A 57671-nucleotide genomic window follows, 5' to 3' on the forward strand; every position below is an offset into this window, starting at 1 on the left:
GTACGACGTCCATAAGAGCGTTTATCCGGCCTTCGTTGATGCAGACGATGGCCAGAAGAACATCAGCGACTGCTGTCATTGAAGAGATGCTGTCAAAAAGAGACGGGTTTTTATTATAAATGATATTGAATAATCATTTTAAATGATAAATTGACAATATATCATCAAAATGCTATAGTATGTGAAAACGTTTACTGGAGAGGGGCACTACAAATGGATATTTTGGAAAGTCTTAAGGACAAGTTGATCGTTTCATGCCAGGCGCTGGCGGATGAGCCGCTTCACGACCCGTACATCATGGGCAAGATGGCGTATGCTGTGGCAGAAGGCGGAGCGGAGGGGATCCGTGCGAATTCTGTTGAGGACATACGTGAGATCAAGAAGCGCGTCGACCTGCCGATCATCGGCATCATCAAGCAGGATTATGAGAAGAGCGGGGTGTACATCACGCCGACGATGACCGAAATCAATGCTTTGGCCGCCGAAGGAATTGAAATCATCGCGCTGGATGCGACGAAACTCACCCGTCCGGACGGCAGTCCCTTTGCGGAGTTCTTCAAAAAAGTAAAGGAAAAGTATCCGGACCAGCTGTTCATGGCGGACTGTTCCACTGTGGAAGAAGGAATTGAAGCGGAAAAAGCGGGTGTGGATATTGTGGGGACGACGCTTGTCGGCTACACGGATCATTCGAAAGGTGATGTGCCGCTCGAAGTGCTGGAGAAGATGATTGAAGCGGTATCGGTGCCTGTCATTGCCGAAGGCAATATGGATACACCTGAAAAAGCGGCACAGGCGCTTGCGCTCGGTTCCCACGCGGTCGTGGTCGGCAGTGCGATTACGCGCCCGCAGCTGATTACGAAGAAATTCAAAGACGCAATCGACAAATAGGCAGGGGGTATACATTTGGATTTTGGCAAAAGTGAAGTAAAGGCATCGATCAGACTTGAACAGGTAAAGCAGAACTTTACAAAATCGGAAATGAAGATCTACGACTACATCAATAAAAATCCGGAGCAGGTGCTGTACCATTCCCTGACTGAACTGGCGGAAGCATGCAATGTCGGGGAGGCGACGGTCCTGCGCCTCTTCCGGAAAATAGGCTATAAGGGATTTCAGAGTTTCAAGTTTTCCCTGGCGAAGGAAGTCGATGACCTGAGGAGTGTTGCCACAAACAACTCCTATGTCTCCAAAGTTAAAAACAGCATGATGACCGCTCTTGAAAATTCATATGCAGTCATCGATGAAGCTGAGCTTGAGAAAGCTGTGGATATGATGGACAGTGCCGCAAACATTGTCGTTTTCGGTGTCGGTTCATCATCCATCGCAGGACTTGATATGCAGAACAGGATGCTGCGCATGGGGAAAAACATCGAAGTGGTTGCAGATCCGCATTCCCAGGTGATGCGGACCGCTTCGATGGACGCGGATACCGTCGTCATCGCAATCAGCATCACCGGCAGCACGCGTGATACTGTCGACAGTGTCAAAGCGGCGAAGGATAAAGGGGCCAAAACCATCTCGATCACGAATTACACCAAGTCGCCTCTGACCAAGTTCTCGGACTGCGTACTACTGTTATCCGCCAAGGAAAGCCCGCTCGACAGCGGATCGCTCATATCCAAAGTCGCCCAGCTGTTCGTCATCGATCTGCTCTGTACAGGGCTGGCGATCAGAAATCACGAACAGGCAGAACAGATCAAACTCGATATATCAGAAAACATTACAGGCAAACTTTATTAAAATAATATAAATATACTGGAGGTCCAGCAATGAAAAATCTCTTTTCCAAAGCGCAGTCGTTCGGCAAGTCATTCATGCTGCCGATTGCGATACTTCCGGCAGCGGGTCTGCTGCTCGGAATCGGGGGTGCGCTCTCAAATCCCAACACGATCGAAGCCTATCCGATACTCGATATCGTATGGCTGCAAAGCCTTTTCACAATCATGGCATCTGCAGGTAACATCGTCTTTGGTAACTTACCTTTGATATTCGCTGTAGGTGTTGCGATCGGTCTCGCCAGAAACGATAAAGGCACGGCGGGGCTCGCAGCTGTACTCGGGTTCTTCGTCATGCATGCGACAATCAATGCGATTCTCGGCATTACGGGGAGTCTTGCGACTGACGAACTCGCCCAGGCCGGGCAGGGCATGACCGTCGGCATACAGACACTTGAAACCGGCGTGTTCGGCGGTATCATCGTCGGCATCATGACTTCGATCCTTCACAACAGATACTATAAGATCAACCTGCCGCAGTTCCTCGGATTCTTCGGCGGATCCAGGTTCGTACCGATCATCACATCAGTATCAGCGATGTTCCTCGGTATGGCGATGTATGTCGTGTGGCCGCCGATCCAGTCGGTGATCTTCAGTGCGGGCGACCTCGTCACAGGTACCGGCGCCATCGGGACATTCTTCTTCGGACTGATCCTGAGGCTGCTCGGCCCATTCGGCCTGCACCACATTTTCTATCTGCCGTTCTGGCAGACAGGACTCGGCGGCTCACTTGAAGTCGCCGGTGAGATGATCCAGGGGACTCAGAACATATTCTTTGCACAGCTTGCGGATCCGAATGTGGAACAGTTCTATGAAGGTACATCCAGGTTCATGTCCGGCCGCTTCATCACCATGATGTTCGGCCTGCTCGGGGCATGTCTCGCGATATATCATACAGCGAAGCCACAGAATAAAAAAGTCGTCGGCGGCCTGATGCTTTCCGCCGGACTGACATCATTCTTTACAGGAATTACAGAACCGATTGAGTTCTCATTCCTGTTCGTCGCGCCGATCCTGTATGTCATCCATGCATTTTATGACGGACTGGCATTCATGATGGCGGATCTGTTCAACATCACCATCGGTCAGACATTCAGCGGCGGCTTCATCGACTACATCCTGTTCGGTGTGCTGCAGGGCAACGACAAGACCAACTTCCTCTATGTCATACCGATCGGTATCGTGTGGTTCTTCCTGTACTACGTCACATTCCGTTTCATGATTACGAAGATGAAACTCAAAACACCGGGACGTGAAGAAAAAGACGCCGTACAGATGGTCGATGCAAGCGAAAAGACGAAAGTACTCGCGGCCGGCCTCGGCGGCAAAGCCAACATCGAAGAACTCGACAACTGCGCAACGCGTCTGAGGGTGACGTTGAAAGACATCGGTGAAGTCGATGAAGAGGCCATCAAGACCACCGGTCCGAACGGCATCGTCAAGAAAGGCAACGGCATCCAGGTCATCTACGGACCCCAGGTCAGCAACATCAAAAACGATCTGGAAGAGTATTTGAACCAGGGGAACCCTGAGGCAGAAGATAAAAATTAATAGAATGACAGAAGTACATACATTTCTAACTTGAAGTGTATGTGTTTTTTTATATGCAAATTTCATATTATGAGTTTTTACACCCTGAAAAGAGGTTAATAGGAAACCATACTTAAACTTTTGATAAAAAAGGGGTACATATTATGGGAGAGTTTTTATTCACAGTTTTATCCTGTGCTTTTTTCATGTTCCTGGTGGCATGGTATTCCTATATAAAGACGAGGAATACCATCAATGATTCCACCGGATACTTCCTGGCAGGGAGGGGACTGACCGGCGGTTTCATTGCGGGCTCTCTCATTCTGACGAATCTTTCGGCTGAGCAGCTGATTGGCTTGAACGGACAGTCCTACAGCAGCAATATGACAAGTATGGCCTGGGAAGTGACGGCAGGATTATCTGTCATCATCCTGGCTCTGATTCTGCTGCCGAGATATCTGGGCGGAGCGTTTACGACATTGCCGGAATTCATAGACAACCGTTTTGACCAGGGGACGCGCATCCAGGTCGTCATGCTGTTCATGCTCGGTTACGGCTTGGTGACGATTCCTTCTGTCTTATATTCCGGAGCGATCGCGGTACTCCAGCTGTTCGATGTACCGTCGGCACTGGGTATTTCATTCGAACAGTCGATGTGGCTTGTTGTGTGGATCATCGGTATCATAGGTTCGTGTTATGCGATATTCGGCGGACTCAAGGCCGTTGCGATCTCTGATACATTGAACGGCATCGGTCTCTTTATCGTCGGACTGATCGTGCCTGTGCTCGGGTTCATTGCGCTCGGTGACGGCAATATGCTGCAGGGGATGAAGACGATTACGGTCGAAAGTCCTGAAAAACTGAACGCCATCGGCTCAAGTGATGACGGTGTGCCGTTCGGCACGATCTTCACGGGAATGATCTTCGCCAATCTCTTCTACTGGGGCACGAACCAGTATGCAATCCAGCGGACACTCGGTGCGCAGAGTCTTGCGGAAGGGCAGAAGGGGGCTTTATTGACAGGGTTCCTGAAGATTCTGGTGCCTTTTCTGATGATGATTCCGGGCATCATCGCCTTCCATCTGTACGGTCCGGAGCTCGGGACGATGGATCTCGCCTATCCGGCACTGATTTCGGATCTGCTGCCGACATTCCTGAATGGATTCTTCCTGGCGGTATTGCTCGGTGCTGTGTTCTCGAGCTTCAACTCATTGCTCAACAGCGCTGCAACGATGTTCGCATACGACATATATAAAGTTTTGATCAATAAAAATGCGACAGACCGCCAGATGATCCGCGTCAGCCAGTGGTTCGGTGTCGTACTGTCGCTGGTCACATTCTTCATCGCACCGCTGCTGCTCAACGCACCCGACGGGCTTTGGACGGTCATCCGGGAATTCACCGGATTCTTCAATATCCCGATCATCGCCATCGTACTGGCCGGCATATTCTCAAAACGCATTCCGCCGATCGGGCCGAAAATCGCGATTACAGTCCATGTCGTGACATATTTCATGTTGATGTGGGGACTGCCGATGTTCTTCGGTATAGAAGTGCCGATTAACTTCATCCATATACAGGGTATGCTTTTCGTGCTGGCAGTTGCGATAATGCTCTCAGCCGGGATGATCAGACCGCTCGCCGAACCATACAGGTTCACACCGGATGCCAAAGTCAGCATGGTGCCGTGGAAATACGCAATACCGGTTACGGTTATTTTATTCAGCGCAATGGTGTTCAGTTTCGTGCTGTTTTCTGAAGTCGGGTTCGCAAGTGAGGAAGGCATTGTTTCTGGATGGTTCCTGCCGGTTGTTTTGATGCAGATTGTTGTGACAGTCGTATTGTATGTGATTTCACTTAAATCCTGGAACAGGAAATACCAGGAGTTTGTGAAAGGAAGACATGAGAGAAGAGTGGAGGAAGCGGAAGTCTATTAAGAAATTCTGCTGTCGAAAGGAATGAGATGATGGAAAAAGTAACCGTCGGTCTGATCACCGCCCCGGGCCTGTCTGAGAAAATGAGCCGGGATATCATTGACTGGCTAAGTGACCTGGCAGGACATGAAATCGATGAAACAGTGGATTGGCACTTTGATTATAAGACCCATCCTCTGGCATCTTCAGCTGAATTCATCAGTGAATCATTCGATAAGGCCGAGGCCATCAAGGATGATAACGGGTGGGACATGGCAATCGCTGTAAGCGACCTGCCGAGTATCTCGAGCGGCAAAGTTGTCATCTCGGAATTCAATGAAGATAAAAAGGTATCACTGATTTCAGTGCCTGCCCTTGGTATCCTGAGGAATAAGAAGAAGCTTCGGAATCTCATCATCCATCATATAGAGCAGCTCTATGACAATAATCCGTCTGAAGAGAAAGAGGAGATAAAATCCAATTTCATGAATCGTATTTCCGTGATGGATCCCGACGAGAATGAAGCAAGCAATAATCGCTATATATTGAAATCGACTCTTGGCGGATGGACAAAACTCGTGGCCGGCATGACTTACATGAATCAACCATGGACGGCATTCAGCAACCTTAAAACGATTGTTGCATTATCGTTTGCAACAGGCACTTACATTTCCGTTTTTTCGACTCCATGGGAACTGAGTCTGGATTATTCTCTGTGGCGTTTAATACTATTGTATTTCATAGCCATTTTCGGCATGACTGGATGGCTGATATACGCCCATAACCTCTGGGAGAGAGTTTCCACCAAAAATCAGTCGTCATACCGTTACCTTTATAATTTTACGACGATGGCGACGCTGCTGGGTATTACCATCGTGAACTACCTCATCGTTTATCTGCTGCTCACGGTCTCAATCATAATTTTTGTCCCCATGGGGCTTTTTGAGACATGGACCCAGATCGATCCTGATGTAAAATGGATGGATTATTTGAATCTGATATGGTTCGCCTCGTCAGCAGGTATTCTTGCGGGTGCTTTAGGCTCGACTGTCGAAGATGAAGAAAAAATTCATAATGTGACATATTCGTACAGACAGATGTACCGTTACAGACAGATTGAAGAAGAAAATCAAAAGAAATCAAAGGCGCAGCAGACAGAGGAATATGCAGGCAAAGAACAGACTCATGATGAATCGGGGGGTGATTGAAATGACGAAAAGGTATGTTGGCATCGTGGCGGCTCCGGGTGCACCTGATGCGCTTGCGAAAAAAATAAAAAAAGATCTGCCGGATATACTTGCAGAACACTTTGAAGAAGACTACGAATGGGAAGTGGAGGTTTTCGTCGACCCGCTTACAAATTATGCAGAATTGACCAAAGAACTGTTTCAGAAAACTGAAAAGTATTACAGTGAGAATGATTGGGACTATACCATGTTCATCACCGATCTCCCGATATATCATAATGATCATATCACCGTCATCGACCTCAATGAGAAAACGGAAGTCGGCGTGGTCTCCCTGCCTGCCTACGGCTGGCCGCCCAATAAAAAGGGGATACTTGATACGATAGTTACTCTCATCACTTCGGTTCAGGCTGATAATGACAGGGACGAAGCAGCCCGGGATGATACCGGCAGAGATTCGCTGGTCAGCGCCTTCAGCCCTTACTTCAAGACAAGCAGGCTTCACTATGACAGTGATTACAGAGAGGAAACCGGATCGGAGCATTCTATATATCAGATCGATGATAATCTTAGGGGATATCTGCGCCTGGTAAGCGGTATGTCCTGGGCGAATAATCCGTTCAATATGCTGCGTATACTGAGCGGTGTGGTCGCACTTGCATTCGCTACAGGCGCTTTCAGCATGATGTTTTCGACGATGTGGAACCTGAGCAATATATTTTCCACGTGGCGGCTCCTGGCTGTATCACTCCTTGCTGTCACAGGCATGGTTACATGGATCATCATTTCCCATAACCTGTGGGAAACAAGGGAACAGGAAGCGGATATCCGATTTTTGAAGCTGTATAACGGTGCGACGCTCCTTACTCTGCTCATATCGCTGGTGTTCTATTTTATTGTGCTGTATCTGATGTTCCTGACAGCGGGTCTGGTACTGCTGCCGCCTGACTATATACTCCGGAATATTGGGGAGGAAGAAGTGGGTATCCGATTTTATCTTGAACTCGCATGGTTCGCTACATCACTCTCAACAGTCGTTGCTTCAATCGGCGCCAGTGTCCAGGATAAAAGCATTATCCAGGAGAGCACTTATGGATACCGTCACCGATTCCGGTTGCAGAATAAAGAAAAGGATTGAATGACAGGTATGTAAGACATGCAGAAACATGAAGATGGATGCATGATAGTCAAAGGAAGATCATGCATCCATCTTTTTTATGTGGAATTTTCGATCTCTATTAAAATAAATGCTGCATATATTCAAATTCATATTGTGTCCGCTTTCATCTTGTGGTAAATTATATGTAAACGTTTACACAGGTGATGCAGAAATGGTGACAATCAAAGATTTGGCAAAAGAGGTTGGTGTGTCGGTGGCGACGGTGTCGCGGGCGCTGAACAGTTCGGGCTATGCGAGTCCGGATGTGAAGCGTCGTGTGCTTGAGGCGGCGGAGCGCCTGGACTATAAACCGAATGAAGTGGCGCGTGCGCTGAATACGAGCTGCTCGAATGTGGTGGGCGTGCTGGTGCCGGACATCACGAACCCTTATTTCCCGAAAGTGATCCGGGGGATTGAAGATGCGGCGATCGAAAATAACTACCGCATAATCATCGGCAATACGGATCATGACATGGACAAGGAATCGAAATACCTGGAAATTTTCCGCCAGAATAACTGTGCGGGCGTCATCTCTGCAACTTGGTCGGTCGAACGCGAAGAGTACTCTGATAAACGGCCGCTCATCCTGTTGGACCGTGTGGTTGAAAATCATATATCCATCGAATCGGACAACCTGAAAGGCGGCCGGCTTCAGGCGGAACATCTGACCCGGCAGGGTGCGGACAAAGTTCTGATCGTGAAAGGCCCTGAGGCATACAGTTCCTTCAACAACCGTTCTCTTGGGGCAGCTGAAATGCTGGAGGCACACGGAATTGAATATGAAACATTACCGTACATGCATCTGGAAAGGATGCTGTCTGACGGCACTGCGGATTTTATTCTCAAATTCAACGGCATCATCTGTCCGAACGATGTGACGGCCTACAAAGTGCTGAATATGCTGAGGGAAAGTGATGTAGCGGTCCCCCGGTCTGTAAAGGTCATCGGGTATGACAACCTGGATTTTTCGGAGTATGTCTATCCGGGGCTGACGACGATTGAACAGCCGATTTACGAGCTCGGCAGAAATGCTTTCGGGATGCTCATGGATCTTAATGAAGGCAAGCCGGCCCAAAGCCAGGTGCTTGATGTAAAACTGATCAAAAGACAAAGTACATAAGGAAGTGGAAAATATGGATATCGTAGTAGTTGGCAGTCTGTCGACGGATTTCATCGTGCAGGCTGAAAGAATGCCCTATAAAGGGGAAACGATTTTAGGCACAAATTTCAGTACGGCATACGGCGGCAAGGGAGCGAATCAGGCGGTTGCTGCGGCACGGCTTGAAACGAAAACTGCGTTTGTCGGTGCGATCGGTGATGATGGTTTCGGGGAGAAATTAAAAATGAATTTAGAGAACAATGCTGTTTTTTGTGAAAATATGGAAACGTTTACAGATGAGGCGACCGGAACGGCGCACATCAACATCTATGACAACGACAATTCCATCATCGTCGTGCCGGGGACCAACAGTCTGCTGACACCGGAAGTGGTGGAGAAATCGCACGGGCTATTGAAGCGCGCGGAATATGTCATGCTGCAGAATGAAATTCCGGTCGAAACGATCAAGTACGTCATCGATTTCTGTTATGAAAATGGTGTGAAGGTGATCTACAACCCGGCACCCTTTATTCCGATCGAGATTGAATATCTTGAAAAATGTGCGCTTATCACGCCGAACGAACTGGAGTGCAATGCACTTTTCGGAGACGATGTAAAAAGCGCCATCAGGAAGCATCCGAACCAGCTGATCGTCACGATGGGCGACGCGGGCTGCCTGTACCATAACGGTGAAGAAGAAGTGCGCGTACCCTCTTTCAGGACGACGCCTGTGGATACGACCGGTGCCGGTGATACGTTCAACGGGGCACTGGCTGCGTTTCTCGTCAAGGGCATGAGTCTCGGGGAGGCCATCCGCAGCGCGAATATGGCAGCGTCACTGTCCATCCGTGCGATGGGTGCCCAGGGCGGAATCCCGACTCTGAATGAGTGGCAGGAGGCGATGGATAATGTATAAGTCAGTCGTTTTGAACAGTGAAATCTCGAAAGTGCTGAGTGATCTCGGACATGGGGATTTTGTCGTGATCGGTGACTGCGGGCTGCCGATCCCTGATGGTGTAAAGCGGATCGACATCGCTCTTAAAGCGGGTACGCCGTCGTTCAGGGAGACATACGAACTGTTGACAGAGAGCATGTATGTGGAGCGTCAGGTATTTGCAGAAGAGGTGGATGATGCCGGTCTGAAACGGGTGTTTGACAGCGGCATCCCGTCTGAGCAGGTGCCGCATGAAGCGTTGAAACGGATGTGCAAAGATGCCAAAGCGGTAATCCGTACGGGTGAAACGACGCCGTTCGCAAATGTCTTACTTTACAGCAACGTTTTCTTCTAGGAGGTCCAATGATGATTGAAATGAAAAACATACACAAGGCTTTCGGTGCCAATAAAGTGCTCCTGGGCGTGGATTTCGAACTGAAGGATTCCACGGTCCATGCACTCATGGGGGAGAACGGAGCCGGCAAATCGACATTGATGAAGATCCTCTCGGGTGTGCATGCTTATGACCAGGGCGGGATTGTACGTGATGGTGAGGAAGTGAATTACAGTAACCTGAAGGAAGCGGAAAAGGCAGGAATCGTGTTCATCCATCAGGAACTGAACATATGGCCGGAACTGACGGTGCTGGAGAATCTTTTCATCGGTAATGAACATACGAAGTTCGGGCTCCTTGATAACAGGTTGATGAGTCGCAAAGCGGAAGCGGTCTTCGAACGCCTGAAATTCAATATCAATCTGAACAGACGGGCGGGGGATTGTTCCGTCGGTCAACAGCAGATGATCGAAATTGCGAAAGCGCTGATGATGGACACGAAAGTACTGATCATGGATGAGCCGACGGCGGCACTGACAGATACGGAAATCGAAGTGCTCTTTGACATCATCGATGATCTTCGGAAAAGCGGCGTATCCATCGTGTACATATCCCACAGGATGGAGGAGATTTCCAGGATTTCCGATGAAATCACTGTGCTGCGAGATGGACGGAGTGTGCTGTATAAGGAGACGGCCGAGACGAACTACAACGAAATCGTACGGTCGATGGTCGGCAGGGATCTGGACGACCAGTTCCCGGACCGGTCGCATGATTTATCGGATGAGGTGGTGCTCAGCGTCAAACGCCTTGAGAATAAAAAGCACCCTGTCAAAGACGTCAGTTTTGAGCTGCGTAAAGGGGAAATCCTCGGCTTTGCAGGTCTGATGGGCGCCGGCCGCACTGAAGTCATGAGAACTTTATTCGGCGTGGATCCGGGGTCTAAGGAAGTTGAACTTAACGGCAGACAGGTGAAGATTGATAAGCCCTCGGATGCAATCGGGCACGGCTTCGGGTTCATTACGGAAAACCGTAAAAGCGAAGGGCTGATACTGGACTTCAGCCTGGTGGACAACATGACGATGCCTTCAATGGAGAGCTTTTCAAAAGGCGGATTCATGAAGCGGAAGGATGAGAATGATTTCTCTGATCTGATGATCAAACGGATGAATATCAAATCTGAGAAAAAATCGATCGTCGGGGAACTCTCCGGTGGGAATCAGCAGAAAGTCGTCATCGGGAAATGGATTGGCAGCCAGCCGGAAATACTGATACTCGATGAACCGACGCGGGGCATCGATGTCGGGGCGAAGCGGGAGATTTATTACCTGATCAATGAACTGACGGAGCGCGGCATGTCGATTATCCTGATTTCGTCGGAAATGCCTGAAGTCATCGGGCTTTCTGACCGGGTGGCGGTCATGCAGGAAGGCCGGCTTCGCGGCATATTGGATAAAGGAAAGATCAACCAGGAAAATATTATGACACTGGCTACAGGGGGAAAGTTGGATGAATAGCAAACTCACACTGAATAATATGATAGACAGATTTCTGCCGATAGTGGGGCTGACGCTGCTCGTGGTCGTCATTACAATCATGAACCAGCAATTTCTGTCTCCGGATAACCTGTTGAATCTGCTGCGTCAGGTATCGATCAACGGACTGATTGCTTTCGGCATGACGTTCGTCATCCTGACAGGAGGCATCGACCTGAGTGTCGGTTCGATTCTGGCATTCTCAAGTGCAATGACGGCACTGATCATCACTTCGGGCATCGATCCGATGTTCGCGATGCTGCTCGGGTGTCTGGTCGGACTGCTTGCGGGAGCAATCAACGGACTTCTGGTTACGGCAGGCGGCATGGCGCCGTTTATCGCCACACTGGCAACGATGACGATATATCGCGGGGCGACGCTTGTCGTGACGGAGGGCAACCCGATTACAGGCCTCGGGGACAGCCTGATGTTCCAGCTGTTCGGTAAAGGCTACTTCTTCGGCATCCCGGTGCCGGCGGTGACGATGATTATTACATTTGTGATACTTTACATTATTTTGAATAAAACAGTGTTCGGCAGGGAGACATACGCAATCGGCGGGAACGAAACCGCTGCAGCGCTCTCGGGAATCAAAGTGAACCGCAGGAAGATCATGATCTATGCATTGTCCGGACTGATGTCGGCACTTGCAGGAATCATCCTCGCTTCGAGACTCGATTCCGCCCAGCCGACTGCCGGTGAGACGTATGAACTGGATGCCATCGCTGCGGTCGTGCTCGGCGGGACGTCACTGATGGGCGGTAAAGGACGCATCGTCGGCACATTGATCGGTGTACTGATCATCGGTGTGCTCAACAACGGACTGAATCTGGTCGGCGTATCTTCATTCTATCAGCAGATCATCAAAGGTCTGGTCATCGTTGTTGCGGTGCTGATTGACAGAAAAAATAAGTAAGGGGTTTTTATTGATGAAAAGATTACTGTTATTTTTCAGTCTCCTCGTGTTCGTTGCAGGATGTTCTTTGGAACCGCCGGCATGGAGTCAGAGCGGCGGCAGTTCGGGAGAGGACGGCAATGTTGTCATCGGTGTCAGCGTTTCGACTCTGAACAATCCGTTCTTTGTGACATTGAAGGACGGTATTGAAGCCGCGGCACAAGAAAAGGGATATGAGGTGAAAGTGGTCGATGCACAGGATGATTCTGCCAAGCAGGTCAATGATATTGCGGATCTGATGCAGCAGGGCATCGATTATCTTGTGGTCAATCCTACGGATTCCGCAGCCATCTCAAGCTCGGTTGAGTCGGCCAACGGTTCGGGTATCCCTGTAATTACGCTCGACCGTTCCGTAGAGAGCGGTGAAGTGGCGGCGTTCATCGCCTCTGATAATGTGACAGGCGGCGAGATGGGCGCGCAGTTCATCGTCGATGAACTCGGAGAAGGTGCCAAAGTTGCAGAGCTTGAAGGTGTACCGGGTGCGAGTGCCACGCGTGAACGGGGTGAAGGGTTTACGAATGTCGCGGAGGAATCTCTGGATGTAGTGACGAGCCAGACAGCAAACTTCAACAGGTCGGAAGGGCTGAACGTCACGCAGAACATTTTGCAGGCCAATCCTGAAATCGAAGCGATTTTCTCCCACAACGATGAAATGGCGCTCGGTGCTGTCGAAGCGGCACCGGATGATGTGCTCGTCGTCGGATTTGACGGTTCGGAGGACGCCCTGAATTCGGTGGAGAACGGCGGTTTGGATGCGACAGTTGCACAGCAGCCCGATCTGATGGGTGAGACAGCTGTTGAAACGGTGGAGAAATTGGTTAACGGAGAAGACGTTGAAGAAGAGATTAAAGTGGAATTGACGTTGGAAAAACAGGAATAGTGGGCAGAATCGGGAGACGGCTGAAGAGCCGTCTTTTTTGTGTTATTGTGTTTGGGAATTTATTACATAATTCGGTGTTAAGGATCGAAAAGTACCGCAGATTCATGAAATCTGCTTTTTTAATTCTGAAAAGATCAAATCGGTCGTTTTCACCTATATATAAGGTAGAGGGGTTTTTATTAAAAGGAGGGTTTTTATGTTCGTTACTGAAAGGAACAGGTCTCGTAATCATATTTATCTTGAAGTTCGGAAAAGCAGGGCCGAACTTGATCGGAAGGAGGAACGGAGTCTGGAGTGGTATCGTTCCGGCTATGAAGGGGAGCAGGAGTATGATGCTGTGCTGGACGCGGTTGGTCACGGTCCGCTGTATGTTTTCCGCGATATTTGGCTCGGGGTACAGGATTCGAAAGTGCAGCTGGATACGCTGATTGTTGCAGACAATATAATGATCGTGAATGAAATCAAAAATTACAGCGGGAATTATTCGTATGAAGAGGGTGTGTGGAAGGTGCGCGGGCATCAAATTTCCGAAGATCCGGTCAGTCAGATCTCCGTTGCTGCCAATAAACTGCTCAAGCTGCGTTATGATACGGGAATCCATTTTGAAATCCAGAAGGAAATTGTATTTGTGAATCCCTATATGATATTCGGCCCGACGGATTATAAAAATGTGAATCTGTTTGTGATGCGGAACCGGTTGAAGCAGTATTTCCGGAGTCTGCATAACAATACTTCCGGCCGCTCTGCGAAGGTGCTCGCAGAGGAAATCGCAGGGCGTATTATAGAAAATCCGCATCCGGCTCCCAAGGCTGATAAAGGGAGAATAAAGTTCGGCGTGAATTGCTGTAAATGCAGCAGCTTTGCTGTTCTGATGAAGCGTTTTTGCGTGGAGTGCCCGGCATGCGGGTATGTGGAGCCTGTTGAGCGGAGTGTGGTGCGGGCGGCAATTGAGTTTTCTGTATTATTCCCTGAAGAAAAGGTGACACGGGGCGGAATCTATGAATTTTTGGGGAAGAAGATTGACTCTCAGAAGATTCAGCGCAGGATGAGACAATATTTCCCCCTGATTTTTAAGGGGAATCACAGTCATTACAAAATGGTTCATAAAGATGTGGGCGAGTGTCTGTCAGCTGGGAACTATGCTTCTTATTATGAACATGACCCGGACTTTATATTTGAAGGACATCCGAGATATCATAAATTGAAAGGAGTGAACCGTAATTACATGAGGGAAAAATGAGTTTGCATATCAATGATTCGGGATCATTGCCCGGGGGGAGGTGCCTGCGTATCAATGATTTGGAATCATCGCCCTGGGAGAGGTGCCTGCCTATCAGTGATTTGGAATCATCGCCCTGAAAGAGGGCCTTCCACGTCTACGATTGTCATACATAGATGTGAAAGGCCTTCACGGGACTATTCTTTTTCCAGTTTATCAATATATTCTTTAAGTTTATCTTTGTCTTCCCCTGTGATTTCAGGAAATTTCGGGTCCAGCCGCTCAAGCAGATCGATCATGATTGCGGTAACGAGTCTGCGGCTGTGCCATTCGTCATCGGCTGGCAGTACGTACCAGGGCGAGTAGCTGGTGGATGTTCCGTTGAGCATTTCTTCGAATACCTGCTGATATTCGTCCCAGTGCTGTCGTTCTTCTACATCTGAAAAGGAGAATTCCCAGTTTTTATCCGGTGTCTTCATGCGTTCAAGCAGCCGGTCTTTCTGTTCATCTTTGGACATGTTGAAGAAGAACTTCACGACATGTATGCCATTTTCGTATAAATACTTTTCGTAGTCATTGATCTGACGGAAGCGGATGTTCCATATTGAATCCTCGTCTTCACCTTCCGGGAAGTCGCCTGGCTCTAAGCCGCCATGGATCCGCGGCGCGATTACGTCTTCATAATGTGACCGGTTTAAAATACCGATTTCACCGCGTGCTGGGATGGCCGGCTGCATTCGCCACAGATAGTCGTGTTTCTGTTCCGTTTCAGTCGGTTTGCCGAAAGTTGTCGTTTTCAACCCCTGGGCATTCAGATTCGAGAATATATAGCTGATCGTCTCATCTTTGCCGGCAGCATCCAGTGCCTGCAGTACAACGAGGATTCCGTTTTTCTCCTCGGCATTCAGCCTGAGGTGCAGATCTTTCAACTTTTCAACAAGCGGCGGAATAACCTCGCTCCTGATTTCATCGTTATCTTTTGTTTTATCTTCTGAGGTTGGGTACTCCTGTAATTCAATATATTCGTCATGCGGCATCCTATACTTTTTCAGTTTCATTAATAAAGGCCCCTTTCTTTATGTGAAGTACCCCACTTTTTGACAATAAAACAGGCATGATAATCATCACCTGTCGAGGTGGATGCAACATCATGCCTGTCCTTTATTCCGAAAAACATTCTAGTCTACTGCCATTTTCTTTTTGCCACTGGGTTTACGCTGTCCTTTGTAAAGTTTGTACAATGCGTTCTGCACCGGTGTCTCGATATATCTGAAGATCAGATATGCTGCAAGGACAGTCGCTCCGATCAGCATGACTGTGTAGATCGGGTGTGTGAATCCCATGGCATGCAGCTGGTTGATGATGACATACCCGATATTCTGGTGAATCAGATACAGCGGGTATGAGATGGTGCCGAAGAACACGAGCACGCGTGAGCTCAGGAACTGAAGCTTGTTGTTGATGACCAGATAGAATGTCGCGACGAATACTGTCGTGATCAGGGCATTCTCGACACTCATGAATGCGAGATCGTATGCGATACACATTGCGATTACTGCATGATACTTCAGCTGGTTTCCATGCTGCCAGATGCAGTAGAACATGATGCCGATGATGAACATATGACTGAAGCTGGCAATTGAGAACTCTCTGATTGTAGCAGTCATTTCAGTATCAATGTTCCGGTGGATCAGCTGGATAATGACAGAAAATGCCAGCCATGAAATGACAATCGGCATGACTTTCTTTTCCACTTTGAAGAATAAAAGGATCGCCATGAGGATATAGAAAGTCATTTCGACACGGAGTGTCCAGTAGACACCGTCAACCCTTGGGGCGCCAAGGAAATCCTGGAACATCGTAAGGTTGATCAGTGCCGGCATGATATCGATTTTCAGCTGATCGATCGAAGCGAGTGAAACGACTGTGAACGTCAGGACCACTGCAAATATATAGGCCGGATAGAGTCTGAATGAACGTTTGATTGCGAAATCGGATACGGATTTGACTTTGAGGATGGACATATAGATTACGAAGCCGCTGATGATGAAGAACAGCTGTACCCCGTATTCACCGAGTGAAAAGATTTCACTGAACCCACCGCTCACTTCTCCGAATCTCTCTTCATAACGCGTTGTATAGTGGAAAAGCACGACAGCAAGTGCTGCGAGTCCGCGCAATGCGTCTATTTCAGTAAATCTTTTTCTTTGAGACATTGTGAGATCCCTCGTTATTTTTTAGTTTCCATATTTTTATATACCCGTTTATTAGAATTATAGAGACCAATATAATACATCTTTAGATGTAGAATCAAACAAAAAGAGGTTATCTGTTGGATTTTGTGGTTGTTTTGTGACAATAAAAATCATAAAACGGGAGATAAACCGGAGGGAACGGCCTTCTTGTACGTCGCACGTGTTCCGACGTCCAGCTAATATGTTTTCTGGAGTTCGCACGTGTTCCGACGTCCAGCAAATGTGTTTTCTGGAGTTCGCGCATGTTCCGACGTCCAGCTAATATGTTTTCTGGAGTTCGCGCGTGTTCCGACGTCCAGCAAACGGTGATTCCCGGGATTTTATCGGCTGCCGGGAATTCACAATGTCGGGTGAAGCTGTCATCATACACCGGTTTTCATCAATCCAGCAGTCCAGCAGCATAAAAAGGTCCTTTGACGGTGAGCATCTCCAGGATGTCGGCGAGCTCTTCGCTGGTTTCCCGGCGGCCGTGCTCGAGCCAGTTGCGGATGAGGCCGATGTGTGCGTTGGTGATGTAGGCGAGGAGGTAGTCGATGTCGACGCGCAGCCTGTTCTTATCAATGAGCTGATCGCTGTGAATGCGGTAATAGTTCAGCATGTGCGCCCTGACTTTATGTTCGAACTGGTTCTCTCCCTGGTTGTTGAACAGCGCGATGATCTTATCCGCATTTTCACTGATGTAATTGAAGGTGTCCGTCGCAATTTTCCGCGGCATGCCGATGGAGAGCTTATGATGTTCCTCTTCGATGTTCCGCGACAGGATTTCATATAAGCCGTCAAGGAGCGTGTTTTCATAGGATTCGAGCAGAGCATATTTATCCTCGTAATGCATATAAAATGTGCCGCGGTTGATGATGGCTTCTTCAGCGATGTCCTTGATTGTCATCGCTTCAAAGCCCTTTTCTGCAATCAGGGCAGTGAATGCCTGATCAATCGCTTTCCGTGTTTTAATCTTGCGCAGATCCTGCTTTTCCATAATTGATCCCTCTTTTTCATTTTTAAACGACAATTGGTTATTTTGTGTTGAATAAACGACATCCAGTATTTTATTGATCATTGTATTTTAATCATCACGGAGTAAAATAATGAACATCGTGTTTGTTAAAATAATAACTTTAAAGAAGAGGGATTGCAATGTTAGATGATTTTAAACATATTTTGAAGAAGCCGATTCTGCTGATTTCGCTGCTGGCGATTGCGATGATTCCGGCAATATACACATCGATATTCCTGGGCTCGATGTGGGATCCGTACGACAGCATGGACCAGTTGAAAATCGATGTAGTGAATGAAGATGAGGGCGCGGAACTTGATGGAGAGGAGATCAATCTGGGCCGGGATCTGGTGGATGAACTGAAGGATAACGATGAATTCGAGTGGCAGTTCACTGATATGGAAAAGGCCGGCCGGGAACTTGGGCACGGTGAAGTGTATGCCGTCGTCAAAATTCCGGCGGATGCATCTGAGAAGGCAGCCAACCTGCTGAAGCCGGAAGCGGAGAATATCGACATAGAAATCCGGACGAATCCGGGGTATAACTTCCTCGGCTCTGTCATGGGTTCGAGTGCCGGCAAAGCCATCAAGGACGAAGTGAGTCTGTCGGTGACGAAGCTGTACACGGAGACGCTAGTTGAAAATCTGAGCGACGTCAAAACGAATAATGAAGATCTGCTCGATGCACTGGCTGAAATGCAGACGGGCGTGGATGAACTGATCGAAGGCAGCGAAGCGGTCGAATCCGGACTCATGGAAATGGATAACGGTGTGAACCGGTCGATGGGTGAATTGTCCGAAGGCAATCGTCAAGTTACAGATGGATTGTATGAGATGAATAAAAACCTTGCAGCCATGGAAAGTCAGGTGCCGCCTCAGATGGCGGGTCAGCTGGATGGGTTTTCCGCCGGCCTCGATGAGCTGATTGCCGGAAACGAAGCAGTGCAGCAAGGCATTGACCAGGTGGGCCCCGGTGTTTCTGAAGGGGCAGGAGAACTGGCAGAAGGCAGCCGGTCGATGACCGAAGGGCTGACGGAACTGGATGAGGGTCTGAACGAAATGATCACTGAAGTTGAGGAAGGCCTTGCGGAATTCGACGGACTCGAGCTCACCGATGACAATGCAGGGTTTATCGCTGATCCGATTACGGTGAGCGAAACCGAAGTCACCGAGATCGAGAACTACGGCCAGACGTTTGCACCGTTCATCGTTGCCGTCAGCCTGTTTTTGGGATGCATCGCCTTCAGCGTGCTGTATCCGCTCAACCGTTCACAGGACAATTACCGGAATGCGTTCACCATGACTGTGAGCAAGACGATGCTGCTCATTACGCATGCACTCATTTCCACGGGCATTTTATTCGCAGTATTGAAGTTCGGGTTTGAACTGGAAATTGCAGAGCCGGGGCAGTTCTATCTGATCATGTTGCTCTGGACACTTGCCGCCCTGATGGTCATTGCCGTTCTGGTTGCGCTGCTCGGCAACGTCGGGAAATTCATCGCGGTCATCCTGCTGATTTTGCAGCTCTCATCAAGTGCCGGGACATTCCCGATCCAGACGGCGGGTGGCCTGTATCAGACGCTGCACCCGGTGCTGCCGATGAGCTACGCTGTGACAGCCATGCGGGAAGTGATTTTCGACTTTGAAGCGGTACTGACCACACATTCGACATTTGTTTACCTCGCGGTGATAATAGGTGTTACAATTGGATTGTTCAGTCTGATCAATATACTGAAATTCAGATTCCGGAAGTTTGAAAATATAACGCGGGAGATGAGCAGAATTGAATATTAAGGACATCTGGTGTTTAGGGTCCTGTGTTTAATGGAATAAAGAACCAAATGATTTTATGGGGAGTGTATGGTAATGAGACGTCCGATAGATATTGATATCAGGGCTTTGAAAGTTGAAGATGACGGGGCAATCCCGAATAACCCGGATTATGCGCTGCTGCTTTATAAAAATGCAGTGACTGCGGATGATGATCCGGAGAAAATACTGGAAGAGAACAACTGGCACGGTACATGGCGGGGCGGGATTTACACAGAACACCACTATCACAGCAATACGCATGAAGTGCTGGTGGTGGATTCCGGAAAGGCAACGCTCCTGATGGGCGGTGAAGCCGGTGTTAAAGTGAAGGTCGCAAAAGGTGATGCACTCATTCTTCCTGCCGGATTCGGTCATAAATGCCTTGAAAGCAGTGAAGATTTTGCTGTCATCGGGGCATATCCGGATGGCAAAGAACATGACTTCCTGTACGGTAAAGCTGAAGAACGGCCGGAAAATCTGGAGAATATCAGACAGGTGGCGCTGCCGGATAATGATCCGTTGTTCGGTCCGGAGGGGCCTTTGTTCACTTACTGGAAAAAATAATGGTTGATGATTAAGACAGCAGGCCGGGCCTGCTGTCTTTTTTGTAGTCAATTGTCTTCGAGCATCAATGATATGTCAAAAGCCGCTTCTTTCAACCTTTCTACATACGACTCGATCTTATCCCCCTTAATCCTGAAAATCGGGCCCGCTATGGACAGGCCGCCGATAATATATTTGCCGCTTCTCAGTATCGGTGTGGAGATGCCGATCGCATTTTCATCCACTTCCGAAGAAGTTACAGCATAACCATTGGCTTTGATTTGCCCGAGTTCATTTTCCAGTGATTTCCGGTGATCTGCCGCCATGCCTGTTTCCATCAGAAATTGCTGATGTTCCGCGGGGAGATGTGCCAGCAGTATTTTGGAAGAGGCCCCTTTGAATATATCGAGTATCTGTCCCTCCACATATGAATATTTCAGGTTATGCCGGCTTTCCAGGTGGGCGAGAACTTTGACTTTGGATCCCCTCACAACCGTCAGATTGACCGATTCCCCGATTTCCTCGTTGATTTCCTGCATGATCGGTGTCGCCATTTCAATAAGATCATCAAAGGAATCATAGGAGTGATCACGAATGACCGACACCCATCTTATCACGGATGAACTGGTAATTATCGAATCCTATTTCTATCAGCACACCCCGGTCTCAAAAATCTCGAAACTGGTCGGCCGGGGCCATCAAACGGTGCACAATGTGGTTGCTTTTCTGAGAGCTGGTCATACCGCATTGGATTTCTATAAGCGCTACAAGGCAAACAAGCAGCGGTGTGGCCGAAAACGGACGAGACTGCCAGAGGACCAGCACACATATGTGGCAGAAAAAGTCGCACAGGGGTGGACACCGGATGTGATTACCGGCCGGCGTGAACGTAAGATACAGTGTTCCGGCCGCACATTGTACCGCATGTTCAAGCGTAAGGACTTTGATGTTTCCACATTACCAATGAAAGGCAAAAGAAAACCAAACGGTCATAAGGAACGCCGGGGGAGACAGACCTTCAGACGGAAAACCTCTCAAAGAGAGACTATCCCGACTTCACAGAGGAATTTGGACATCTGGAAGGGGACACCATTGTCGGTGTCCACCATAAAAGTGCCATTGTGACACTCGTAGAACGGCTGTCAAAAGTGATCATTACCCTCAAGCCCGAAGGCCGGACCGCGCAGGATATCGAAACAGTCATCAATGCATGGTTCCATCAAATCCCCAGGAATTTGTTCAGGTTCATTACGTTCGACTGTGGTAAGGAATTCTCAAATGGACAGTCAATGAGTAACCGAAACGATATTGATATTTACTTTGCCGACCCGGGTACGCCCTCCCAGCGGGGATTGAACGAGCATTCCAATGGACTGCTTCGGAAAGACGGGCTGCCCAAGCATATGGATCTTAACGCAGTGGATCAGGGGATGGTTGCTTCAGCAGCCTCTAGGAGAAACCACATACCCAGAAAGTTTCTGAACTACCAGACACCGTTGGAAGTATTTATGAGTTACATGAGTGTAGATCAGTTGTCTAGATTATTTTGACAAACGAAGATACATAAAAGATTAAATATTTTGTTTAAATAGTAATATTTTTAAAATTCAGAGAAATAAAAGTCGATTTTCCTTCTAACTAATGAAATCATAGTAGAAATTTTTAATTATTGTTAACAGAATATTTAATCTATTTATTCTATCTCTCTATATAATGAGAGTTACAAGTAAAATTGTGAGGTGAATATAATGCTGGCATTCGTCGAAGAACTTAAAAAAAACTGGGCAAACAGAAATAAAGTAGTAATTGCAACAGTAATTAATACTATTGGTTCCACATACAGACAAGTGGGCGCTAAAAGTATATTTTATGAAAATGGAAGATTTGAAGGTGTACTAAGTGGAGGGTGCGTCGAAGGAGATATCTTTGAACAATGTAAAGCTGTCTTAGAAACAGGTGAAGCTCGTCATATATATTATAACTTACAGGATGATGACCCAATTTTTGGATTTGGTGTGGGGTGTGATGGTGGTATGGAGATATTACTTCAAATATTTGACCCCATAAATCATTCAGAAACTGCAAAAAAGCTTTTAAATATTTATTCCAATGCTTTAGAAAGTAAAGGGAGTTATAGAGTTTTAACCGTTTTGGAAAGCGATAATACATCAAAAATAAACCCTGGAACTTCATGGGGGTTGCAAGCAGATAGTGTGGGTAATGTTTTTAAGAATCATGATGAAAGTTATTATATTACTTTTGATGACGTGGCTTATGATGATTTTACTCAATTCACAATTAATGCTTTAACTGAAAACGGTAGTAAAAAAATAGAGATAAATTGCTTTTTGGAAACAGTGAAACCCATACCTCAACTTCTCATTTTAGGTGCAGGGCATGATGCAGTTACTTTAGCTAAACAAGCTAAAAACTTAAATTGGTTTGTTACAGTTGCGGATTATAGAACTGCGCACATTGAAAGTGAAATGTTTGATATGGCTGATGAGAGGATTCTATGCTCGAATGAAAAACATTTTAAAAACATATCATTTGAAGGTGATGTCTCGGTAGTGGTTATGTCCCATAATTTTGAAAGGGATAAGTTTTATCTCGAGCAGTTATATCTTAAAAACTTTACTTATCTTGGAATCTTGGGATCAAGAAAGAGAACAATTAAACTTATAGAATCTTTAAATGTCACGTATCCCGAAGAAAAGGTTTATTACCCGGCTGGGTTAGACCTCGGTTCTGAAGGGCCTGAAGAAATTGCGTTAAGTATATTAGCTGAAATATTAAAAGTTAAAAACAATAGAACTGGAAATTTCTTAGTACAAAAGACTGGGCTTATTCATGAGTAAAAATGAAAACGCTTACTTAAAAAGGAGGGTTATTCGTTCATATATTGATATTAGCTGCAGGATCTTCTACTAGAATGGGTGAACCTAAATTAGCATTACCAATAGGAGAAGAGACCATGCTCGAAAAAATTGTTAGAAACGCATGTGCAAGCAAAGCAAGAAGTGTAACAGTTATTTTAAATAAAAAATTTTATTTTTTATTGGAAGATATAGAACATTTATCAGTAAATATCGTTTGGAATGAGAATTATAGAGAAGGAATGTCCTCGTCACTAAAAATAGGGTTAGAAAGTATACAAAACTATGCTGAAGACATAATGATTCTTTTGGCAGATCAACCAGATATTACAACCGAAATTATGAACAACTTAATTACACATCACTTTGAAAATAATTATTTTATTACACAACCTCTCTATTGTAATGGGGTTGGCCACCCAGTTATTTTTAACAAAAAATTGTTTAAGGATATTTTGAAAATTGAAGGTGATAAAGGAGGGCGCGAAATCTTAGTTGAGAATAAAAATAATAGACAACTAATAGAATTTAATATTACACAACCTATAGATATTGATACAAAAAATGAATATCTAGAATATTTGAATAAAGAGGTGATATGAAATGGGAAGTAAAATTGGTGAATCCAAAAAAAGGGTAGAAGATGCAAGATTAATGGCAGGAGAAGGAACATATATTGATGACTTGCAGCCATTTGGAAACATACACCATGCGGCTATCTTGAGGAGTCCCTATTCTCACGCAAAAATTAAAAATATACACATTGATGAAGCACTGAAAATAAAAGGAGTTATTGGTATTGTTTCTGGCAAAGAAGTTGCTGAGTTATCAAGACCTTTTCCTGTTGGTGTTTCAGAACCGGTAGAATATTATTCGCTTGCGATAGATAAAGTTAGATTTGTCGGAGAAGGGGTGGCTGTAGTAGTTGCGAAAAACAGATATATTGCAGAGGATGCCCTTGATAAGATTAAAGTCGAATATGAAACATTAGATACAGTGGTTGATGTTGAAAAAGCGATGGAACATGATGCCCCTATCTTACATGAAAATTTAAAAACTAATGTTGTTAACCATCGTTTTTTTGATTACGGAGAGACAGATCAAGCTTTTGAAGAAGCCGATATAGTAATCAGTAAAAAGTTCAAATTTCCTAAATATAGCGCAACACCGGTTGAAAACTATGGAATAATTGCTGATTTTAAAGCAAGCGAAGAACAATATACCGTTTGGTCTAATTTTCATGGCCCTTTTACGTTGCATTCCGTTATGACGGCAGCATTGAAAGTTTCCGGGCATCAATTAAGATTACAGATTCCTAAAGATATAGGTGGAAGTTACGGAATAAAATCAGGAAGCTATCCGTACATTGTACTTATGTCAATTGTATCGAGAGTAGTAGGGGTCCCGGTAAAGTGGATAGAAGATAGGCAGGAAAACCTACTTGCAAGTTCCAGCGGGACAGATAGAGTAACCTGGATAGACGCAGCTGTAAAAAATGATGGAACAGTTACTGGTCTGAGAATGAAGATGGCAGATAATGTTGGTGGTTATATACGTGCTCCTGAACCAGCAAATTTGTATAGAACACATTCAAACTCAACAGGAGCATACAATATTAAAAATCTACAGATGGAAACAATCGCGGTTATGACCAATAAAAGTCCTACAGGACTAATTAGAGGATACGGAGGACCCCAGCTTTATTTTCCATTAGAGAGAATGATGGAGATAATAGCACGTAAACTAAACATGGACCCAGCTGATCTCATTAAGAAAAATTTAATTCCCGCAGACTCTTTTCCATATCGGACAGCCTCAGGTGGAATATACGATAGTGGTAATTATCAAGGAGCGCTCAATAAAGCTTTAGAATTAATAGATTATGAGGAATTCAGGAAACGTCAAAAAGAGGCATTGAAAAAAGGCAAGTATTTGGGTGTGGGCTTAGCTTGTATAGTTGAACCTTCAGGGTCAAATATGGGATACGTAACAATTGCATTGACACCAGAAGAAAGAGCCCAAGGTTTGCCTAAATCCGGTTCTGCAGAGGGAGCCACTGTTAGTATCGATCCTAAGGGAAGCATTAATGTCAGGATTAGTACAGTACCCACCGGACAAGGACATGAAACTGTAGCTAGTCAGATAGTCAGTGATGTTTTGGGTGCAGATGATAATTCAATAAAAGTCTACGCAGAGATGGATACTGCGACTAGTCCTTGGTCTGTAGCGTCAGGCAGTTATTCCAGTAGATTTGGGCCCATAGGATCTAGTGCAGTGTACGAAGCGGCAAAAAAAGTCAGGAATAAACTATTAAAGATTGCTGAACACCAGTTAAATGTTCCTATAAAAAATTTAAGTATAGATGATGGAAAAGTGTTTGATAAAAATGAGCCGGATAAAAGCATCTCAATGAAACGGTTGATAGGTACTGCCCATTGGAATACAGAAGCGTTACCAGCAGGAATGGAAGCTGGGATACATGAAACTGCCTTTTACAATATTGAATCCGCCAAAGCACCAAATGCAGATGACACTGTAAATGGATCAGCTACACACGGTTTTGTAGTAGATGCAGTAACAGTTGAAGTGGATGAAACAACAGGAGAAGTGAATATCTTAGATTATATTACAGTTCACGATGCTGGAAAACTTCTGAATCCCAAAATTGCAGATGGCCAGATTTTAGGTGGTTTAGCTCACGGTTTTGGAGGAGCGATGTTTGAAGAACTTGTCTACGATGAGAAGGGACAGTTATTAAGTGGAAGTTTTATGGATTATCTATGTCCGACTTCAACAGAAATGCCCAAAATAACAATCAATCATCAAGAGACACCGTCACCACTTACACCACTCGGTGCGAAAGGGCTTGGTGAAGGTAACACAATGAGTGCACCCGCAGTAATTTCAAACGCAGTTAACGATGCACTTAGGCCGTTAGATGTTGTAATAAATAAATTGCCTTTAGCTCCAAATATGATATGGAAGCAAATAAGTGAAAAGAAACAAAAAATGAAGGAGGAAGTATGATGGAAGGAAAAGGAAAAATCAATCTACCAGGTAATAAAAAAGAGGTATTCGAAGAAATGTTAAACCCTGAGCTTTTAGAAAAATGCATCATGGGGTGTAAAGAATTTCATGTTATTGAGAATAATAAATACAAAGCAGAACTTTCTGTTGGGATTGCAGCAGTAAAGGGCAAGTACGATGCAGATATCAATGTGAAAAATATTGCTGAAGGCGAATCATACACACTTGTTATTCATGGTGAAGGTAATCCAGGACTTGTAGATGCTGTTGCAGATATTACATTCGAAGAAAATGGCAATGATGACACACTTGTAAAATATGAATATCAGGCAGATGCAGGAGGGAAAATTGCTTCTATCGGTCAAAGAATGTTAGGTGGGGTTGCTAAGTTAGTTATCAATGACTTTTTCAAAAAAGCAAAAAATGAATTGAAGCTAAAACAGGAAGCTGTTTAATCTAAAGAGCAATACTTGTAAAGGAGTATTTTATGAAACCTTCAAAATTTGATTATTACCGACCACAGACACTTGAAGAAACATTGAATTTGTTAGCAAATTACGGTGATGAAGGTAAGATTCTGGCAGGTGGTCAAAGTTTCATTCCAATACTAAACATGAGGATGTCAGAAGTAGACTGCTTAATTGATATTAATAATGTTAAGGATTTAGATTATATCAAGATTGAAGAAGATATATTAAAAATCGGCACTTTGACAAGGCAAAGAAGTCTTGAACAATCAGATCTTGTGTTTGATAAGTTACCGCTTTTACGAGAAACCTGTGAATTTATAGGACATCAACAAACTAGAAATAGAGGGACAGTAGGAGGAAGCGTTGTTCATGCTGATCCGAGCGCAGAACTTCCTCTCGTTTTTCTGATCCTCGGGGGAAAAGCAATTATCCAAAGTGAGATTGAAACCCGCGAAACAGAATTGAATGATTTTTTTCTCACTTATTTGACTACCGATATGATGCCTGATGAATTATTAACTTCCATTCATGTACCAATATCAGATGTTCCGACAGGATATGCATTTGAAGAAATCAGTAGAAGGCATGGTGATTTTGCTTTAGTTTCAGCAGTTTGTCTGATGAATCGTAATATATCCGGAAAGATTACAGATTTGAGACTGGCAATAGGAGGGGTAGATGCTGTACCAATGTTAGCTGATGAGGAAGACTTAAAACCTTTAATCGGTAAGCATATCGAAGAGGAAATTATAGATGAAATAGCAGAAAGTGTACTTGAAATGGCAGAACCTGATGGTGATTTACATGCTTCTGCTGAATATCGTATGCACATTGCGAAAGTACTTATTAAAAAAGTTATGAAAAAAGCTTATTTAAGAGCTGAAAGGAAGGAGGTGCCTAATTAATGCAGCAGGTAAAAAGCAATGAAAAAATGACTATAAATACAAAAGTGAATGACAAATCATACGAAGTAGATGTAGAACCTCGTAAATTGTTAAGTGATTTCTTAAGAGAGGATCTTGGGTTAACAGGCACCCATGTTGGATGTGAGCATGGTGTTTGTGGCGCTTGCACCATAATGATTGATGGTCACGCTATTAGAAGTTGTCTTATGTTTGCAGTTCAAATTGATGGTTCAGAGGTTGAAACGATAGAAGGTCTGCAAAAGAAAGAATTGGGTCTAGAGTTAAAAGAAGCTTTCTCCAAACACCATGCATTACAATGTGGTTTTTGCACTGCAGGAATTCTTATGTCGGCTGTAGAATTTTTATACGAAGAAAATCATCCGACGGAAAAAGAAACAAGGGAGATGTTATCAGGGCATCTATGCAGGTGTACTGGTTATGAAGGTATTGTTAGTGCAATTCAAGAAGTGGCAGAGAAAAATAATGAGGGAAGGTGAATTAAATGATTTTATCATCTTTGTTTGAATTTGCAGTAAATAGACATCCTAATGAAATTGCTATTATTGAAAAAAGTAAAAAGTATACTTATAAAGAATTTGATCAATTGACTGACAAATTAGCACACAACTTACAAAAAATTGGGATAAGAAAAGGTAATAGAATTGTTACCTTAACGAAAAATCGTATGGAAATGGTAGCTATGTATTGGGCAGCTCAAAAACTCGGCGCTATTTTCACACCTATTAACTTCAGGTTATCTTCAGAGGAGGTTAAATATTGTGTCGAGAATGCAGAAGCAACATTAGTTCTTTACGAAAAAGTGAGTGAAGATGCTTTAATGGAAGCCGTGGATAAAAAGAATAAACCAATTCTAATTAGTATTCACGATGATAAGAAAGCAGATAAAAATTTCGACTTTCTCATTACTAATGGAAAAGAAGAATTCATAAAACCTGAAATAAATGATGATGATGTTTGCTTAATGCTTTATACATCTGGGACAACTGGTAAACCCAAAGGAGTTCCTCGAACGAATAAAAATGAATATAGTGCAAGCACTGCCCATATAATACAGAACGAATATACAAGCAAAGAAAGAACATTAGGTATTATGCCTCTATATCATACAATGGGGATGAGATCTCTTCTGGCTATGACTTTCTTGAATGGGACATTGGTAATGCTTCCTGAGTTTGAACCAAAAACTGTTCTTGAAACAATGGAAAAAGAAAAAATCAGTTGTGTTTATTTAGTCCCGACGATTATCCACGATGTATTAAATCATCATGATTTTAAAAATTATAATCTCACTTCTTTAAAGAAAGTCGGTTATGCAGGAGCGGCAATGACAAAAAAATTAACAGAAGAAGTTTATGAGAAACTGAACCCTGAAATTTTTGTGAATCACTATGGTAGTACTGAAGTGTATACCTATTCTATTTGTAATTACCTAAATGAAAAACCTGGATGTGCGGGTAGAGCAGGCTTCCATCAGTATATACGAGTTGTAACACCAGATCCGGAAGGGCATTCGACCCCGCAAGATATTGTGCCAGAGGGCGTCCCTGGAGAGATTATAGTAAATACGGAATCAATTGAATCTTTTCAGGGATACTGGAAAAGACCGGAAGCTACCAAAAAGGCATTAAGAGAAGGATGGTATTTTACAGGAGATATGGGTGAACTAGATAAAGAAGGAGATCTTTATGTGGTTGGAAGAGTTGACGACATGATTATTTCTGGAGGAGAAAACATTCATCCTTTAGAGATAGAAGATATCTTAACAAAACATTCTGAAGTTCTTGAAGCGGTAGTAGTAGGTGTCGAAGACGAAAGATGGGGAGAAAAAGTGATTGCTTATGTTGTAGTCAAGTCCAAAAATTTATCAGCCGATATACTTGATGACTTTTGCAAAAACGAACCAGGATTATCAAATTTCAAAAGACCAAGAGAATATATATTTGTAGATGAGATCCCTAAAAGTCCAGTAGGGAAAATACTGAGAAATAAATTAAAAAAACAAGAAGGACAAGCAATATTAAAAAAAGGAGTGTCTTAAAATGGCAGAAACTAACACACAAAAATGGGATCATATACAAGTGGAAAAAGATGAAGAGAGTCAAGTAGCGACCATAGTTTTAGATAGACCTGAAAAAATGAATGCTTTAAGTTACCAGGGAAGGGCGCATTTGAAAGAAATATTCTTCGATTTAAATAAGAATGAAGGAATTAGAGTAATTGTTATTAAAGGTGCTGGAGAAAAAGCTTTTACTGCTGGTGGTACAATACAAGAATTTATGGAACGTTCCCCAGAGGAATTGTCACTTTTACATGAAAATGTTGCTGCACCTGAGTTATCACCAAAGCCCGTAATTGCTCAGCTACAAGGTTACACCTTTGGAGTGGGGTTGGAAATCGCAATGGCTTGTGATTTCAGAGTAGCAGCTGATAATACTAGAATGGCACTCCCGGAAATGAATTTAGGAATGATACCAGGGAGCGGGGGGACACAACGAATTGCAAAAATTGTTGGAGTAGGTAGAGCTAAAGATATGATTATGCGAGCCAGACATATAAAGGCTGAAGAAGCATTGCAATGGGGATTACTGACAGAAGTAGTCGCACATGAAGAACTTGAAGGAAAAGTAAATGATTTAGTTGAAGAACTGGTTAAATTTTCGCCTGTGGCACAACGGGTTGCCAAACGAGTCCTAAACAGTTCCCAGGACACTCCGTTAAGTGCCGGCCTTGAACTTGAAGGATATGCATATGGTTTGTTGCGAAGTACACATGATTTTAAAGAAGGTGTGGACGCTTTCTACGAAAAAAGAAAACCTGAATTTAATGGTAACTAAAGCTTGAAAGTAAAAAACAATTAAGGTTTTTTTAAAAGGGGGATTGGGTGCATGAAACTAAAAGAAACACTCAATATCAAAACAATTAGTGCAGGAGTATTAGCAGCCATTTTTGGATGTACTGGACCCGCTCTTATCGTAATAGGTGGTGCTCAAAACGGCGGATTAACACAAGTGGAGACAATTTCTTGGCTATTCGCAATCTACTTTTTTGGAGGAATACTAGGAATTTTCTTATCACTCCGATATCGTCAGCCTATCGCAGGAGCATATTCTATACCAGCAGCAGTTCTTGTAGCAGGCGCGCTTACAACAAACACATTGAGTGAAGCAACCGGTGCTTATTTGATTGCCGGAATAATTGTATTATTACTTGGAATTAGCGGAATGATAGGTAAAGTTATGCGTTGGATTCCAGTGCCAATTGTTATGGCAATGATAGTTGGAGCAATGATATCATTTGGGACTGATATGATACTATCCATAGAGAAAGCCCCATTAATAGCAGGAACAGCAGTCGCTCTCTATCTCCTTTCTACTGCTTTGACCAAAAAAGTTCCTGCGATTTTGCCGGCCTTTATTGGAACGATGGCCGTAGCATTAGCAATGGGTCAGTTTTCTCTATCGGGAATGGAGCCGGCACTAGTTATACCCCAGTTAGTAATGCCGACGTTTAGTTTTGAAGCAATAATTTCCCTATCAATTCCATTGGCTCTATTAGTTATTGGAGCTGAAAATGCTCAAGCGACCGGTGTGTTAATCTCTCAAGGTTATAAACCGCCGATCAATATGATGACCATTTTCAGTGGTGTTGGAGGAATACTGACGTCGTTGTTCGGGGGACATAATGCTAATATTGCAGGTCCGATGACTGCGATTTGTGCTTCAGAAGAAGCTGGAGAAAACAAGGAAAAAAGATATGGAGCCGTTATCGTAAATGGAACATTATTTGCATTGTTTGGAATATTTGCAGGGGTGGCTGTTCCTTTCGTTACAGCAATGCCCGGAACACTCGTGGGAACAATTGCCGGATTGGCAATGATAGGTGTACTACTAAGTTCTCTACAAGCCGCTTTTTCTGAAACGAAATTCCAAATCGGTGCCTTCTTTGCATTAATTATTGGAATATCTGGAATTTCATTTTTCGGTATCAGTGCACCATTTTGGTCTATTTTAGGCGGAGTAGCTGTGTCGTTAGCAATCGAACAAAAAGATTTTAAAGAAACATCAGCTGATCAAAATGATGATAAGATAAAAATTATAGAAAAAGAATCGCCCAAAATTGAAAGCGCAACCAATATTGAATAGACAATAAATTTTTAGAGTATTATAATAGGAGCATTCTTAATAGAAGAGTTCCTATTTCTATTTTATCAAGGAGAGACCACTAATGCATCTTATAGATATATACAATAATACCTTAGCCCGTTCACCAAAGGATTCTGCAGTTTTTTATAATGGTGCATTTTACAGTTATGAATATATTCATAACCAGACTGAGCAACTGGCAATTTCGCTAATTAACCTTGGTGTTGGAAAACAGGATAGAATTATGGTTATGCTAAAAAATAATATAGAGAATATAATTGTTTTTTGGGCAACACAAAAAATCAATGCGGTATATGTTCCAATTAATATGGATATGACATTTGATTATATAAAGTATTGTATTGAGGATGTCGAAGCCAAAGTCCTATTCCTTGAAGATGAGAATGCGGATATTGTAAAAGATATAAAAATGACTAATGATCTGATTATAGTTAGCACACTTGGAGAAGCGGATTTTTCTCTTGAAGAAATGCTGAAAAATGGTAATGGAAACTTAGATGAAATTACTAAAGATGATGAAGATTTAGCGCTAATACTTTATACGTCTGGTACCTCTGGACGGCCAAAGGGTGTACCTCGTACTCATAAAAATGAATATGCTGCAACAATGGCACATATTATACAAAACACTTACATCCGAGGGGACAATATAATTGGAGCTGTACAACTTTATCATACTATGGGAATGAAAGCCTTTTTAAGTATGACATTCCTTGGTGGGTGCTATTTTGTACATACTGAATATGATGCAGAAGACATATTAAAACAAATCCAGGACTATAAAATAACTACATTATTCTTAACGCCTACTCAAATTCACGATCTTTTAACAGTAACGAATAAATATTTTGATGTGTCTTCCATTCGAGTTATTTCTTATGCAGGTGCTCCAATGAGCACAAATTTAATTAATAGATGCAATGAATTTTTTGAACCTGAAGAATTTATAAACCATTATGGAAGTACTGAAGTATATACCATTAGTATTTCTAATAATATTAGAGAAAAACCTTGGAGTGCTGGCAAAGCTGGTATACATAGCCAAATTAAAATAAATCCAATAAATGGAGATTATCATATTGACTATAAAAGTAAAAAAGAAGTGGGAGAAATTATAGTAAGCTTAAAGTCAGATGAAGCTTTTAAAGGGTACTGGAATCGTCCTGATGAGACTGCTAAAGTAATTAAGGATGGCTGGTATCATACTGGAGATATTGGCAGAATACTGGATAGCGGAGAATTAGTAGTAGTTGGAAGACTTGATGAAATGATTCTGTCTAATGGAGAGAATATACACCCACATCAGATAGAGCAAGTGCTGAATAATCATCCAGACGTAATAGAATCGGTAGTAGTAGGGGAAACAGATGAAAGACTCGGAGAGATGATATCTGCTTACATAATTTCTAACAGCGATAAAATTAGTTTCCTTGATTTAGATTCATACTGTAAAATTTCAGGTTTATCAAGCCATTTAAGACCGAGAAAATATACGTTTCTGGATGAATTACCCTTAACGAAAAAAGGAAAGATAAATAGAAAATTATTGCAACTTGGTAAATTCAATGAAAGTTAAAGAGAATAGAAAAGAGGCTTACTCTTTATGAGCATACTGATCATTGATGATGATTTAGAAAGTAGCGTCAGAATAACTAATATTCTCAAACAATCCATACATTCAGATATTAAAATTTTGGAAGCAAGAAGTGCAACTGAAGGCCTAAAAATGGTAAAGGAAGATCGTCCGTTTATTGTTGTCACAGAACTATCTTTAAGTGATTCAACTGGTCTAGAGGTGGGCAAAAAGATATTATCAGAATTCAATGATATATTTGTCATTGCTATATCTCAGTTAAAAATGTTTGAACTAGTACAAGAGTCAATTAACAGTGGTTTTTCAGGATTTCATTTAAAGCCAGTAATAAAGAGTGAATTTTTATCTACAATAGAAAGATTGATATTATCAAGGACAATAATAAATAAGCAGGAAACTTCAATAATCCTGTCCGATAACGATAGTGATGAATTTAAAGCAGATATGTCTAAACCTATAAGTACAGCGATTGAGTACATCCGTTTGAACTATTTTAAATCTATTAATCTAAATGACATAGCAGATAAGGTTTATTTAAGTCCGTCACATTTTAGTAGGATGTTTAAAGAGGTTACAGATACCACCTTCATAGAATTTTTAACTGAAATAAGAATAGAAAAATCAAAATATTTTCTGAAATCAACTGACATGCCAATTGAAGTGATTGCACATAATATTGGTTTTTCAAGTGCTACATATTTTGCTACAACATTTAAAAAATCACAAGGTAAAACTCCTAGAGAATATAGAATTTTACATTTGAAACTAGATGCACACTAAATATTTTTATAGTGAATAGTAACACTTGAGTTGGGCTTTTTATTGACCGGGAACTTCTATAAATATATGATTGGACTGTTGTACAGTATAGGGACGGAGGTCTAAAATGAACCAATCTGGTTTTAATGTCTCCAATGAAAGCATCATCAGGAATGCCATCCAGGAAATGATTTTGAATAATGATCTGAAGCCCGGTGATAAACTGCCGAGTGAAAACGTGCTGGCTGATGAATATAAAGTGAAGCGGATTATTGTGAGGAATGCTTTGGTGCAGATGGAAAAGATGGGGATTCTCGGCAGCAGGCAGGGTGTCGGCCGTTTTGTAAAAGAGAAGATGCCTGTGATTGAACTGGATATGTCCGGACGTCGAAGTTTCTCAGACAAGATGAGGGAACAGGGTGTGCCGTATGAAAGCAGAGTGATTTTCGCGGGTTATGCGACGGACAAAGAGCAGGGGAAATATCGGGTGGCGTTTGGTTTGACTGATAATATTGCGATTTACAAAGTGGCGCGGCTGCGGATTGTCAATCATGTCCCCTGCGCACTTCACGTATCTTATATCCGGAAGGACGTTGTTCCGGAGATTGATGACGACAGGAATCAATTGAGTTCGTTGTTCAACTATTATAAAAAGAATGGCATTGTAAATTTGAAGTCCGTGGACACTCAGATACACACCGCTTTCCCGACACTGAACGAGCAGCGGAAACTCGAATGCCAGGAACTGGTGCCGCTGATTGTCTATGAATCGCAGACAGTGGATGAAGACACGGGCGATATAATAGAGCAGACACGGATCCTGTATAGAAGCGACCTGTTCAAGCACTCGCTGGGATCTGTGAATTAAGGGGTTTTATTCCATAATACGAGCGTACTGCGATGCAGTACGCTTTAAAATTATAAACATCATTTTTGGCTGAAGGCGATGTTCAAGCCGATAATGGCAAAGAGTGTGCCCTGCACGAGGTTGATTTTTCTGGATATGGTCGGGCTTTTGCGCAGCAGATTTCCTGCCTTTCCGGCAAACAGACTGATTAAAACAAAAATCACTAATGATATGAACAGGAATAAAAACCCATATACCAGCATTTGGACAGAGACGCTGCCGGTTTCATAATTGATGAATTGCGGGAAGAAGGCCAGGAAGAATAAGGCGACTTTCGGGTTCAGCAGGTTCATGATGATGCCTCTTTTGTATAAAGCCCTGTAGTTCAGGGAATCTTCGGTTTTGAGGTCGAATTTTCCACCTTTATCCCTGAAAGACTTGTATGCGAGGTATAGAAGATACGTTGCGCCTGCATATTTTACGATGTTGAAGGCTAAAGTCGAATGATAGATGATCGCAGATAACCCGATGGTGGCAGCGGTGATATGGACGAGTATGCCGGTACAGAGGCCGAGAGTAGTATAGACGCCTGCATTCTTTCCTTTTCCTATGCTTTGGGCCAGTACAAACAGGTTATCCGGGCCGGGTGCAAGCGTCAGTATTATGGCTGCACCCAAAAAGGATGCGATGGTCAGAAGCTCCAAGGCCGTCCCTCCTTATAATTTTATATTTTTTCAATTTTAACACAAATCGAGTGGGATAAACATCTCATGTTTTTTTTAAAATATGTATTGTGGTAGTATGAATTCCAACAGTAGACAAAGGGGAGATGGAGATGACAATTGAAAAAATCGCCGTTATCGGGGCAGGAAACGGCGGCATTACTGCAGCCGCCGATCTGACAAACAGGGGATTTTCAGTTTCCCTGTTTGATTCGCCGGATTTTTCGCAGAATCTGGAGGGGATCAGAAAAAGACGGCGAATAGTGCTTCAGGACGAGGATGGGGAGAAGTTCGTCGACTTCTCCAATGTCACGACGGATATTGAAGCGGCAGTGAGGGGTGCCGGAGTCATCATGCTGACAGTACCGGGCTTTGCGGTTGAAAATATTGCCGAACAGCTTGCGCCTGTCGTTGAAGAGGACCAGGTCATACTTCTGAACGGTGCAGGATCGATGGGATCTGTAAGATTTGTGAACCGGGCAAAAGAGATGGGCATTGATAAATCATTCGATATCGCAGAGACGAACTCGCTTACATACGGCACACGTGCGTTCCCGGAGGAAGCAAGGGTGGAGCTTTCTCTGTATGTGAAGAAACTGTTCTTCGCAGCTTATCCGGCATCTGAAACAGGCAGGCTGCTCAACATATGTTCGGAGCTGTATGACTGCTTTGTTCCGGCAGAGAGCGTCTGGCATACGACGCTTGAGAACGGCAATCCTGAAGTGCATCCCGGTCCCGCCCTGCTGAACGCCGGAAGGATCGACTATTCAAATGGAGAATTCTGGCTGTACAAAGAGGGAATCACAGAACATACCGTCAAATTATTAAACGCTATCGAGCAGGAACGGATATCCATCGGTAAATCTTTCGGCTACACTCTCGAAGATGCGGTCGAAAGCAGAGCGGGCAGAGGCTATTTCGAGGATGACGGACGCAGCCTGCAGGAATTATTCAATACGAGCGAAGTCTATACAAAGATAAAAGGACCTGTGTCAATAAACTCCAGATACTTTACGGAGGACATTTCAAACGGTCTGGTCTTATGGTCTGAGATGGGCAGGCTCGCTGGAGTAAGTACACCGAACATTGACGCTGTCATCACTCTGGGGAGCACTTTATTGGAAAAGGATTTTTACGCGTCGGGACTGACTCTGGAAAAACTGGGATTTTCCGGCCGGACACTGAATCAGGTGCTCGGCAGCGTCTGATTTAAATATTCTGTATAATAAGGGGCTTTGGATATATGAAGAGAGAACCGACATTTTTTGAATCTATATCATGCTTTATCGTGCTGGGACTGGTCATCGGCGTGGGATTTGGATATTTCGGAATCCCGATACAGCCTTTATTGCTGGTGTCAGCTGCATATGCTGCACTGATCGCCCTCCGGGTCGGCGTCTCATGGGATAAGATGGAGAAAGGAATCATCACCAGGCTGAAGACAGCCATGCCGGCAATCTTCATATTGTTTGCGGTTGGGATCATAATCGGCACTTGGATCTATTCCGGTACAGTGCCACTGCTCATATATTATGGTCTGCAGATCATCAGTCCTACATATTTCCTTGTAACGGCTTTCGTTATCGTAGCTGTCGTTTCAGTCGCTACGGGCACTGCCTGGGGGTCGACTGCCACAGCCGGCGTCGCCCTGATGGGAATCGCTGCAGAGCTCGATGTCTCCCTGGCCATGGCGGCCGGTGCAGTAATATCCGGCGGTGTATTCGGCGATAAGCTCTCACCGTTATCCGATACGACAAACCTTGCGCCGCTGGTCGTTGAAGTGAATCTTTATGAACACATCAAGCATATGCTCTGGACGACGGTGCCCGCTTCAATTGTCGGGCTGATCATCTGGTTTTTTGTGGGAATAAACACCGATTACTCGAATGCATCTTCAGGGAATGTAGACAGTTTACTGACCGAGCTGGATACGATATATAACTGGAATATATTCATGCTGATCCCGTTCGCGATCATTTTATGGGGTGCGTTTGCCAAAAAACCTGTAGTGCCGATGATGCTATTGTCATCAGTGGCGGCAGTTTTCATCGGCATGTTCTCAAACGGCTTCACACTGGTGGACGGCATGACTGCAATGGCTGACGGATTCAGCGTGGCGATGATAAATGATCCCGGATTTGATCCGGCATCATTGTCGGAAAATGTCACATCGCTGATTGTACGCGGCGGCATTTTTTCCATGACGACCATCGTAGTGACGATTTTCTGCGGCTATGCATTCGCAGGCATCGTTGAAGTGGCGGGCTGTCTGGATAAGATACTCAATACATTTTCCAGAATGGTCGAGTCGACGTGGAAACTGATCGGAGTCACGATTTTAGGAAGTGTAGTGATTGTGTTCACTGCAGGCGTCGCTTCGATTTCGATCATCATGGTCGGCGTTCTGCTGCAGGATGCCTACGCGAAGCAGGGGCTGCAAGCGAAGAATCTCTCCAGAACACTTGAGGATTCGGGAACTATGCTGCTGCCATTTGTGCCATGGGGCGTTTCGGGTATTTATTATCTGGAAGTGCTTGGCGTCAGCGTGGCGGATTATTGGATCTGGGCGATACCATGTTATCTCTGTGTCGTATTCGCGATGATTTATGCGGGAACAGGTATCGGTATTGCGAAATCAGAAGGGCAGACTGCGGTGAAGGCGGAATAGGATATATAATGAATTGGAATCTCCTGATAATTGTCGGGGGATTTTTTTATGGGTATTTTTGGCAGATGTCATTGTTACGACTGAAAAATCCAGGCAGATTTTTAAAATCTGCTTTTTTAATTCTGAAAAGATCAAATCGGACATTTTCGCCTATATATAAGGTAGAGGGGTTTTTATTAAAAGGAGGGATTTTATGTTTGTAACTGAAAGGAGAAAGTCTGCCAATCATATATATTTGGAGGTTTTGGAGACGCGCTCTGGGCTGTCCGGGAAAGAGAAGCGGGATTTGAAAAGATATCGGTCGGGATATGAGGGAGAGCGGGATTATGATGCTGTGCTGGAGGAAGTGGGACACAATCGGTTGTACGTTTTTCGTGATGTCTGGCTTGGAATCCGCGAGTCGAAAGTGCAGCTGGATACGTTGATAGTCGCAGATGATCGGTTGATAGTGAATGAGATTAAAAATTACAGCGGGAGTTATTCATATGAAGATGGGGTGTGGAAGGTGCGGGGGCATCAAATTTCCGAAGACCCGGTCAGCCAGGTTTCCATTGCCGTCAATAAGTTATTAAAGCTGCGCTACGATACAGGCGTGCATTTCGAAGTGCAGAAGGAAATTGTATTCGTGAATCCATATATGATATTTGATCACACGGATTATAAAAATCCGGAACTGTTTGTGATGCGGAACCGGTTGAAGCAGTATTTCCGGAGTCTGCATAACAATACTTCCGGTCATTCGGCAAAAGGGTTGGCGGAGGAAGTTGCCAGGCGGATCATCAAGCCGCCGCATCCGGTTTCTGTGAATGAGAGTGCGAAGGTGAGATTCGGGGTGAACTGCCATAAGTGCAGCAGCTTCGATATTATGATTAAGCGATTCTGTTCTGAGTGTCAGGCGTGTGGCTGTGTAGAACCATTTGAGCGGCTGATTGTCCGGGCCGCGATTGAGTTTTCTGTTTTATTCCCGGGCGAGAAAATGACACGCAGGAAAATCCATGAATTTTTAGGAGGAGCTATCAATTGCCAGTCAGTTCAGCGGCGATTGAGTCGATACTTTGTAAAGGAAGGTGACGGAAAACAGAGCCATTACCTCGTTCCAGAACATGATTTAAAGAAAGTCCTGATTGAAGGAGGGTATGACTCGAGTTATGAGCATGACCAGGATTTCATATCTACGAATAAAGATCGTGTACCCGAAAGCGGCGTATCACATCTACGAATAAAGATCGTGTACCCGAAAGTGGCATATCACGTCTACGAATGCAAATAGTAGACTCGCAAACGTGCAGCCGGAGCGGATGACTTACAAATGGTCATGCGCTCTTTATTTTCTCAACAGTTCTTTTACATACTTTACAGAACCTTAAAGTTCGTAAGCTTGGCAACAAGTTAGAGTGTAGTTAAGGAGGTTGAGTTGATGAAGAAAAAACGGTGGTCTCAACTATTTATAAAGTATGGAAGAGATGAAGCGGTACAATTTTTTGATACATACCAAAGCGTGGTCCCGTACGATATCATTTCGGAGCCGACAGAAGGTCTGACGATGATCAAAGTAAGGGAACACGCGGAGAACAGCCTGTTCTACATGGGCGAGGTGCTGGTGACTGAAACGAAGATCCGTCAGAATCAGACGGTGGGTCTGGGTGTGGTCAAAGGGTCGGATGCGGAGCTCAGCATGGCGGCCAGTTTTATCGATCTTTGCCTGAGCCTTGGCACGCTGGATGAAGAACTTGCAGAAATTCTTGAAGCTCTGGAAATAAAGGAATACGTATATACAGAAAACAGGACGAAAGAGATTTTGAAGACTAAAGTCGATTTCGACATGATGACGGAATAAGGAGGAACAGCTGATGACGACAATGGTTCATAATACGCAAAAGCATTACCGCGAGCTGGTGGATCTGTTCAGCAGACCGGGGGAGGTTAGGATTTCCACTTTCGATATACCGAATTTCACGAATTTCCCGGATGCCGTACTGGCGACGGTGCTGACTTTATTCGACAATGAAATCACTTTTTATACGCAGGATCAGAAGAACCCGGGTGAGTTCCAGACTTTGACTGGCGGCCAGTTTTCAGAAAATCTTTCCGAAGCGGACTACGTTGTTGTAAAGGAGCACGAACTGACCGAAGACGTGATGCGGTCACTAAAAACCGGTACGTTGGGTTCTCCTGAAAAGTCGGCGACGCTGATCATTGAAGTGGATTCGATCGGCGAAGGCCGGAAGTATTCACTCAAAGGTCCGGGAATAAAAACGGCGAATGAAATTGAAATGACTTTCGACCCGAAATGGATGATTCATAGAATGGAACTCTGCAGCGAATTCCCGCTCGGCATCGATATGATCCTGATCGACCGGCGCAACCAGCTGACGGTGATTCCGAGAACGACGATTACGGAGGTGGAATAGATGGGTTATGTTGCGGTCAAAGGCGGGACGAAAGCGATCCAGGCGTCCGTCGATATGTATAAGAATAAAAAATACATTCCCGGAATGGAAATCAGTGCGGAACATGTGAAGGCGAATATGAACCAGCTGATCAACCAGGTGATGTCGGAAGCGAGTCTGTACGACAGGGAGCTGGCGTCGCATGCCATCAAACAGGCTGAAGGCAATATGGAAGAGGCGGTGTTCCTGCTTCGTGCGCACCGTTCGACGCTGCCGAGGCTCTATTATTCGACAGTGACGAATACGCGTGAAATGTTCGTGGAGCGCCGGGTGTCGGCGAGTTTCAAAGATATACCGGGCGGTCAGATTCTGGGTGCGTCCCCGGACTTCACCCACAGACTGCTGGATGACTCGGTCACTTACGGCAGCGAGGAAACAGAAGGGGACATCCCGCCTGATTACAACTACGAGCTGAACAATCTGCCGAAGGTGATCGACTACCTCGAGTCGGAGGGTTTATTTACAAAAGAGCCGGAAGATAATTCGACGCCTGACGACATCACGAAACGTTCCATCGAATTTCCGAGTTCCCGGAGCGAGCGGCTCCAGTCGCTGACACGCGGACAGACCGGAGCGGTAACCTCGCTCGGCTATGTGGAAATCAGAGGCTACGGCTATTCTTCACATCCGAACATCGGAGAGGTGAGGGTCGGTCAGCAGCCGGTCCATATCGATCCGGCGGGTGACGGTGATGCATATTACATCGGTGATGTTGAACTGACTGAAGTGGAGGCGTTCATGCCGGCGGATGAGGCGGAAACTGCAGGTGAAAGAGCACACGAAAAGACGTTCAAGATCGGCTACGGCCTCACATTCGGCCAGAATGAGACGAAGACGATTGCGATGAGCGTACTGGACTACAGCCTGAGTCATCCTGCGGAGGCATCGCCGACAGCGGACGATGAATTTGTCCTGCTGCATATCGATTCTGTCGAATCGACAGGATTCATCTCACACCTGAAGCTGCCCCATTACGTAACATTCCAGTCCGTACTGGACCGGGTCAGACAGACGAAAGGAGGCAGGGACTGATGAAGCAGAATTATGCCTTTTTAGATGAAAACTCCAAAAAGGAGATCAGACGAAAAACGTTGAAAGCGATCGCCATCCCGGGCTACCAGGTGCCTTTCGCATCGAGGGAGCTTCCGATCGCCCGGGGCTGGGGTACGGGCGGACTGCAGCTGACGCTGTCGCTCGTCGGACAGTCGGACACCGTCAAAGTGATCGATCAGGGATCGGATGAATCGGTGAATGCGGTGAATATCCGCAAGCTGATCCAGGACACGACCGATGTGCAGGATACCATTTACACGGACGCCGCGACACTCATCCAGTCGAGGCACCGCATCCCTGAAGTGCCGCTCAAACCGTACCAGATACTGGTGCTGCAGGTGCCGCTTCCGGAACCGCTCCGGCCGGTGGAGCCGTCGGAACGCATCACGAAGATGCTGCATGCGGACAGGGAATACAGCGGTGCATGGCTGAGGCTGTTCGAGCAGATCATGAAATACGGCTCGATTACCGATGACGCCGACTATCCGGTACTGGTGAACGGCCGCTACGTTATGGCACCGAGCCCGATTCCGAGGTTCGACAATCCCAAGATGGAGAACAACGACGGACTGATCCTGCTTGGCGCAGGACGGGAGAAGAAAATATATGCAGTGCCGCCGTACACGAAAGTGACCCCGCTCGCATTCGAAGATTATCCGTTCGAAGTGGAATCCTTCGACGGCATTACATGCCGGGAATCCGGACTGACGGGCGTCTACATGGATGAGCTGGTGAATGAAGAGACCGGTGAGACGTACTACGTCACGAACGATACGAGCTACATGCTTGAAGAAATGAATAAGGAAGGATCTGTGAGATGAAACAAAAGGAGAATATCACACTAAGCGTGAAAAATGTCAGCAAACTTTACGGAGACGGATGTGCGTACTGCGCGGAAACGGATGCGGTGCTGGATAAGAATGTCTGTCCGGAGTGCCGCACGGTTCACGCCTGCCGGGATGTATCCTTCGATCTCCACAGCGGTGAAATCCTAGGTATCGTCGGTGAGAGCGGCAGCGGAAAAAGTACACTGATGAAGATGCTTTATTTCGATCAGGAAGCTTCAAGGGGCAGTTACCACATTTCGGACTATGACACCAGCCAGTCCAACGTCTTCGGGCTGTCCAGCCAGGCGAAGCGGCAGATCCGCAATGAAATCCTCGGCATGGTCTATCAGAATCCTGTGTACGGCCTCGAGATGGACTTTTCATCCATGAGCAACATCGCGGAAAAACTGATTGCGGCAGGCTCAAGAAATGTCGGTGAAATGACCGGGACAGGCGACCATTTCCTCGATAAGGTGAACATTCCGCTCAACCGCAAGTTCGATCCGCCGATCAATTTCTCGGGCGGCATGCAGCAGCGGGTGCAGATTGCGAAGGCGCTCTCCAACTATCCGCCGGTTCTGCTGCTTGACGAAGTGACGACGGGGCTCGACCTCTCGGTCCAGGCGGATGTCCTGGAACTGATCAAAGAGATCCAGCGTGAAATGGGCATCAGCATGGTGGTCGTGTCGCATGACCTTGCAATCATACGCATGCTTTGCGACCGCACGATGGTCATGTTGAACGGTGAGGTCATCGAAGCGGGAATCACAGATCAAATTTTGGAAGATCCACAGCATGCCTATACGCAGCAGCTGGTCTACTCAATCCTTTAGGAGGACGGGCATTTGAAAGCAATCATAAATGGAAACGTCATTACAGAAACAGGAATCATCGAAAACGCGGCAGTGTTCATCGAGGACCAGTACATCGTGGACATCATGCCGATGGCGGAAGCCGGCGCGGAACTTCTGGATGTGAATAAAACCATCGATGCCAGGGGCGGATACATCTCCCCGGGGTTCATCGATATCCATTCGGACTACATCGAAGGCATCGTGGCGCCGCGCCCGACATCCCTGATGGACGTCAATATCGGCATCCGTGAATCAGAACGCATTTTGAGCTCTCACGGCATCACGACGATGTTCCATTCGTTGTCCATATACCGTGAAGATCTGTTCGGGCATAAGCCGATCCGTGAACCGGAAAATGTTCAAAGGTTGATTGAAGCGATCGCCCGGACGCATGGCGAGAAGCACCTGATCCGCCACCGTCTGCACGCACGGTTTGAACTCGATGCGCTCTCCCAGCTGCCTTTATTGAAAAGCCATATTGAAAAAGGTAATGTGCACCTTTTGAGTTTCATGGACCATACACCGGGCCAGGGCCAGTACCGCAACATGTCGGTCTACAAAGATACGATGAAAAGCTATCAGAACATGAGTGATACGGAAATCGAACAGAAGATGATGGACAAGCTCGACTACGAACATATCAGCTATGACGAGATGAAGGAATTGTCCGATTTGGCACAGTCGAAAAACATCGCGGTCGCGTCCCACGATGATGATTACATCGAACGGATCGAATTCAATGAAAGCTTGGGCACGACGATCAGCGAATTCCCGATCACTATAGAAGTGGCGAAGTATGCCTACGGGAAGGGCCAGCATACGATTGCCGGTGCACCGAACATCATGCTGGGCGGTTCGCATTCCGGGAATCTGAATGCGGCGGAAGCGATTGCGGAAGGCTGCATCTCGATATTATGCAGCGACTATTACCCTGCCGCGATGCTGCATTCGGTGTTCAAGCTGCATGAGGAGGCAGGCATGCCTCTGGAGGAAGCAATCAAACTGATTACGCTGAATCCGGCTGAAGCTGTCAACATGGACCATGAAATAGGTTCGATCCGGGAAGGCAAGAAGGCGGACATCAACGTGATTCAATTCAATGAAGGTTATCCGGTCATCACAGAATGCATCGTGGACGGAGCCGTCATTTCCCGCTACCATTACCGAATTGATGAGGAGGCGTGAATATGCTGAGCGTGGAAAATATAACAAAATCATTTACGATCCATCATCTGGATCAGACAAGAAAAGCGATCGGGGAAATCAATCTTCATGTGAACAAAGGTGAATTTCTGGGCATCGTCGGCAGGAGCGGAAGCGGCAAGTCCACAATCTTGAAGAGCATCTACGGCACATATATGCCGGAGGAAGGTGCCATCATGTACCATTCGAAGGAAAACGGACCGGTCAATATTCTGGAAATAAACGACTATGAACTGATCAGGCTGCGCAAGACTGAAATCGGCTATGTGTCCCAGTTCCTGAAAGTGATGCCGCGGACGACGAGCCTGGAACTTGTGACGGAGTCGCTGCTTGAAATGGGCGAATCGAAAGAGCATGCGCTTGAAAAAGCGAAGGATGCCCTGCGCCATTATGATATTCCCGAGTCTCTGTGGGATAACTATCCGAATACATTTTCCGGCGGCGAAAAGCTGCGGCTCAATATCGCCCGTGCGACGGTCAAGGCACCGAGGCTTTTATTGCTCGATGAACCGACGGCGTCCCTCGATAATGATTCAAAGCTGAAAGTCCGCGAAGCGATTGCGAGATTGAAAGCGGACGGCACGACACTGATCGGTATCTTCCACGATTTGGAATTCATGGATGGTCTGTGCGACAGTGTGTTCGATATGTCGGATAAAGCGCTGAGGTATGTGCAATGACGCTGATTGACCTGCATGTCCACAGCAGTCTGTCGGACGGCTCGGACTCATACAGGAAGGTGCTGGAGGTGGCGAAGGAGAAAGATGTGGCAGTTCTGAGTTTCGTCGACCATGACATTACGGCCACATATCGTCCTGCTTCGCGCGTTGCAGGTGAATTCGGCATCAAATTGATTCCCGGCATTGAAATTTCGGCGTATGACTTTAAAAGAAACCGCAAAGTGCATGTGCTCGGCTACGACTATGATCTGAATGCCGAAAATATCCATGAACTGACCAAGCCGCTTCTTCGGCGCCGCCATGCACACTCACTCCGGCAGATCGAGCAGATCAGGGCGTTTGGCGTCGATGTGGATGTCGAGCGGATCGCTTCAAGGCTCGGCGGGGCACAGACAATCTATAAGCAGCACATCATGGAAGAGATTACGGATGCGCCCTTTACTTCAGAAGAATATCAGAATCTGTATAGAAAGCTGTTCAAGGGTGACGGTCCCGCGGCTGGAGATATCAGATACATCGATGTGAAGGACGCAATCCGTGCCGTCAAGGCCGACGGTGGTTTTGCCGTGATTGCCCATCCGGGGCAGCTCGACAGCTACGCCATGATAGAAGAATGTGTGGAAATTGGAATTGACGGCATCGAGCAGTTTCATCCGGACCATACGGCAGAGGATTTTGAGCGTGTCCAGGCGCTTGCGGACCGGTTTGATCTGTTCACTACCGGCGGGTCGGACTATCACGGACACTTCGGGGCAAAAGTGGATGTGGGGATTGATAAGAATCTATTAACAAATCTTCCCTTTGATTAATTTTAGTATAAGAACTGTTAAGTATATGTAAATCATGTTTACTGAGGGCGCAAAACAAAGTTTAATGAAGAAGTAATAAAAATTAAGGAGTTGTATGAACTTATGAAAAAGTGGTTGTTGGGTCTGGCATCTCTATCTTTGGTATTATCCGCGTGCAGTAATAATGAAGGCGGCGATGAAGCGAACGCGGACAGCAAGTCAGGCGGCGGGGACGACACGCTGACGATGGTATGGTATCCGAACGAATCGGGCAACGAACTCAAAGATGCACGTGACGAAATCGGCGGCATCATCGAAGAGGCGACAGGCAAGACGGTTGAGCACGAATTGACTACAGACTACGCGATCGCAATTGAAAGCCTTGTAAACGACAATGCAGATATAGCTTTCACGGGTGCCGAAGGCTACATACAGGCTAAAGAGAGGAACGACGCGATCGAACCGATGGTTGTCCCATCCGGCGAAAGCGGCACACTGGATGACGCAATGTACTACAGCTGGTTTGCGGCACTTCCTGAAAACATGGAGCAGTACGAAGGGGAAGACGGTGAATATGCACTGGATAACTTCAAGGACAAGAAATTCTCATTCGTGTCCGCATCTTCCACATCCGGATTCAAAGTGCCCGGCTCAACACTCGTCAGCCACTTTGGTGAGCAGGAAGGATACGAAGACCTTTCAATCGAGAACATTTCACAAAACGGCAATCTTTTCTCAGAAGTTATGTTCGGCAACTCCCACCAGGGGTCGGCCGTGAACCTGCTGACAGAAAAAGCGGATCTTGCTGCATTCTGTGACACATGTGTGGAAAACTACGTTGAACTCTCCGAAGGTGAAGAGAACACGGTAGGAGCCATATACAAAGTTTCCGAAGATGCAGCGGCACCATTTGAAAACCTTGCAGGCGAAGAGTTCGGAATCCTTTCGGCAACGCCGGTTCTGAATGCACCTTTTGTTGCCAACACGAACACATTGAGTGAAGAGGAAATCACAGAAATCACAGAAGTCATGGCATCAGAAGAAGTGGCAAACAACGAAAAGATCTTCGTTCCTGAAGATGCCGAGGGCGGATTGTTCACGAAAAGCGCAGATGAAAAATTCGTTGAGGTCGAAGATGAATGGTTCGACCCGGTCAGAGAACTTGGACAATAAAAGGAATCAATGAAGGGGGAGGAGGGGCGCGCCTCTCCTTCTTTTATATGGAGGGTAATTTTCAATGGCAGTTAAAACAAAAGAAAGACCGTTAGCCACACAGCCCGCGAAGAAGACGGACGGCATCGTTTTTCCGTTTGATTTGGAAAAGCAGGAACAGCAGGAAAACGGCCGCAGCGACGCACCTGTCATCATGTCGGTCGACAATATCGACAAAGCATATTCAGGGAAGAAAAAAGTGCTCAAAGACGTAACGTTCGATATCAGGCAGGGTGAAGTCCTGTCCATCATCGGGCCGTCGGGTGCGGGCAAATCCACTTTGCTCCGCGTCATCAACAGGATGATCGAGCCGTCGGACGGGAAGATCACTTTCCAGGGGAAAGAGACGCTTTCCATGAAAGGGAAGGAACTCCGCAGCATGCGTACGGACATCGGCATGATTTTCCAGCACTATAACCTGGTCGACAAGCTGAGTGTATTTGAAAATGTGCTTCACGGGCTCCTCGGCTATAAAAACAGTCTCCAGGGGATATTCTCCCTTTATTCAGAAGCGGAAAAGAAGCGTGCAATCGAAATCATTTCGGAGCTTGGCATCGAAGAGCAGATTTATAAGCGCTGCGATGAATTGAGCGGCGGACAGAAGCAGCGTGTCGGAATCGCGCGTGCGCTGATCCAGGACCCGAAGATCATACTGTGTGATGAACCGATCGCATCCCTCGACCCGAATGCGTCCAAAGTGATCATGGAATATCTGCGCCGGATTTCCCGTGAGCGGGATATAACGATCATTGTGAATCTGCACCAGCTGGATGCGGCGAAACAGTATTCGGACCGGATCATCGGCCTGAACGACGGCAATATCGTATATAACGGCGCACCGGATGCGATCGACTCTGACGCGATCACCCGCATTTACGGATCGAAGCTAGACGAATTGATTGTGGAGTAGGTGGATGGATATGGATAAGACGAACATGCAGCATGCGAATGATGTGAATGTCATCCGTAAAAAGCATATGAAACTGTTTTTCGCCGGTGTAATCATCATTGCCCTTGTGTTCGGTGCGGGGGCAGTGACGAATTATAATCACATTGAAGGATTGATGTCGATTCCGGCAGCTTTCCAGTGGCTGTTTGCCAACATGATGTTCAGCGGCAGCACTCTGGCCAACCTGTCGAATGTGCTGAGGCTGCTTTGGGAAACGATCCTGATTTCGATTGTGTCGACGACGACTGCTGCAGTATTCGCCGGTGTTTTTGCGATTATGGGATCGAAATTGACAGCCATCAACCCGGTGGTGATGTATGCCGCCAAACTGGCTGCTTCTGTTTCGCGTAACATCCCTGTTGTGGCATGGGCACTGATTCTCGTGATTAGCTTCGGTACGAATGCGGCAACGGGGTTCCTGGCGCTGTTCTTCGCAACGTTCGGTTTCCTGGTGCGTGCATTCATCGAGACGATCGATGAAGCTTCAGGTGATACAGTGGAGGCATTGAAAGCGACAGGCGCAACATATCCGCAGGTCATCGCAAAAGCGGTGATTCCTGAAGCGATGCCGCAGATGTTCAGCTGGGTGCTGTTCATGATCGAGACGAATATCAGAAGTGCCACACTGGTCGGGTTGCTGACAGGCACGGGAATCGGATATCTTTTCGACCTGTACTACAAACAGCTGAACTATGAGATGGTATCGCTGATCACGCTCGCAATCGTCATTGCAGTGCTGATCATCGAATGGATATCGAACCTCATCAGAAGGGAGATATTATAATGGAGAGTCTGATAGAGAAAAACGGCAAAGGCAGAATCAAGATCAGCCAGCCGAACAGCGGACAGCTGAAATTCAGGATGCTGATGATCGGCACTGCCATTTTTACAGTCGCCGGATTCTTTCTGCTCGACTACAGCGGACTCGAGCTGTGGCCGGCGATTATCGGGACACTTGAAAACCTGAAGACGATGTTTCTGCAGCCGCAGCTGAACCAGGTGAACTTCGGTTCGGCGATGTATCAGGTGCTGGTGACATTGTCGCTCGCCTTCCTGTCGACGATTCTGGGCGCCGTCATTTCACTGTTCCTCGCATTCGGTGCGGCAGTGAATCTGTCGCGGCCCTGGATCAGCCGGGTGATCAAAGGTTTCATCACAGTCATCCGGGCTGTGCCAACAGTGCTGTGGGTACTGATCTTCGCCATCGCAGCCGGACTCGGCGCAGTGGCCGCAGTCATCGGGATGCTGTTCCATTCGGTGGCCTATCTGGTGAAGGCATATTCGGAAGCATTCGAGGAGATTGACGAAGGAAAGATAGAAGCACTGCGTGCGACAGGTTCCGGCTACCCGCATATACTTTTCCAGGTCGTCGTACCGCAGACCAAATCATTCTTGATCGCCTGGACGTTTTTGAGATTTGAAATAAACTTCGGAGTCGCCGTCGCAATGGGCGCCGCAGCCGGTGCCGGCGGGATCGGCTATGAACTCTTCATGTCCAGCTCATTTTATTACGATATGAACGAAGTCGGCATGATCACATATATGATATTGATTGTTGCAGTGATTTTGGAGCTCGTTGCGAATAAACTGAAGAGTGCAGCATAGATTGAGATTGACTAAAACCACCCGTGGAGGGTGGTTTTCCTCTGTTTATGGCGTTTTGCAGGGGTCCGACGTCCAGCAAACAGCTTTGCTGGACGTCGGGAGCGCTGCGAAGTCCGGCAAATGATGTAGCTGGACGTCGCATAAGATTCGAAGTCCATCAACCAACAAAAACGACCAGCGAAAATTAATCGCTGGTCGTTTTCAATCTATGTTTCTAACACACCGAGTCATTCGACTTCGGTACGGATAATCCGAATAAAGGACGCAGGTACAATGCGAGGAATGTTCCGCCGATTGCCATGATGCCCCAGATGTATCCGTGGAGGCTGAATGATGCGATGCCGCCGAAGTATGCACCGATGTTACATCCGAATGCGAGGCGTGCACCGTATCCCATCAACAGCCCGCCGATGACGGATGCGAAGAAATTGCCTTTTGTTATTTTCGTAAATTTGAACAGGCCGCCTGCAGCTGAAGCGATGAAGGCGCCGAGTATCACACCAAGGTTGAGCACTGTCGTGGAGTCTGCAAATATTGAGGACTGCAGCGCGGTTGCTGCTTCGCCCTGCCAGTATCCCCAGCTCGCGACATCGACTCCGAAGAACTGTGCCACTTTTGAGCCCCACAGTGCAAATGCGGAAGTGATGCCCCACGGCTGACCGCGTGTCATGAGCGTAAGTGCGTTCAGTACCGCAAGTGCAATCGCTGCTGCAAACATCGGCCATGATCCTCTGAAGATCCTCTTCCAGCCCTGTGCGGATGGCAGCGGCGCGACTTTTGGTGATTTCCTTTTCTTTTCAACAATGATTGTAATCAGTGCGATGAGTCCGAAAATCAGCAGTGACACAATCCAGGCACCGCCGTAACCGAGACCTGTCGAAGTCGCAAGCGAAACGGGCTCTGCTGAAGGGAGATCTTCTGTCCAGAACGGCAGATGATACGCGCCGATTGTTGTACCGATGATGAAGAACAGCAGTGTGATGAACATTACGGAGCGCCCGCCGCCGATGGCGTAAAGTGTACCGGAGGCACATCCGCCGCCAAGCTGCATGCCGATACCGAATATGAATGCGCCGACGATCAGACTGACACCGACCGGCGAAACATAGCCTGCGACACTTTCACCGAAGAATGACAGGCCGAACGCAAGAATCGGTGCGAATAAAGTCACCGCAACCGCGAGCATCAGCATGTGTGACCGGAGTGCCTGTCCGTTGCCGACAGACATCAGCCGTCTGAATGCTGAGGTAAATCCAAACCGTGCATGGAATAGTGTGTATCCGAGCAGCAGTCCGAGTATCAACAGGACCGGCTGGATGACTGACTGTGCAATGGCTAAATATATGAATAAAACAAGACTGACGAGAATTCCGCCGGCAATCAGTGATTTCTGCGGTGCATTCAATGCAGGAGATCTGTACACCGGATCTTTCTGTTCACTGACCGGCTGGACTGGCTGAACATGGCTGACCATTTATAATTCATCCTTTTCTTAGCAAATTAATATGATTTAAATATTATAGTATTTTGCTATGGATAAGTCAATGGAAGGGTCTGCTCCGGAAATTCTGTCGGGAGCTGTGGGTTTTTATTCTTAACAAAACATTCAATATTTCACATGTTACTATAGTTTAAATTTCCATCATAAAGGAAGATATCAGTGTAATGCTAATTTAATGAAGGAGTGGTCATTTTAGGTAGATTGGATAATCATGTCATTTTGATTACAGGTGCCGGTTCGGGCCTTGGCCAGGCGACAGCGGTCGAGGCGGCGATGGTTGAAGGTTCATTGAAACAGATGGGCGGTGAAAACTGGGAAGAGGCCGGCAAGGAATTCGTCAGCGTGAACCCGATGAAACGTTTCGGGGAACCGGAGGAAGTGGGCAACCTTGTTACGTTCCTGCTTTCAAATGAAGCGACATTCAGCAATGCAGCCGTCATTCCGATTGACGGCGGGCAATCCTACAAATATTGATTGATAATGAGGAGATGCATCCAATTACGGGTGTATCTTTTTTATTTATGGGATCACGATGTCCGATAAAGCGGTGTTATCGGCTACAGTGAAATTACAATGTCCGATAAAGCAGCTTGCTGAATTTATTATGAAAAATCGGAATTCCTCTTGCAAATCGTAACTATTACGATTATAATTTTAAAACGTATTGATTACGATTTGTAAAAAGGAGGATTTTATGTTCAGAAGAAGTTTATGGTTTTTATCAGCAATGTCAGTCATTATTCTCACGGCATGCGGTGCCGCCTCGCCGGAGGAGAGTGAAGGAAGCGGGAAGATAGAGGTCTATACAACGGTGTTTGCGCTTCAGAGCCTGACGGAACAGATTGCGGGGGATAATGCAGAGGTGCATTCGATCTATCCGAACGGGACGGACATACATAGTTACGAGCCGACTCAGAAGGACATGCTGAGTTATGCGGAAAGTGATCTTTTCATTACGACGAATAAAGAGCTCGATGCTGTTTCCGGGAAAATTGCGGATGTATTGAACGAGGATATCGAGATTTTGGAGGCGGTCGGCGATACCGGCCACCTTCTCGAGGATACGCATTCGCATGACCACGGGGAGGGTGATGATCATGACCACAGCCATGGGGAGATTGACCCTCATGTATGGCTTGACCCGGTCCTCAGCATCGATATGGCTGAAGCGATCAAGGATAAACTGAGTACACTCGATCCGGATAATGCTGAGGCATATGAAGAGAATTTTGAAACCGTGAAAGCGGATCTCGAAGAGTTGGATGCATCATTGGAATCAGTCACGGAAGATTCCAAAGTGAAGAATGTCTATATTTCCCATGAATCGATCGGTTATCTGGCAAACCGTTACGGCTTCACCCAGCATGGTGTATCAGGAATGAATAACGAGGAACCAACGCAAAAAGAAGTGATTGATATGGTGGAAGGCCTGAAAGCGGATGGTTCGAAATATATTCTGACTGAGCAGAATATATCAAACAAAGTCACCGACATCATCAAAGATGCCGGAGGGGTTGAACAGCTCGGCTTCCATAATCTTTCTGTCCTGATGGATGAAGATAATCCGGATACGGACTATCAGACCCTGATGCGGCATAATATAGAAGTGCTCGACAGGGCACTGAATGATTACGACGACGCAGAAGCGGAACAGAATGCATCGGAAGCTTCGGAGAAACATGATCATGATCACAGTGTCGACGAAGATGTATACAATGGCTACTTCGATGATGGGGATGTCAGGGACCGTGACCTTTCCGACTGGGAAGGCAAGTGGCAGTCGGTCTATCCTTATCTGCAGGACGGAACTCTCGCCCCGGTCTTTGAACACAAGGCAGAGGACGGGAAGATGACCGCAGCTGAGTATGAGGAATATTACACAGCCGGCTACAGGACGGATGTTGAAAAAATAGAGATTACAGGCAATATGATGACATTCCAAAAAAACGGGGAATCCCATACGGGAGAATATGTATACGATGGATACGAAATCCTTGAGTATGAGGCGGGCAACAGGGGCGTGAGGTATTTATTCACCCTGAAGGATCCTGAGAATAAAAATGCAGAACTGCCGCGTTACATCCAGTTCAGCGACCATGGCATCAGTCCGATGGAGAGCCATCATTTCCATATTTATATGGGGGATGACAGGGAAGCAATGCTTCAGGAGATGTACCACTGGCCGACGTATTATCCCCTGGATATGAGTGGGGATGAAATCGTGGAGGAGATGCTGCATCACTAAAACGGCCGGCACATAATCATTTGACTTTGAATCCTGAAGTCGTCATTCTGTGGTTTACTCTTATTATTCTAATAAAAGGAGATGTTATTTTGATGAATCAAAATAATACGGAACAGACAGGCATCGTCAATATCATCATGGTTGCTGTCGGCATATTGCTGGCGGGTGTTTCAGCATTGTCAGGAACCAGCGTGGCACAGGCGGAGGAAGCACAAAGTGTGGAACCGGAAAGCGTAACGGAATCCCTTGCTGTGGAGACACAGTCCATCTACATCGATGCGAATGTCCTGAGTGATTATGCGGCAGGTGATACGAAAGTGACTGGAGAAACAGTACCGGATGCAGAAGTGACGGTCACTTATCCGGGAGAAAAGGAATTTACTGCAAAAGCGGATGAAAAAGGTCAATTCTCCATCGGCTCACTTCCGGAACTGGAAAACGGTGATGAAGTCAAGGTAGTGTCAGAAAAGGATGGGCAGACGTTTGAGATTTTCTTCAACTATAAAAACAGTTAATAAATTCCATTCATCAGTATGTATAAAAAATAATGAAATCAGTTGACTTTTATGCAGTTTGCATTTAAAGTAGCAGTACAGTAGATATATGTAGAATTTGCATGCCGGGTGAGGTTCCAGTCCTCATCCGGCTTTTACTATGCCTGGATTTAATGGGATAATATTACTCCAAACTTAAGTTGAGGGACAATTCCGACAACGCTATCATTGATATAAATTAAAGGGGAAAAGGGGTAAATATATGGAAAAAAAATTACGGCGGAAAGTGTTGGTGGCGAGTCTGATCGGGTCGTCAATCGAATGGTTTGATTTTTTCCTTTATGCAGCTGTGGCGACGATCATCTTCAATACACAGTTCTTTGTAACCGATGATCCGGTCGTTTCTACGCTGCTTGCCTACTTTGGCCTTGCGTTATCATTCTTCATCCGGCCATTCGGAGGTGTCATATTCGGTCATATCGGCGACCGTGTCGGGCGTAAGAAAACGCTGATCATCACGCTCAGTCTGATGGGGATAGCGACAGCGTGTATCGGTTTCCTGCCTACATACGCACAGATAGGCATCGCTGCACCGATTCTTCTGATGCTCCTTAGATTGATACAGGGGCTTGGCATCGGCGGTGAATGGGGTGGAGCGCTGCTGCTCGCGACGGAATATGCACCGAAGGAACAGCGCGGTTTCTTTGGCAGTGTGCCACAGATGGGAATTACAATCGGTCTGGTGCTCGCCTACACAAGCTTCTTCATACTGACAGGACTCCTTTCAACTGAAGCATTTGCGGCATGGGGCTGGCGGCTTCCTTTCATAGCGAGCTTATTCTTAGTCGGATTTGGGCTTTGGATCCGTAAGGACCTGGATGAAACACCTGCATTCCAGGAAGCGAAAAAGACACAGACGGTACAGAAGATGCCGCTCGTCGAAACGTTCAAACGCCATCCGAAAGAAGTGTTGATCACTTCATGCGCGAAATTTGTTGAAACGGGGCCATTCTACATTTTCACGACTTTCATCGTCGGTTACGGCACCAGCACGCTTGATGTATCATTTGAATTCATGATGATTTCCATCGTTGTCGCGGCGCTGCTCACGACAATCATGATTCCGGTCATGGGCAGTCTGTCTGATAAAGTGGGACGTCGAAAAATGTTCCTGTTCGGTACGGCGGCAATGCTGCTTTACGGCTTCCCGTACTTCCTGATCGTCAATACACATGAACCGGCGCTCGTCATCTTCGCGACACTCATCGGTCTGACGGTCATCTGGCCGCCGATTACAGAGGTGCTTGGAACGATGTTCTCTGAAGCATTCTCAAGAGAGGTCAGATATACTGGAGTCACAATCGGCTATCAGATCGGAGCTGCGGTGGCAGGGGGGTCTGCACCGCTTATCGCACAGTTCCTGATGAACCAGTTCAACGGTTCGAGCGTACCTGTTTCCATTTATATCATCCTTACAGCGGTCATCTCGATGATTGCCGTCTGGGCTATCAAAGGCGTGCAGGCACAGGATCTCGAGTATCAGCGGGACCAAGAGACGAAAGCACAATTGAAAACAGAGGAGCAGGCAACCGCAAACACATAGAAGGAGACAATTATGATTACACTTACAGATGAACAGATACAGAAAAAATATATGATGCAGCATGCAATCCAGGATGTGGAAAATATTTTGGAAGATTACAGGAATGATTCCATCGTGCAGGCGGTCAGAACCGTGCTGCCGGTGGATGACGGGAGTTCCATGCTTTACATGCCCTGCATCAGCAAGGCATCGAAAACTTCCATCATTAAGACAGTATCCATCTTCCCAGTGAATAAAAACCTTCCGACCACGCAGGGGAACATCCTTGTAACAGACCTCGCTGACGGTCAGCACAAAGCGACGATGGATGCGTCATATCTGACACGGCTCAGGACAGGGGCGATGACAGCCATTGCGACCGATAAGCTCGCCCGGAAGGATGCATCGGTGCTGGGCGTCATCGGTACAGGCAACATGGCCTTCGAGCAGGTACTCGGAGTAGTGGAAGTCCGCCGGATTGAAAGAATCGTTTTATTCAACAGAACGGTGGAGAAGGCGCACGATTTTGCGGAACGGCTGAAAGCATTCGGTGTAGAAGCAGAGTTTGAAGTTGTGGAAGACGTGTCCGAAGCAGTTGCATCCGCCGATATCATCAATTGTGCCACACAATCCGCAGAGCCCGTATTTGACGGGGAAGATTTGACAGCCGGAGTGCACGTGAACGGCGTCGGTTCCTTCAAGCCTTCCATGCGGGAAATGGATAACGAAACAATTGCGAAGGCACATCAGATCTACGTCGATGATCTCGAGGCCATCCAGGAAGAAGCCGGCGAACTGATGCACGCAGTCGAGAGTGGCATCATCGCCTGGGAAGATATACAGGGCTCGCTCGTTGATATATTCGACGGAGGGTTTTTACGCGGGGATGACGCGGAAATCACCTTGTACAAATGCGTCGGTGCAGGATACTTCGATCTCGCAGTCGCCGGCGGCGTGATGCGGATGTTCGCAGAATAATATTGATCGGGAGAAGACACAAAACCGTCGTTCGGTTTTGTGTCTTTTTATGTAATCGGAAGTTAACATACGTTTGAGAAGGGTTTGGACGTACGATAGAAGACAGACTTGCAAAATATATTAGTTTCCATATTTGGAAATGAAAGACTTTATTAATTATAAATCAGGGGAATTGTAAAGATTGTGTTAAGAGATCATTTCCCGGAGTATTTCATGTTATATTATTGATATCGAAAAACAATATTGAATTTCGATATTAGAAGCAGGGAGACGATTGATTGGAAGACAAAGTACTTAGAAAACTCTTTTTGGGCTTCATACATATCCACATTCTGCATCATGCCAAAGAGCATCCCGTCTACGGGACATGGATGGTGGACGAGTTGAAGTCGCACGGCTACAGCATCAGCGCAGGAACGCTTTATCCGATTCTGCATACGATGGAGTCCGACGGTCTTCTGACGAGAGAGGACAGAAATGTCGAAGGCAGGATCAGGAAGTATTATTCGATAACAGAGAAGGGGGACGGCATCCTTCACGAAGCACGGGACAAAGCATATGAACTTTTCAAGGAAATAAAAGACTGACTTACAGGAGATGAAAATGGAAAGAATAAAAAACCTTTTAGAAATATTGATTGTTTCAACACGTTTGGGATTGTCATCGTTTGGCGGACCCACAGCACATCTGGGCTATTTCCATGAGGAATATGTGCGCAGAAAGAAATGGATGGACGAAAAAAGTTATGCGGATCTGGTCGCTCTTGCCCAGTTTCTACCCGGACCCGCGAGCAGTCAGGTGGGGATGGGTGTCGGCCTCATGCGCGGAGGAGTCACCGGCGGTCTGATATCATTCATCGGATTCACACTGCCTTCAGTAATCGTTCTGATTGCATTCGCATTGCTTCTCACAAACTACGATGTGGCGGATGCAGGATGGATCCGCGGTTTGAAGATAGTCGCTGTGGCGGTTGTTGCGCACGCCGTGATGGGCATGGCAAAGAAGCTGGCACCGGATTTAAAGCGTAAAGCACTTGTGTTGTTCGCACTGATCGCGACATTGATGTGGCAGACTG

The 57671-nt window shown here is 45.9% G+C and carries 55 protein-coding genes and 1 pseudogene (1 of these 56 running past the window's edge); 50 read left to right on the forward strand and 6 right to left on the reverse strand.

Annotation, left to right across the window (positions count from 1 at the left end; genetic code table 11):
* Nucleotides 1-213 precede the first annotated feature (213 nt).
* The 13 genes from BM271_RS00595 to BM271_RS00655 all read left to right on the forward strand — a co-directional run bounded on the left by BM271_RS00595 (nt 214) and on the right by BM271_RS00655 (nt 14541).
* Nucleotides 214-888 carry an N-acetylmannosamine-6-phosphate 2-epimerase gene (locus BM271_RS00595; protein ID WP_046789711.1) on the forward strand — a complete coding sequence of 225 codons (675 nt, stop codon included), beginning with the start codon at nt 214-216 and terminating at the stop codon, nt 886-888.
* A 15-nt stretch (nt 889-903) separates the two neighbouring features.
* The gene (locus BM271_RS00600) at nt 904-1740 is read left to right on the forward strand and encodes a MurR/RpiR family transcriptional regulator (RefSeq protein ID WP_046789712.1); all 837 of its coding nucleotides are present in this window, start codon (nt 904-906) and stop codon (nt 1738-1740) included.
* Between the two features lie 29 nt (nt 1741-1769).
* The gene (locus tag BM271_RS00605) at nt 1770-3326 is read left to right on the forward strand and encodes a PTS transporter subunit EIIC (RefSeq protein ID WP_046789713.1); all 1557 of its coding nucleotides are present in this window, start codon (nt 1770-1772) and stop codon (nt 3324-3326) included.
* Nucleotides 3327-3469: 143 nt separating this feature from the next.
* Nucleotides 3470-5242 (forward strand): solute:sodium symporter family transporter, encoded by a 1773-nt coding sequence (locus BM271_RS00610; protein WP_046789714.1) that lies wholly within the window; start codon nt 3470-3472, stop codon nt 5240-5242.
* 29 nt (nt 5243-5271) lie between these two features.
* Nucleotides 5272-6426, forward strand: coding sequence for a hypothetical protein (locus BM271_RS00615; protein ID WP_046789715.1), 1155 nt, complete (start codon nt 5272-5274; stop codon nt 6424-6426).
* 1 nt (nt 6427) lies between these two features.
* A complete protein-coding gene (locus BM271_RS00620) occupies nt 6428-7543 on the forward strand; it encodes a hypothetical protein (RefSeq protein WP_046789716.1) in 1116 nt (371 codons plus the stop codon).
* A 193-nt stretch (nt 7544-7736) separates the two neighbouring features.
* Nucleotides 7737-8684, forward strand: coding sequence for a LacI family DNA-binding transcriptional regulator (locus BM271_RS00625; protein WP_046789717.1), 948 nt, complete (start codon nt 7737-7739; stop codon nt 8682-8684).
* 13 nt (nt 8685-8697) lie between these two features.
* A complete protein-coding gene (rbsK, locus tag BM271_RS00630) occupies nt 8698-9579 on the forward strand; it encodes a ribokinase (RefSeq protein WP_046789718.1) in 882 nt (293 codons plus the stop codon).
* The gene (gene rbsD / locus BM271_RS00635) at nt 9572-9952 is read left to right on the forward strand and encodes a D-ribose pyranase (RefSeq protein ID WP_046789719.1); all 381 of its coding nucleotides are present in this window, start codon (nt 9572-9574) and stop codon (nt 9950-9952) included. Before rbsK ends, rbsD begins: the two co-directional genes overlap by 8 nt.
* A gap of 8 nt (nt 9953-9960) precedes the next feature.
* On the forward strand, nt 9961-11448 hold the full coding sequence (locus tag BM271_RS00640) for a sugar ABC transporter ATP-binding protein (protein ID WP_046789720.1): 1488 nt from the start codon (nt 9961-9963) through the stop codon (nt 11446-11448).
* Nucleotides 11441-12382, forward strand: coding sequence for an ABC transporter permease (locus BM271_RS00645; protein WP_046789721.1), 942 nt, complete (start codon nt 11441-11443; stop codon nt 12380-12382). The genes BM271_RS00640 and BM271_RS00645 overlap by 8 nt, the downstream gene beginning before the upstream one ends.
* A 13-nt stretch (nt 12383-12395) precedes the next feature.
* The gene (locus BM271_RS00650) at nt 12396-13301 is read left to right on the forward strand and encodes a D-ribose ABC transporter substrate-binding protein (protein ID WP_046789722.1); all 906 of its coding nucleotides are present in this window, start codon (nt 12396-12398) and stop codon (nt 13299-13301) included.
* Nucleotides 13302-13497: 196 nt separating this feature from the next.
* Entirely contained in the window at nt 13498-14541 is a 1044-nt protein-coding gene (locus BM271_RS00655) for a nuclease-related domain-containing protein (protein WP_046789723.1), read from the forward strand.
* 176 nt (nt 14542-14717) lie between these two features.
* On the opposite strand, the gene BM271_RS00660 is transcribed toward BM271_RS00655, so the two are convergent.
* The 3 genes from BM271_RS00660 to BM271_RS00670 all read right to left on the reverse strand — a co-directional run bounded on the left by BM271_RS00660 (nt 14718) and on the right by BM271_RS00670 (nt 17751).
* Entirely contained in the window at nt 14718-15578 is an 861-nt protein-coding gene (locus tag BM271_RS00660; protein WP_046789724.1) for a PPK2 family polyphosphate kinase, read from the reverse strand.
* A gap of 120 nt (nt 15579-15698) precedes the next feature.
* Nucleotides 15699-16736: an acyltransferase family protein gene (locus BM271_RS00665; protein ID WP_046789725.1), complete on the reverse strand. Its 1038-nt coding sequence runs from the start codon at nt 16734-16736 to the stop codon at nt 15699-15701.
* Nucleotides 16737-17154: 418 nt separating this feature from the next.
* Nucleotides 17155-17751: a TetR/AcrR family transcriptional regulator gene (locus BM271_RS00670; protein WP_046789726.1), complete on the reverse strand. Its 597-nt coding sequence runs from the start codon at nt 17749-17751 to the stop codon at nt 17155-17157.
* A gap of 158 nt (nt 17752-17909) precedes the next feature.
* On the opposite strand from BM271_RS00670, the gene BM271_RS00675 reads away from it, so the two are divergent.
* Nucleotides 17910-19562: a YhgE/Pip family protein gene (locus BM271_RS00675; RefSeq protein ID WP_046789727.1), complete on the forward strand. Its 1653-nt coding sequence runs from the start codon at nt 17910-17912 to the stop codon at nt 19560-19562.
* A gap of 72 nt (nt 19563-19634) precedes the next feature.
* Complete coding sequence (locus BM271_RS00680) at nt 19635-20144, forward strand: cupin domain-containing protein (protein WP_046789728.1); 510 nt, start codon at nt 19635-19637, stop codon at nt 20142-20144.
* Nucleotides 20145-20191: 47 nt separating this feature from the next.
* Here BM271_RS00680 and BM271_RS00685 read toward each other — a convergent pair whose 3' ends face one another.
* Complete coding sequence (locus BM271_RS00685; protein ID WP_143544875.1) at nt 20192-20728, reverse strand: IclR family transcriptional regulator; 537 nt, start codon at nt 20726-20728, stop codon at nt 20192-20194.
* Here BM271_RS00685 and BM271_RS00690 point away from each other — a divergent pair.
* From BM271_RS00690 to BM271_RS00750, 13 genes and pseudogenes are all read left to right on the forward strand, one after another.
* A pseudogene (locus BM271_RS00690) lies at nt 20718-21673 on the forward strand (IS30 family transposase). The gene BM271_RS00685 and the pseudogene BM271_RS00690 sit on opposite strands and share 11 nt — an antisense overlap.
* 198 nt (nt 21674-21871) lie before the next feature.
* Entirely contained in the window at nt 21872-22981 is a 1110-nt protein-coding gene (locus BM271_RS00695) for an XdhC family protein (RefSeq protein ID WP_046789730.1), read from the forward strand.
* Between the two features lie 44 nt (nt 22982-23025).
* A complete protein-coding gene (locus BM271_RS00700; RefSeq protein ID WP_074924518.1) occupies nt 23026-23601 on the forward strand; it encodes a nucleotidyltransferase family protein in 576 nt (191 codons plus the stop codon).
* A 1-nt stretch (nt 23602) separates the two neighbouring features.
* Nucleotides 23603-26026, forward strand: coding sequence for a xanthine dehydrogenase family protein molybdopterin-binding subunit (locus tag BM271_RS00705; protein ID WP_046789732.1), 2424 nt, complete (start codon nt 23603-23605; stop codon nt 26024-26026).
* Nucleotides 26026-26481 (forward strand): SRPBCC family protein, encoded by a 456-nt coding sequence (locus BM271_RS00710; RefSeq protein ID WP_046789733.1) that lies wholly within the window; start codon nt 26026-26028, stop codon nt 26479-26481. Before BM271_RS00705 ends, BM271_RS00710 begins: the two co-directional genes overlap by 1 nt.
* 32 nt (nt 26482-26513) lie before the next feature.
* The gene (locus BM271_RS00715) at nt 26514-27401 is read left to right on the forward strand and encodes an FAD binding domain-containing protein (RefSeq protein WP_046789734.1); all 888 of its coding nucleotides are present in this window, start codon (nt 26514-26516) and stop codon (nt 27399-27401) included.
* Complete coding sequence (locus BM271_RS00720; protein ID WP_052749834.1) at nt 27401-27898, forward strand: (2Fe-2S)-binding protein; 498 nt, start codon at nt 27401-27403, stop codon at nt 27896-27898. The genes BM271_RS00715 and BM271_RS00720 overlap by 1 nt, the downstream gene beginning before the upstream one ends.
* Before the next feature lie 20 nt (nt 27899-27918).
* Nucleotides 27919-29460 (forward strand): class I adenylate-forming enzyme family protein, encoded by a 1542-nt coding sequence (locus BM271_RS00725; RefSeq protein ID WP_234960352.1) that lies wholly within the window; start codon nt 27919-27921, stop codon nt 29458-29460.
* Between the two features lies 1 nt (nt 29461).
* Nucleotides 29462-30256 (forward strand): enoyl-CoA hydratase/isomerase family protein, encoded by a 795-nt coding sequence (locus BM271_RS00730; protein ID WP_046789736.1) that lies wholly within the window; start codon nt 29462-29464, stop codon nt 30254-30256.
* Between the two features lie 51 nt (nt 30257-30307).
* Nucleotides 30308-31564 (forward strand): benzoate/H(+) symporter BenE family transporter, encoded by a 1257-nt coding sequence (locus tag BM271_RS00735; protein ID WP_046789737.1) that lies wholly within the window; start codon nt 30308-30310, stop codon nt 31562-31564.
* 82 nt (nt 31565-31646) lie between these two features.
* Nucleotides 31647-33161 (forward strand): class I adenylate-forming enzyme family protein, encoded by a 1515-nt coding sequence (locus BM271_RS00740; RefSeq protein ID WP_046789738.1) that lies wholly within the window; start codon nt 31647-31649, stop codon nt 33159-33161.
* 27 nt (nt 33162-33188) lie between these two features.
* Entirely contained in the window at nt 33189-33959 is a 771-nt protein-coding gene (locus tag BM271_RS00745; protein ID WP_046789739.1) for a helix-turn-helix domain-containing protein, read from the forward strand.
* A gap of 106 nt (nt 33960-34065) precedes the next feature.
* Nucleotides 34066-34806, forward strand: a complete 741-nt coding sequence (locus BM271_RS00750; RefSeq protein ID WP_046789740.1) for a GntR family transcriptional regulator — start codon at nt 34066-34068, stop codon at nt 34804-34806.
* A gap of 59 nt (nt 34807-34865) precedes the next feature.
* Here the strand turns inward: BM271_RS00750 and BM271_RS00755 are convergent, their stop codons facing one another.
* On the reverse strand, nt 34866-35489 hold the full coding sequence (locus BM271_RS00755; protein WP_046789741.1) for a LysE family translocator: 624 nt from the start codon (nt 35487-35489) through the stop codon (nt 34866-34868).
* A 131-nt stretch (nt 35490-35620) separates the two neighbouring features.
* Between BM271_RS00755 and BM271_RS00760 the strand changes: the two genes are divergently transcribed.
* The 15 genes from BM271_RS00760 (at nt 35621) to BM271_RS00830 (ending at nt 49796) form a co-directional block, all read left to right on the forward strand.
* On the forward strand, nt 35621-36715 hold the full coding sequence (locus BM271_RS00760) for an NAD/NADP octopine/nopaline dehydrogenase family protein (protein ID WP_046789742.1): 1095 nt from the start codon (nt 35621-35623) through the stop codon (nt 36713-36715).
* Nucleotides 36716-36750: 35 nt separating this feature from the next.
* On the forward strand, nt 36751-38175 hold the full coding sequence (gene nhaC / locus BM271_RS00765) for a Na+/H+ antiporter NhaC (RefSeq protein ID WP_046789743.1): 1425 nt from the start codon (nt 36751-36753) through the stop codon (nt 38173-38175).
* A gap of 193 nt (nt 38176-38368) precedes the next feature.
* Nucleotides 38369-39445 carry a nuclease-related domain-containing protein gene (locus tag BM271_RS00770; protein WP_074924519.1) on the forward strand — a complete coding sequence of 359 codons (1077 nt, stop codon included), beginning with the start codon at nt 38369-38371 and terminating at the stop codon, nt 39443-39445.
* A gap of 147 nt (nt 39446-39592) precedes the next feature.
* On the forward strand, nt 39593-40012 hold the full coding sequence (locus BM271_RS00775) for a phosphonate C-P lyase system protein PhnG (protein ID WP_046789744.1): 420 nt from the start codon (nt 39593-39595) through the stop codon (nt 40010-40012).
* 13 nt (nt 40013-40025) lie between these two features.
* Entirely contained in the window at nt 40026-40586 is a 561-nt protein-coding gene (phnH, locus tag BM271_RS00780) for a phosphonate C-P lyase system protein PhnH (protein ID WP_046789745.1), read from the forward strand.
* Nucleotides 40587-41657, forward strand: a complete 1071-nt coding sequence (locus tag BM271_RS00785) for a carbon-phosphorus lyase complex subunit PhnI (RefSeq protein WP_046789746.1) — start codon at nt 40587-40589, stop codon at nt 41655-41657.
* Nucleotides 41657-42499: an alpha-D-ribose 1-methylphosphonate 5-phosphate C-P-lyase PhnJ gene (locus tag BM271_RS00790; protein WP_046789747.1), complete on the forward strand. Its 843-nt coding sequence runs from the start codon at nt 41657-41659 to the stop codon at nt 42497-42499. Before BM271_RS00785 ends, BM271_RS00790 begins: the two co-directional genes overlap by 1 nt.
* On the forward strand, nt 42496-43338 hold the full coding sequence (locus BM271_RS00795) for an ATP-binding cassette domain-containing protein (RefSeq protein WP_046789748.1): 843 nt from the start codon (nt 42496-42498) through the stop codon (nt 43336-43338). The genes BM271_RS00790 and BM271_RS00795 overlap by 4 nt, the downstream gene beginning before the upstream one ends.
* Before the next feature lie 12 nt (nt 43339-43350).
* Nucleotides 43351-44544 (forward strand): phosphonate metabolism protein PhnM, encoded by a 1194-nt coding sequence (gene phnM / locus BM271_RS00800; RefSeq protein ID WP_046789749.1) that lies wholly within the window; start codon nt 43351-43353, stop codon nt 44542-44544.
* Between the two features lie 2 nt (nt 44545-44546).
* Nucleotides 44547-45242 carry a phosphonate C-P lyase system protein PhnL gene (locus BM271_RS00805; protein ID WP_046789750.1) on the forward strand — a complete coding sequence of 232 codons (696 nt, stop codon included), beginning with the start codon at nt 44547-44549 and terminating at the stop codon, nt 45240-45242.
* Entirely contained in the window at nt 45239-46051 is an 813-nt protein-coding gene (locus tag BM271_RS00810) for a PHP domain-containing protein (RefSeq protein WP_046789751.1), read from the forward strand. The genes BM271_RS00805 and BM271_RS00810 overlap by 4 nt, the downstream gene beginning before the upstream one ends.
* 102 nt (nt 46052-46153) lie before the next feature.
* Nucleotides 46154-47203 (forward strand): PhnD/SsuA/transferrin family substrate-binding protein, encoded by a 1050-nt coding sequence (locus tag BM271_RS00815; protein WP_046789752.1) that lies wholly within the window; start codon nt 46154-46156, stop codon nt 47201-47203.
* A 64-nt stretch (nt 47204-47267) separates the two neighbouring features.
* On the forward strand, nt 47268-48152 hold the full coding sequence (gene phnC / locus BM271_RS00820) for a phosphonate ABC transporter ATP-binding protein (RefSeq protein ID WP_082103652.1): 885 nt from the start codon (nt 47268-47270) through the stop codon (nt 48150-48152).
* A gap of 4 nt (nt 48153-48156) precedes the next feature.
* Nucleotides 48157-48975 (forward strand): PhnE/PtxC family ABC transporter permease, encoded by an 819-nt coding sequence (locus BM271_RS00825; RefSeq protein WP_200795307.1) that lies wholly within the window; start codon nt 48157-48159, stop codon nt 48973-48975.
* Entirely contained in the window at nt 48975-49796 is an 822-nt protein-coding gene (locus BM271_RS00830; protein WP_046789753.1) for a PhnE/PtxC family ABC transporter permease, read from the forward strand. Before BM271_RS00825 ends, BM271_RS00830 begins: the two co-directional genes overlap by 1 nt.
* Before the next feature lie 214 nt (nt 49797-50010).
* Here the strand turns inward: BM271_RS00830 and BM271_RS00835 are convergent, their stop codons facing one another.
* Nucleotides 50011-51270, reverse strand: a complete 1260-nt coding sequence (locus BM271_RS00835) for a YeeE/YedE family protein (protein ID WP_046789754.1) — start codon at nt 51268-51270, stop codon at nt 50011-50013.
* Nucleotides 51271-51480: 210 nt separating this feature from the next.
* Here BM271_RS00835 and BM271_RS00840 point away from each other — a divergent pair, with 210 nt between their 5' ends.
* The 7 genes from BM271_RS00840 to BM271_RS00870 all read left to right on the forward strand — a co-directional run.
* Nucleotides 51481-51771, forward strand: a complete 291-nt coding sequence (locus BM271_RS00840; protein WP_234960354.1) for an SDR family oxidoreductase — start codon at nt 51481-51483, stop codon at nt 51769-51771.
* A 220-nt stretch (nt 51772-51991) separates the two neighbouring features.
* Nucleotides 51992-53542 carry a metal ABC transporter solute-binding protein, Zn/Mn family gene (locus BM271_RS00845; protein ID WP_046789756.1) on the forward strand — a complete coding sequence of 517 codons (1551 nt, stop codon included), beginning with the start codon at nt 51992-51994 and terminating at the stop codon, nt 53540-53542.
* A 92-nt stretch (nt 53543-53634) separates the two neighbouring features.
* Nucleotides 53635-54057: an Ig-like domain-containing protein gene (locus BM271_RS00850; RefSeq protein WP_046789757.1), complete on the forward strand. Its 423-nt coding sequence runs from the start codon at nt 53635-53637 to the stop codon at nt 54055-54057.
* Nucleotides 54058-54298: 241 nt separating this feature from the next.
* Nucleotides 54299-55639: an MFS transporter gene (locus tag BM271_RS00855; RefSeq protein WP_046789758.1), complete on the forward strand. Its 1341-nt coding sequence runs from the start codon at nt 54299-54301 to the stop codon at nt 55637-55639.
* Nucleotides 55640-55651: 12 nt separating this feature from the next.
* Nucleotides 55652-56596, forward strand: a complete 945-nt coding sequence (locus BM271_RS00860) for an ornithine cyclodeaminase family protein (RefSeq protein WP_046789759.1) — start codon at nt 55652-55654, stop codon at nt 56594-56596.
* Between the two features lie 278 nt (nt 56597-56874).
* Nucleotides 56875-57183, forward strand: coding sequence for a PadR family transcriptional regulator (locus tag BM271_RS00865; protein ID WP_046789760.1), 309 nt, complete (start codon nt 56875-56877; stop codon nt 57181-57183).
* Between the two features lie 16 nt (nt 57184-57199).
* Nucleotides 57200-57671: the 5' portion of a chromate transporter gene (locus tag BM271_RS00870; protein ID WP_046789761.1), read on the forward strand. 704 nt of this gene lie beyond the right edge of the window; only the first 472 of its 1176 coding nucleotides appear in the window; it begins with the start codon at nt 57200-57202; the stop codon falls past the right edge of the window.

The organism is Salinicoccus halodurans (assembly GCF_900114445.1).
Classification (GTDB): Bacteria; Bacillota; Bacilli; order Staphylococcales; family Salinicoccaceae; genus Salinicoccus; species Salinicoccus halodurans.

What these genes read in the sequence shown, in the direction of transcription:
- BM271_RS00785 (WP_046789746.1), top strand. Translation starts at nt 40,587, where the DNA reads ATGGGTTATGTTGCGGTCAAAGGCGGGACGAAAGCGATCCAGGCGTCC.
- BM271_RS00610 (WP_046789714.1), top strand. Translation starts at nt 3,470, where the DNA reads ATGGGAGAGTTTTTATTCACAGTTTTATCCTGTGCTTTTTTCATGTTC.
- BM271_RS00705 (WP_046789732.1), top strand. Translation starts at nt 23,603, where the DNA reads ATGGGAAGTAAAATTGGTGAATCCAAAAAAAGGGTAGAAGATGCAAGA.
- BM271_RS00845 (WP_046789756.1), top strand. Translation starts at nt 51,992, where the DNA reads ATGTTCAGAAGAAGTTTATGGTTTTTATCAGCAATGTCAGTCATTATT.
- BM271_RS00730 (WP_046789736.1), top strand. Translation starts at nt 29,462, where the DNA reads ATGGCAGAAACTAACACACAAAAATGGGATCATATACAAGTGGAAAAA.
- BM271_RS00815 (WP_046789752.1), top strand. Translation starts at nt 46,154, where the DNA reads ATGAAAAAGTGGTTGTTGGGTCTGGCATCTCTATCTTTGGTATTATCC.
- BM271_RS00735 (WP_046789737.1), top strand. Translation starts at nt 30,308, where the DNA reads ATGAAACTAAAAGAAACACTCAATATCAAAACAATTAGTGCAGGAGTA.
- BM271_RS00665 (WP_046789725.1), bottom strand. Translation starts at nt 16,736, where the DNA reads ATGTCTCAAAGAAAAAGATTTACTGAAATAGACGCATTGCGCGGACTC.
- BM271_RS00750 (WP_046789740.1), top strand. Translation starts at nt 34,066, where the DNA reads ATGAACCAATCTGGTTTTAATGTCTCCAATGAAAGCATCATCAGGAAT.
- BM271_RS00830 (WP_046789753.1), top strand. Translation starts at nt 48,975, where the DNA reads ATGGAGAGTCTGATAGAGAAAAACGGCAAAGGCAGAATCAAGATCAGC.
- BM271_RS00655 (WP_046789723.1), top strand. Translation starts at nt 13,498, where the DNA reads ATGTTCGTTACTGAAAGGAACAGGTCTCGTAATCATATTTATCTTGAA.
- BM271_RS00760 (WP_046789742.1), top strand. Translation starts at nt 35,621, where the DNA reads ATGACAATTGAAAAAATCGCCGTTATCGGGGCAGGAAACGGCGGCATT.
- BM271_RS00715 (WP_046789734.1), top strand. Translation starts at nt 26,514, where the DNA reads ATGAAACCTTCAAAATTTGATTATTACCGACCACAGACACTTGAAGAA.
- rbsD (WP_046789719.1), top strand. Translation starts at nt 9,572, where the DNA reads ATGTATAAGTCAGTCGTTTTGAACAGTGAAATCTCGAAAGTGCTGAGT.
- BM271_RS00810 (WP_046789751.1), top strand. Translation starts at nt 45,239, where the DNA reads ATGACGCTGATTGACCTGCATGTCCACAGCAGTCTGTCGGACGGCTCG.
- BM271_RS00795 (WP_046789748.1), top strand. Translation starts at nt 42,496, where the DNA reads ATGAAACAAAAGGAGAATATCACACTAAGCGTGAAAAATGTCAGCAAA.
- BM271_RS00745 (WP_046789739.1), top strand. Translation starts at nt 33,189, where the DNA reads ATGAGCATACTGATCATTGATGATGATTTAGAAAGTAGCGTCAGAATA.
- phnH (WP_046789745.1), top strand. Translation starts at nt 40,026, where the DNA reads ATGACGACAATGGTTCATAATACGCAAAAGCATTACCGCGAGCTGGTG.
- BM271_RS00720 (WP_052749834.1), top strand. Translation starts at nt 27,401, where the DNA reads ATGCAGCAGGTAAAAAGCAATGAAAAAATGACTATAAATACAAAAGTG.
- BM271_RS00775 (WP_046789744.1), top strand. Translation starts at nt 39,593, where the DNA reads ATGAAGAAAAAACGGTGGTCTCAACTATTTATAAAGTATGGAAGAGAT.
- BM271_RS00860 (WP_046789759.1), top strand. Translation starts at nt 55,652, where the DNA reads ATGATTACACTTACAGATGAACAGATACAGAAAAAATATATGATGCAG.
- BM271_RS00805 (WP_046789750.1), top strand. Translation starts at nt 44,547, where the DNA reads ATGCTGAGCGTGGAAAATATAACAAAATCATTTACGATCCATCATCTG.
- phnC (WP_082103652.1), top strand. Translation starts at nt 47,268, where the DNA reads ATGGCAGTTAAAACAAAAGAAAGACCGTTAGCCACACAGCCCGCGAAG.
- BM271_RS00650 (WP_046789722.1), top strand. Translation starts at nt 12,396, where the DNA reads ATGAAAAGATTACTGTTATTTTTCAGTCTCCTCGTGTTCGTTGCAGGA.
- BM271_RS00670 (WP_046789726.1), bottom strand. Translation starts at nt 17,751, where the DNA reads ATGGAAAAGCAGGATCTGCGCAAGATTAAAACACGGAAAGCGATTGAT.
- BM271_RS00770 (WP_074924519.1), top strand. Translation starts at nt 38,369, where the DNA reads ATGTTTGTAACTGAAAGGAGAAAGTCTGCCAATCATATATATTTGGAG.
- BM271_RS00625 (WP_046789717.1), top strand. Translation starts at nt 7,737, where the DNA reads ATGGTGACAATCAAAGATTTGGCAAAAGAGGTTGGTGTGTCGGTGGCG.
- BM271_RS00660 (WP_046789724.1), bottom strand. Translation starts at nt 15,578, where the DNA reads ATGAAACTGAAAAAGTATAGGATGCCGCATGACGAATATATTGAATTA.
- BM271_RS00675 (WP_046789727.1), top strand. Translation starts at nt 17,910, where the DNA reads ATGTTAGATGATTTTAAACATATTTTGAAGAAGCCGATTCTGCTGATT.
- BM271_RS00680 (WP_046789728.1), top strand. Translation starts at nt 19,635, where the DNA reads ATGAGACGTCCGATAGATATTGATATCAGGGCTTTGAAAGTTGAAGAT.
- BM271_RS00825 (WP_200795307.1), top strand. Translation starts at nt 48,157, where the DNA reads ATGGATATGGATAAGACGAACATGCAGCATGCGAATGATGTGAATGTC.
- BM271_RS00790 (WP_046789747.1), top strand. Translation starts at nt 41,657, where the DNA reads ATGAAGCAGAATTATGCCTTTTTAGATGAAAACTCCAAAAAGGAGATC.
- BM271_RS00605 (WP_046789713.1), top strand. Translation starts at nt 1,770, where the DNA reads ATGAAAAATCTCTTTTCCAAAGCGCAGTCGTTCGGCAAGTCATTCATG.
- BM271_RS00855 (WP_046789758.1), top strand. Translation starts at nt 54,299, where the DNA reads ATGGAAAAAAAATTACGGCGGAAAGTGTTGGTGGCGAGTCTGATCGGG.
- BM271_RS00740 (WP_046789738.1), top strand. Translation starts at nt 31,647, where the DNA reads ATGCATCTTATAGATATATACAATAATACCTTAGCCCGTTCACCAAAG.
- BM271_RS00835 (WP_046789754.1), bottom strand. Translation starts at nt 51,270, where the DNA reads ATGGTCAGCCATGTTCAGCCAGTCCAGCCGGTCAGTGAACAGAAAGAT.
- BM271_RS00645 (WP_046789721.1), top strand. Translation starts at nt 11,441, where the DNA reads ATGAATAGCAAACTCACACTGAATAATATGATAGACAGATTTCTGCCG.
- BM271_RS00595 (WP_046789711.1), top strand. Translation starts at nt 214, where the DNA reads ATGGATATTTTGGAAAGTCTTAAGGACAAGTTGATCGTTTCATGCCAG.
- BM271_RS00640 (WP_046789720.1), top strand. Translation starts at nt 9,961, where the DNA reads ATGATGATTGAAATGAAAAACATACACAAGGCTTTCGGTGCCAATAAA.
- BM271_RS00695 (WP_046789730.1), top strand. Translation starts at nt 21,872, where the DNA reads ATGCTGGCATTCGTCGAAGAACTTAAAAAAAACTGGGCAAACAGAAAT.
- BM271_RS00615 (WP_046789715.1), top strand. Translation starts at nt 5,272, where the DNA reads ATGGAAAAAGTAACCGTCGGTCTGATCACCGCCCCGGGCCTGTCTGAG.
- BM271_RS00850 (WP_046789757.1), top strand. Translation starts at nt 53,635, where the DNA reads ATGAATCAAAATAATACGGAACAGACAGGCATCGTCAATATCATCATG.
- BM271_RS00620 (WP_046789716.1), top strand. Translation starts at nt 6,428, where the DNA reads ATGACGAAAAGGTATGTTGGCATCGTGGCGGCTCCGGGTGCACCTGAT.
- nhaC (WP_046789743.1), top strand. Translation starts at nt 36,751, where the DNA reads ATGAAGAGAGAACCGACATTTTTTGAATCTATATCATGCTTTATCGTG.
- rbsK (WP_046789718.1), top strand. Translation starts at nt 8,698, where the DNA reads ATGGATATCGTAGTAGTTGGCAGTCTGTCGACGGATTTCATCGTGCAG.
- BM271_RS00710 (WP_046789733.1), top strand. Translation starts at nt 26,026, where the DNA reads ATGGAAGGAAAAGGAAAAATCAATCTACCAGGTAATAAAAAAGAGGTA.